Here is a 56,828-nt window from a genome sequence, read left to right as displayed (position 1 = left end):
GGCCCGAATCTGTTGCAGTTTGCGGTCCAGCCGCCGGGCCCGGTCGGTGGGGCTGTCCGGGCGTGCGTCATCGAACATGTCGGCGATAGAGGTCTCGATCAGCTCCGCGAGCGACGTCAGGAATTCGCGGGTGTCATTGCGCAGGGTGGTCCCAATGTTGGTGGGCAGCACCAGAATTGCGACCGCCACGCCGATCACGGCGCCGATGGCGGTTTCCTCGATCCGCAATAGCAGGACGTCGAGACTGAATTCGCCGAGTAGGCCGTACAGCAGCGCCAGCATGGTGGTGATCCAGAACGCCATCAGGCTCTGGGTGACCTGCATGAAATAGAACGCGCAGAACAGGCAGACGAAGATCATCACCAGCGACGCGGTATGGTCGCCCGCGACCAGGGTCGCGACCAGGATGCCGCACGGCACACCCAGAATGGTGCCGGACAGGCGTTGCCAGCCTTTCGTCAAGGTGTCGCCCCACGTGTTGGTGCCGGCGAATACGACGAACGCCGCGATCACCGCCCAGTACCAACGGGCTGGTGACACCGCGTCGCCGGTGACGATCGCCAGGGACGCCGCCACGGATGCTTGGATGGCTTGCCGGGTGGTCGGCAGCAGCGCCGGGCCGGGTTGTTCGTTCTCGTCTTCGTCCTTGCCGCCGTCGCTGTCGTCGCCGGTGATCCGCTCGGGTGCGTCACCGGTCGAGGCGCGCTCGATCATTTCCCGGACTTCCGACGTCGCCGTCGCTGCCGCGATAATCGCCAAGGCCAGGCGACGAACCGCCGCTGGGCCGGACTCGGCGGAATCGCCTGGCGACGACTGCGCATCGATGACGTCTTGTGCTTGGCTCGCTGCGCGGCGTAGCCCCGCGGGATCGGGAAGCCGGATGGCCCAAGCTAATTCACTGAGCGCTGCAGCCAGCGCGAGGCGCGTGGGGGTCGATATCTCCGCCTGTGCCAATGCCGCGCGTTGCCCGGCGATCGCCACCCACTCGACGGCGAGTTCGGCATCGAACAGCCACGGTGTGAGGTGTTCGCCGTCGGCGCCCAGCCATAGTACGGCCGGGTTGGCCTTGTCTTCGATCTGGTCTTGCACCATCAGAGCGGTCTCGTTGAGGCGGAAGATCCTGGCCCGGAACCGGCGTTGACGGCGTTGGTCGAGCCGGCCTGCCCGCAACGCCTCCGCCGTGGTATCGACCACGATGGCCATCCGGGCCCGCAGCGAGCGAATGGTGGCTCGCAGCACCCGTTCTGGACGATCGGGCAGCACGTATGCGGTCATGACGAACGTGCAGAACGTGCCCACCACGATGGCCACGATCATCCACGGCAACTCGTGCACACCGGCCCGCAGGAACAGATTGAAGAAGTAGGCCATGAAGGCGACCATGCCGAGCGCGCGCCCCCGCGGGCCGAACCGCCGGACGTAAACGGCGATGAACACCACGACCACGAAGACGATTTCGCCGGCCAGCTGATAAGGGGTGAGCAGCGCGGCGGCGCTGCTGGACAGCGCCGCCGGTAACGGCAACAGCGCCATCGTGATTCGCTGCTGACGCGGGTCGGGCTCGTTGACCGAGCGCGCCGCGATCATCGTGATCACGGCGCCGAGCAGCGCCACCGTCAGGGGTTGCCGGGCCGCGCTCGTCAGCGCCACCATGATCAACATCGAACATCCCAGCGCGGCGGTGGTGCGCACCGCCAGCCGGAATCGCAGCAGCCCCGGATCCGTGCCGACCGTCCAGATCCGGGCCCGCTCATAGTGCGTTGTCAGCGAGGCGGGAATGGTGGTAGTCATCCCTGCGGCAGGCTGAACGTCGGCATCGTGGTGTCCGCGATGCACGATTGGTCCACGTCGGTTCGGGGATTGTCAAAGAAGGCGGTCGTTATCGTCTGCGCGCAGCGCGATGTCGGTATCACGCCGTGACCGACCCAGGGGAACCGCAGTGCGAGTGAGTTACTCAGGCCGGGCGTCACCTCCCGCATCCACTTCGGCGCGGTGCTCGAGTCGAACGCCCCGGACAAGATCAGGGTGGGGACGTTGCTCAGGACCGGCAGGGTGTCCGCAGTGTCCGACCGACCCAGCCCCCAGGCTTCGCATTCCCGAAAGATCCAGCTGCCGGTCGGGGTGACCCGCAGGACCGCATCGGGCAGCTGGGGCATCGCCATGCGCGCCTGGGACAGGGCCCGGTCCGGGGTGGTCCAGTCCGCCATTTCCTGACAGTAGGTGCCCAGCGCCAGCCCGGCACCCAGCAGCCCGCGCTCGGGCCCGGACGGGGCCGTCGCCGCGATGCCGGCGCCGGCCAATTCGCCGTCACCGCGGGACAGGGCGAAGATCATCCGCGGAATGTCGACCACTTTCGTGGGATCCGCGCTCCAGTCGAGTATGAGCGGCACCACCTTGGCGCCGTCGATCGTGACCTGAGTCGATTCGCCAGTGGGCGTCGACGTTGTGACATCGATCGGGGTCTGGCTCAGACTGTTGACCATGTCCAAAAACACCGTCGGCAGGTTGGGGTACGCGGCGGCGCACGGCGGCTGGTCCGCGCAGGCTTGAAAGATGGCCGCCAGACCGCTCGCGGGCGCCTGCCACCAGTTGTCGATGAGATTGAGATGCGGTGGGACCACCGAATCCAACACCATCGATCGGATGCCCTTGGGGTGGTCGCGAAGCAGTTGCTGGGCCAGATCGGTCCCGTAGGAGACGCCGTACACGTTCCACTCGTCGACGCCCAATTTCTCCCGCAGATCGGCAATATCGGCGGCATTTTCCCTTGTGGTGTACGCCGTGAAATCGACCCCGGAGGCGGCCAGGCGCTTGCGGCACGCGGCGACGACTTTGGCGTCCAAATCCGCGGTGGCCGGTGCCTGAAGTGTCAATTGCAGACTCCGAGAGGCGAAGTCGTCCATCTCGGGGCAGCTCAGGTGTGGATCGCTGTGTAGCGTGCCGCGCTGGTTGACGAAGATGACGTCGCGGTCGGCGTTCATGCCGGCGGCCACTATCCCGGGTGCATTCAGTGTCCCAGCACCGCCGGGCCCACCGGCGAGAAACACGATCGGATCGGGTTTGGGCGTGGCGGCCGCGGCCTTCACCCGCGCGACGAGGATCCGGATGGTGCGGCTCTTCGGGTCGTCGCGGTTCTCGGGCACTGTGAGATAGCCGCAGGTGTAGTTCGGGCCCAGGTCCGATTGCGGCACACCCGGGAAGTTCGGCTGCGGGCATCGTGCGCCGGCGTAGGAGACCCGATCCGGTGGCCGGTGCGAACAGCCGGGCAGCAGACCCGCTGCCAGCACCGTGCACAGCAAGCAGACAAGCGTCATCTGCCGACGGTGAACGCCGAAAAGCGTTGTGTGCAAAGGGTTCCGACCGCTACGCCACCGGGGTGAACTTGATGGCCACCAGCTTCTGCCGCTGGATCGCCTCGGCGAACTCCTCCCGCGTGGGGATGTTGTCGTCCCGGAATTTGAGCCCCATCATGCGCTGGGCACGCTTGGGGCCGTAGGACTGGGCGCAGCGGTGGTAGAGATCGTGCACCTCCGGCCCGTCGGGAAGTAGCTCGCCGCGCATCGCGGTGGTCTTCCCGTCGTAGACGACTTGCGCCGGTGCGCCGCCCTTGAAGTTGTATTTCCAGCCGGCGCCGGCCAGCGCGTAGAGGTTGCCGTCGATCACGTGCGCACTCACCGGAAGGGAGAACTGTTTCCCGGATTTTCGTCCGGTGAAGTTCAGCACCATCAGCTGCTTGCTCAAGGGACCGGCGAGCGGAGTACCTAACAAGGCCTTCAACACCGGGTTCACCGCCCGCAACAAAGCCGAGGGTGGGTGCCCGACATCGACGGCATACGACTGTTCTGTCATTTGACCACCGTAAGACCAAATGGGGTGGACAGCGCCGGCAAGTTGAGAAAGTGGCCGTTGGTGATCGGGCGACTCAGGGAGTGGTGATGGTGGTCTGGTCGTCGATGACGCCGGTCGCATCCATCAACTGGCCCGTCTCGTCGTCCAGCGCGTCGGCGTTGATCTGCAGCACGTAGAGCCCGTCTGCGGCTGGGATGACGACCGTCTTCTGCGCGACGGTGCGCTTCTTGCCGTTCTTCGTGTAGGAGCCGCCGAATTGCCAGGCCTTGAAGCTCTTCCCCGGCGGGACACCGAGGGTGGATTCTTTGCCGTTGGCGCTGCCGCCCTCGAACTCGGGCAGGTTCTTCAGCTCGCCGGGCGCATATTCGAGGATCTTGTTCGGGTCGGCGTTGCCCGTGAGTTTGGACACCAAGGCCGCCAGTGTGGGCGGGTCGGCGGGATCGGCGGGCTGCCCGTAGGAGATTCCCCAGTACGGCGCGCCGCCGGGTGGGAGTAACTGCCACCCGTTGGGGGTCGGCAGGTTGATGGTCGGCGAGCCCGGGTCGCCCGGGTGAACCGGGGTCTCGGTGATGTGGTTCTCGACGATGTAGTCGGCGATCGTCTTGTTGGCCTGCGCCCCCGGCGTACTGCTGGTGGCCGGTGCGGACGAGGTGGCCGTCGAGGTCGATGTCGAGGTGCTCGTGGAAGTTGACGTCTTGCCACCGGTCTTGATCTCGGCGTGGCAGCCGGCCAGCGTCAGGCTGACCGCCACGGTCGCCACTATCGCGGTGAGGTCCTTCATCTATCGCATCTCCCGAAATTGGGCCCCGGTACCAGCGCCGGCGACATCCGGACTGAGATTAGCCGAACTCCAGGTGATCTGCCCCGCTCACTTTGCCGGCTCGGTTACACCATGTCGTTCTTGGTCAGCCAGCGCATCACCGGCCAGCCGACGAACACCGGCAGCCAACACGTCAGCACCCGGTACAGCAGTACCGACGGCACACCGATGCCCGCGGGCACCCCGAAGGCAGCGAGCCCACCGATCAGGGCGGCCTCTACCGCGCCGACGCCGCCAGGGGTGGGCGCGGCCGAGGCCAGGGTTCCGCCGACCATCGTCACCACCGTGACGGTAACGAACGTGGTGCCCCCGCCGAACGCTTCGACGCTGGCCCACAGTGCCAAAGCTGCGCCCAAAGTCGTTCCGGCACTGCCCAATACGATCAGTGCCAGTCGTCTGGGCTCACGGGCGAGCTCAGCCAGGTCACCGGTGACCTCCTTGAGCTTGGGGCGCAGTTCGGTGGCCAGCCAGCGCCGTAGGTTGGGCACCAGCAGGAAGGTCCCGACGATGCCCAATGCCACGCCGGCGATCAGGTACAGCACGGTGGCGTTCGGGACGAAATGCGAGAGGTCGGTTGAGGTTCCGGCGACGGCGCTGAACAGAATCAACAGCGCGACGTGCACGATCACCTGAACCGACTGCTGCAGCGCCACCGCGGCGGTGGCGCGCAACGCGGTCAGTCCGCCCTTCTGCAGAAACCGCGTGCTCAGCGCCAGGCCGCCGACCCCGGCGGGCGTGGTCGTCGCGGCAAAGGTATTGGCCACCTGCATGATCGACAGCTTCCAGAAGCTCACCGATCCATCCGCGCAGGCCCACAACGCTCCCGCCGCACCGACGTAGGTCAGCGCCGACACGGCCAGGCCCAGCAGCGCCCACCACCAGTTGGCGGTCCGCAGCTCGGAGAAGAAGGTCGGCACCGTGCTGATGAAGGGGTAGGCGACATAGACCAGTGCGCCCAACAGCACCAGCTGAATGAATTGGGAGCGGCTGAACCGGGTGATGGTCTCGGTTTCGATCTCGTCGGCCCCGGTCTGGTGCTTCACCTCGGCGCGGGCGTCGGTGATGACAGATTTGGCGTTGGCGACCGACTGTCGGATCCGCTTCGGCACAGCGGATTTGGTGAGCCGACGGCCAGCGGTCAGAATGGTGTCCTTGCCGAAGACCTCGATCGCGGCCTCGACCGCGCACCGCGCGTCGTACAACGCGGACGTCGTCACCAACAGTTGAGCGATGTCGGACTGCAGCTGTGCGTCGGTGGCACCGTATTCGGCGGCCCCGAAGCCGCCGAACAACACCTTCCCGTCGGCGACGGTGATTTCGTTGCAGCGCAGATCCCCATGCGAGATCTGGTGGTCATTGAGGACCCGCAGGGATTCCCACACCCGGGCCACCGGCGTTTCCCCTGCGCACTCGTCGAGCGGCACACCCTGCACCGGCTGGTGCGCATACAGCGTCCACCCCCGGTCGAGCACCGCCAACGCGATCGTCGACGTATTGGCCACGCCCGTGTCACCGATGGCAATGGCCATCAGGGCGCGATGCTCCACCGCGCGCCGCATGGAGGTTTGCAGGGGTGCGGTTTCGGAACCGCGCAACCGCAGTTTCCACCACAGCTGACGCACCGCGCCGCCGCTGCGCTGATGCGGGCCGTACAACTCGACCGCCGCTCGCGATCCCGGATCGGTGGATTCGGCCGACAGCACCAGCGGCCCCGGTCCGCCCGGTCGGACCACCACCAGCCGGGACACCAGGAACCCGCGTTTGGCCATGGCTCGGACCGCGCCTTCCAGGGGCACCTCCAAGGCGGGAGTGCCTACGACCAGCACCACGAACGCACCGACGAACCAGCCCACCGACAGACCCACCACGGCGCGGGCCGGCACGATGGCGCTGACCACCAGGTGGATCGGTACGAATGCCAGCAGCAGCGCCCACCACCAGTGCCGCCAGCGAGCCGGCAGCCAGGGCCCGGACACAGTCAGGACCGCGGCGAGCATCGCGATCCAGCGCGGGTCGTCGAGGAACTGCGCGGGCAGCGTGGTGAGTTTGTCCGACAGGTCGAAGTGCCAGTTCGGCGCGGCGATCCGGTTGCTGCTGATCGACAGGGGCAGCATCGCCATCAGGGCCGCGGCGCCGTACGCGCCGAGCAACTTCCACTGCCGGGACAGGATCAAGCCGATCAGGATCACGAACGGCAAGGCCAGGATTGCGATGCCGTACACGAGGTACACCAGATCGGCTTGGGTAGGGGTCAGCACTCCGACGATCTGGGAGATCGACTTTTCCAGGGCGACCCAGCGTGGCCGGGTGATCAAGGAGCTGGTTACGACCGCTATGAGAGCGGCGGCGGCCAACCCCAGCCGGATGAGGTCGTTGGTCCGACGAGTGAGTGGTTGCAGCAAGCTGCCGGACACGGTGATATCGCGTCCGTCAACTCGCATGTGCACGGTCCTGGTCCTTCGGATCCGTTGGTCTCGCGGTCGGCAGTTCTACGACAACTTAACGTGCCGGGCCCCGCCGATCCCGCTCACGTACGCTCGCGAGCGTCGTGTGCCGGGATAGAGGAGGACTGAGCATGACGCGGACCGATGACGACACGTGGGAGATCACCGAAAGCGTCGGCGCCACCGCGCTGGGTGTGGCAGCGGGCCGTGCCGCGGAAACCGAGAGCGAAAACCCGCTGATCAGTGATCCGTTCGCGCGCATCTTCCTCGATGCCGTCGGCGACGGGATCTGGAACTGGTTCGCCGCGCCCGACCTGCCCGCAGAGGTCTTGGAAGCCGAACCCAACCTGGGCGTGCAGATGCGAGCAATGGTCGGCTACATGGCTTCGCGGACTGCCTTCTTCGACACCTTCTTCCTCGACGCCGCCCGCGCCGGCGTGAACCAGGCCGTGATTTTGGCGTCCGGTCTGGATTCGCGAGCCTGGCGGCTGCCCTGGCCCGACGGCACCACGGTCTACGAACTCGACCAGCCCAAGGTGCTGGAGTTCAAGGTGTCGACCTTGGCCGAACACGGCGCCGAGCCGACCTGCAACCGGGTCGCCGTCGCGGTGGACCTGCGCCACGATTGGCCGGCGGCGCTGCGGAGTGCCGGGTTTGACCCGTCGGAGCCGAGCGCCTGGTCGGTGGAGGGTTTGCTGCCCTACCTGCCCGCCGCGGCGCACGAGTTGCTGTTCGAACGGATTCACGGGCTGGCCGCGGCCGGTAGCCGCATCGCCGTGGAGGCGCCCGGCCCGGATTGGATGGATGAAGGCATTCGCGCGCAACGCAGGGAGCGGATGGATCGGTTACGCGCGTTGGTGACGCAGGCGGATCCGCAGCGCGAGCTGCCGCGGACCGACGAACTCTGGTATTTCGAGGAACGCGAGGACGTCGGCCAGTGGTTGGGGCGGCACGGCTGGGCCGCGACGGTGACGCCTGCGCCGGAGTTGATGGCGGGTTACGGCCGCGGGATCCCCGAGGGGGTGGAGGACACCTCGCCCCGCACCCAGTTCGTCTCAGCGGTGCGCGAGTAGCGTCCGCCCAACAGACGTACAGCCGGTTCACAAGCAGCTCCCGTACTTTCGCCACTGGCATGGCAGTGAGGGAGGAAATCGCATGGTGCGTACCGATAACGACAGCTGGGAGATCACCGAGAGCGTCGGAGCTACGGCGCTGGGAGTGGCCGCCGCGCGTGCGGCGGAAACGCGCAGCGCGGATCCGTTGATCAGCGACCCGTTCGCGCAGATTTTCCTCGACGCCGCCGGCGACGGGGTGTGGAATTGGCATTCCGCGCCGCAGCTGCCGGCTGAGGTGATCGAAGTGGAACCGGACCTGCCGCTGCAGATGCAGGCGATGGTCGACTATATGGCTTCGCGGACAGCGTTTTTCGACCGGTTCTTCGCCGATGCGACCAGGTCGGGCATCCGGCAGGCGGTGATCCTGGCGGCCGGTTTGGACGCACGGTCGTGGCGGTTGCCGTGGCCGTCGGGGACGACGGTCTACGAGCTGGATCAGACCAGGGTGCTGCAGTTCAAGTCGTCGACGTTGGCCGAGCACGGGGCGGAGCCGACTTGCCGGCGCATCCCGGTCGCGGTGGACCTGCGGCAGGACTGGCCGGCCGCATTGCGAGAGGCGGGGTTTGATCCGTCGGCGCCCAGCGCCTGGTCGGCCGAGGGGCTCCTGCCGTACCTGCCCGCCGCGGCTCAGGACCTGCTGTTCGACCGGGTGCACGGGCTGGCGGCCGACGGGAGCCGGGTTGCTGTCGAAGCGCTGGGCCCCACATTCCTCGACGAGCAGAAGCGGGCGGATCGTCGGGCACGGATGGATCGCCTGCGCGAGGTGATGGCGCGGGTGGACCCGCAGCGCGAGATTCCCCGCACCGATGAGCTGTGGTACTTCGAGGAGCGCGAGGACGTGGGTGACTGGTTCCGTCGGCACGGCTGGAAGGTGTCAGTCGCACCCGCCGACGAGCTGATGGCCCGGTTCGATCGCCGGCCGCCCAGGGAGGTCGAAGACCGGGTACCGGGCAACTTGTTCGTCACCGCGCAGCGGACGACTGCTGGGAACTAGCGTTCGCGGTAGTCGGCCACGATCCACCAGGGCGGGACGCTGATGTCCAGCCGTCTGCTCCCTCGGTAACCGGACCAGGTCGGTACGCCCGGCGGTTGACCGCGGTAGATGCCGCGTGCCGCGGCTATCACGCGCCGGCGCTGGGTTGGCCACTGGATGTCGGTTGCTATCTGCTCCAACAGGTTTCGGTCGCGTTCCAACACTCGGTCGACTATGCCTGTGGCGGGTAATGCGCCGCTCTTGTCGCCGTTGCACCGCGCGCAGGACAGCACGAGGTTGGCCAGGCCATCGATCCCTACCAACGACCAGGGCAGGACGTGGTCGATCGGGTTGTCCTCCGGTAGGTGGGTGCCGCAGTAGAAGCAGTGCGCGCCGAACGCGTCCTTCAGCGGTCCCCGGACGGCGGCCAGCGCGGTGCGTTCACGACCGAACAGGTGCCCCGCAACGTCGGGCACGTCGGCCTGCAGAAATCTGTTCATGCGCCGGACGTCCTCGACCCACATAATTTCCAGCGCCGGCTTCAGCAAGCCGGCGAGCCGGGCCAGGCCGTGTGCCACGCCGGGATGCAGCCGGATGGCGTCCCCGTGTTCTCGCAACGCCGAGCGCGACACATGATCGTGCAGGAAGGAGTCGTCGTAGAGGAACGGGTCGCTGGCCCGAGAACCGGGCAACCGCTGCAGCCGGTGCAGCGGTTGCTGAGCCAGACACAGGGTGATCTGGTCGATCGCCCGCCGATAAACATCCGGCGCGCGCATGATCGCCACGTCCAGCGCCATGCCGCTGTGTCCCGCCGCCGCGGCACTACGTAACTGGTCAGCAGCGTTCAAGATTCGTGCCTTCGGCTGGGTGGACTGTTGAAGTTCACGGCCATCGAAGGGGCGCATCTGTCGCCAATAAATCTCCAGCACGCGATGCGCCAAGTCCCGGAGGGGGACCAAAACGGCATCATCCGGGCACGCCGGAAGATTCTCAATACAGAAGTCCACAAGGGCCATCAATGTGGCCAACTTGTACGTCGCGGTGCGCAGGCCCGTTTCCAGAATTGCGACTACCCGTTGCCCCAGCAGCAACGGGTCGATGCCGTTCTCAGTCATCGTCAGGGTCACCCGGGTCCGTGTCCGACTGTGCACGGTGGTCGGTATGGCTGGCGTGCTCGCGCCAATGCTGGTACCCCCGGCGGGCTGCGAACACGCCGACGACGGCGGTCACGCACCACACGGCTATCGCGATGTAGGTCAGCGTCGAGGAACCTTCCCGGACCGTCGCGCCCAACGTGGTGTAGACGAACGCCCTGGGAAACGAGCCGATGAAGGAGCCAACGGCGATCTGCCACAACGGAACTCCGAACGCCCCAAAGGTGTAGCAGGCCAGCGCGTCGGACACACCTGGGACGAACCGTTGGCCGACAACGGCCCACAAGCCGCTGCGATCGATCAGCGCGTCCACCCGCTCGGAACGTTTCGGCCCGAGCAGGGCCTTGGCGCTTTCTCGGCCGGCCCGTCGACCTATTCGACTGGTGACGATCGCGGTTCCCACCGATGAGCCCAATGTGACGAACAGGCCGACGAGTGGACCGAACAGTAATCCGCTGCCGGCAGCCAGGATTGAGCCCGGCACGAACATCGAACCCAGGACGGCCGCTGCGGCTACGTAGGCCAACGGCGCCAGCGGGCCGGTATTCGCAATCGCGCGGTGCACCGCGTCCATGTCGATGACTCGCTCCACGCCGATCAGGTAGAACATTCCGAGCAGGAAGCCGCCGAACACGACGAGGCGCACGATGTGGCGTCGTCGCGATATTGGTGGAGAGCCGTCGTCCTCGATCATGTTGACTGCGATTGTTCCGTATCCGCGGCTGGGCCGCGGTTTGCCGGGGACCGTTACCGCAATCCGAGTGCGGTTCGTAGCCGATCAACGTCCATGCTCCCGCTTCCCGCCGGGACTGCGGGAAAGGAGGCCGGATCGGCGGTGTCTGGTTCATCTGCTTCGCAGTTTGGCGCTTGCTCGGCCGGGGCGGCTGCCTCGTGGGCGTCACGCACCGGCTGGCAAACGTCCTTGAGCACCCTCATCCCGGGGTCGAGACGTGTCAACGTTTCCAGCACACGATCCATCCTTGGTGCGCTATTAGTCTTCACCCGCAGCGCGTCCGACTCAAGGAGAGGCGTTGCTCGAACCGACTGTCCGCCTTTCGAAGTGACAAAACCTGTCCACCTGGGGGCTGGTCACCGTCGATCCGGTCGTACGTCTCGTCCAGTACTCCCGCAGTCGCAGTGGGATCGCTCACCTGCACGGTGGCCGCTCAGAGCGTCAGCGGCTCCCCTTCGGTGTTGACCAGGGTTCTCGGTGCGAACCGGTGGCTCAGCTCCGCCACCAGTGTCGCCGGATCGGGTTGTTCGTCGAGCAGGTCGATCAAGGAGTCGCGCGCGTGCAGGGCGACCGGCTCGATCCCGCCGAATATCACCATGTCTTCCCCCGCGGGCACCACGCGGGCGCAGACCAGCTGACCGGTGCGCAATTGTCGGCTGACTGTTCGCTCGTGCACGTCATGTACGTCACCGGTGCGCACATCACGCATGGTTATACCGTGGCCGCGGCGCACCGCTTCTACCTCGAACACAGATCGTTGGAGCAGGAGCCATTGCTCGGCCAGTAACCGCTCGTCGTCGGGCAGCAACGATCCGCGCACATCGAGGAATTCGGTGAACGCGCCACCTTCGAAGAGCAGCGCATCCATGACCAGCGGGTCAGCCAGCGCCTCCGGCAGCGCGTCATCATCGTCAGGGTCGGCATAACGGCAGCGTTCGTAACCCACCTCTAAGAGCAGGTCATCCCAGCCACCTGCTAACACATGCTGAACTGCTTTGGCGTACAACCACTTTGACCGTGTAGCCAACGGCAGCTCCTCGCGGCCGAGGTGGCATTTCTTGTATTTGCGGCCCGACCCGCACCAGCACGGGTCGTTGCGTCCGATGTCGCGGCGCGGCTCAGTTCGATGCTGCTCCAACAGCGTCAGCAACGGATCGTCCGGATCGGCACCGGCACGGCGCAGCAGGGTCAAGCCGCGCTCGGCGTCCCCGCGATCAGAGGCGATCCTGGCCAGATCCAGCAATGTCAGCGGCCAGTCGCTGTTCATCGATTCAGCCGCCAGCAACTCGCGTTCCGCTGCGACGATGTCGCCGAGCCGTTGTAGGGCCACCGAGCGCAGCCAGCTCGCAGCCACCAAGGCGGCGCGAGGCACGGTCGCTGTCAGAATTTCCGCCAGCAGGCCCAGCGCGGCCGCTCCGGCCGGGTCGGTATCGACGGTCTCGGCCACCAGCGCCTCGGCCAGCGCAGGGTCGGCGAGCGCGGCCCCGGAGGCGGTGGCAGTCTCGACGAACGAGTTGGCATACTCGTTCGCCGCGCTCAATATATCCCGTGCAGAAGCATCTTCCTCGCTGGCGGCGAGCAGCAGCGATATTTGTTCGTGCATTTTGATCAGCGCAGACAAAGCGGCCGCGGCGCCGATGTCCAGTTGGTGTCGCTCGGCCAGAAGTTCAGACCTGCGCTCGGATCGCCATGCGTCAAAATCGAATCCACCTGGTGCCACCCAGTCGCCGTCCTGAGACAGGCCGAAGCTGTCGAGGAGCTCGCCCAGGGGTAGCGAGGGCTCGGTGAACACCTCCGGTTCACCGACGCATGCGGTCCAGATTGCCGCGGCCAGATAGGTTGGTTCGTCGGCGTCGACCAGTCCCGACAACCCCGCACGCAGGACGGCGTCATGCTCGGGTGTTGTCGTATCGACCCGCTCGATGGCCATGCCGTCGGAGCCGAACCCCACCCCGATTAAGTCCCCACCGGATACACCCAGCCGCTGCAGCGTGCCCGGTTCCAGCAGCAGGGCCGTACCCGAGTCCATCAACTCGTCAGGGATGCCCCGATCTTCGATCAGCTCGTCGTCGTACCCGGCCACAGCGGTTTGCCACATCGAGCCGTCAGAGAGCCGGTCATAGGGTTCGTGCTCGCCGAGGGTGGTGATCGGCTCCAGATCAGGGGTCACCGTGAGCATGTCGAAGGCGGCCTCGGCGTCGGTGATCCGGTGGGTGAACACTCGCCCGGCGAGTAGCGTCGGTAGCCACACCCAGTGTTCATCAACCAATTGTCTTGCCGGGAAATCGAGTTCGAGTCTGAGTGCACGCAGAACGGGGTTGGGATCGGGCACACCGGCGTCGCGCAACCGACGGCCAATGTCGTCTTCGGGCAGCGGGCCGTGTTCGGACAGGACTTCCGCCAGGACTTCGACCGGATCAACTGCCTTCGCCACGGGGACCACCCTATGCACATCGAACGGGATCCGGGCGCCGGGCGCGCGAAAAATGTCAGACCCGCAGAGCACAGTGACCTCAATCGAGGCGATAGCGGACTCGCCTCACTTCGGGATTGAGGTCGACATGGGAAATCGGGCCAACTTCGTGATCGTCAGAGATCAAGACTGGCAACTGTTTTATTCGCATTGGGGAGGCTGCCGTATCCTCGATGCGCTCATCGGAGGGCCGGAGCTTGCGTTGCGGTACTCGAATTCCCTGCGACGGTGCGACAAGCGGGAATGGGTTGACCCGCTGTGGGCCGATGGCGGCGTGGTGGTAGATCTCGATCGGCACCGGCTGCTGTTCTTCGGCGACCCGCTGATGGTGACGATGAACGAACGCCGCGCGATGATGAGCGTGCTCAGCGCGGTCTGGCCTGACTACGCGATCGGGTGGGCCTATAACGGAACCGCTGAGCTGGCCGCATATGTCGGAGCCGATTTGCGGCCAACGAAATGGAATGATCTGCCGCGCCTGCGCCTCGCGCGGGACCGAAATCAGATGTGCCACCTCGTCTCGGTCGTCGACATGGCCGGGCAGGTTCGGATGTGGCCGCTGTGGTGGGGGGACCTCAGCAAGGCGTGGCACGGGCCCGCGCTGCTGGAAAAGCTGCCGGGCAAGGGTGTTCGACGCCTGAATTTGGGCATGATCCCGGAAGGCGGGCTCCATGTCGACGTGTCCCGAAAGACGGTGGGGGCATGGCAGACCGGCGATGCAATGGGCATTTTCGAGGCTCTTCCCGGGCTGTGGGCCGGCTGGCAGACGGAATGCTGGGAGGATCGCTTCGATCGGCAGGTCCTTGGGTGTGGTGGTGCTCTCCGGGTGCCCGCGGTCGACCTCGCTGCCGGCGCTCAGATCGCGAAGGAATGGATTGAGCGCCGAGTGTTTCAGAGCTTCGAAGACAGCCCGGCAGGACAGATCGAAAAGCTCGCGGGGCTGCTCGCGCCGCTCGGTCCGGGTCTGGTGGTGAACGACGACGCCCGCGGCGAAGGCTCGGTGCGTCCGCGGGCGGACGAGTGGGCAAGGTTCGTCGCGGCGTGTGGCGAGCTCGGGCCGGCGCGCGCCGAGTCAGCATGACCGGCGGATACTCGGCATCGCTGCATCATCGCTCTCGCGGTCCTAGACCATGTTCCTCACCATGCGTCCACCGTGCGGCTGGAGGAATCCGAAGTATTCGCCACGTGTCCGCTGACGCAGGAAAGCCTTGTTCGGTGTCTTTTGCGGACAGGGCAGTCCGCAGCGGTCACGCGCGACGTCGTCACTGCCGACGAGGGAATGGACCGCCATGAGTTCTGGTCCGGCAGCGTTTCTTTCGCCGATGTGGAGATGGGTGGGTGGTCGGTCACCGACAGGTGACCGACACCTATCTTGCTCAGCTGGTACGAAGTCACATTGGCAGCCAGCAACCCTCGATAGTGGTCTGGCCCATCTTCACAACGATGTCACGGTGCTGATACCGACCTCCGCCGTCTAGCTGGTGCCTCGCAGTCGCTGCGCCAACCCGCTGGCCCGCACCGCCCGCCGCTCGATCGCGGCTCGTACACCGGCCTCCGAGCCGATCACGCGCACTTTCTTTTTTGCCCGAGTCACCGCCGTGTAGAACAGTTCCCGGCTCAACAGCCGCGAATCTTCAGTCGGCATAAGCACAGTCACCTCGTCTGCCTGGCTGCCCTGGCTCTTGTGGATCGTCATCGCGTGCATCGTCTCGACGTCGGAGAGCCTGCTGGTGGCGAAGTTCAGCAACTCGTCCGCGCCGGCGACGACGGCGCGCAACGACTCGCCGGCGACGATCGTCACCCCGGTGTCGCCGTTGTAGACACCTAACCCGTAATCGTTGGTCGTCACCAGCACCGGTCTTCCGGCGTACCACGCTGACCAGATCGGCTCACCCGTTGCCTCGGCCAACCACCGTTCGACTTGACGGTTCCAGTATTCGACGCCGTAGCGTCCGCGGCGGTGCGCGCACAGTAAACGATGCTCGTCGAGCGTGGCCAGCGCCGCGGTGGCATCACCGAGCACCGCTGCCCTTCGCAGCGCAAGGGCATGCGGCACAAGGACATTTCGCAATTGTTCGGTTGGGTCCTCGGTGTCGAGCCATTCGATGTGCTCATCACCGGCGCGCAGCAGCTCCAGGACGGCGTCGGCGGCACCGTCGCGGATCGCCGAAGCCAAGTCACCGATCGATCGGCCGAACCGGTGTGACGTTAGCAGCGCAGCCACCTGGGCGTTGTCGTGAGCGCCCAGACCGTCGACGAGGTCGGCCAGCACCGCGCCGGCCTCCACAGACGACAACTGGTCGGGATCACCGACCAGCAGTAGCCGGGTGTCGGAACGCACGGATTCCAGCAGCCGCGCCATCATGGTCAGCGAGACCATCGAGGTCTCGTCGACAACGATCACGTCGTGCGGCAGTCGGTTGCCCCGGTGATGCCGGAACCGCGACGAGTTGTCCGGGCGGCTGCCCAACAACCGGTGCAGGGTGGTGGCTCGCAGCCCGGAAACCCGTTGCCGGTCAACGAGGTCCAGCTCTTCCAACTCGAGCTGCACCGCTTCGTGCAGGCGCGCCGCCGCCTTCCCGGTGGGTGCTGCCAGGGCAATGCGCAGCCGCGACCTGCCGTCCCGTTCGGCCTGCTCGGCGAATAGCGCAAGCAGTCGCGCCACCGTGGTCGTCTTGCCCGTCCCCGGTCCACCGGTCAGCACCGTCAAACTCTGCCGCAACGCGATCGCGGCGGCCGCGCGCTGCTCTTCATACCCTTCGGGAAACAACCGGGCGACATCCAGCGATACGTCCGGCGCTCGCGCCGACAGCAGAGCCAGCAGATCGGCCGCGACCTGCTGTTCCTCCAGCCAGTAGCGGTCGAGGTAGATCAGGCTGTCGCCGTAGATCCGCAGCACCGGTGGTGAACCGGCCAGGGGGCTGGCCCGCAATGCGGCCAGCCATTGGTCCACCGTCGGCCACGGGAGCTCGGGCGCGCCGACCTGAGCCTCGATCTCGCGCAGGTCTATGCAGACCGAGCCACCTCGAAGGGCGCGCACGACCAGCGCGACCGCCAGCGCGACCGACTCATCCGGCTCACCCGACATCGCGGTAAGCCGTTGTGCCACATGCACATCGGCCGGCTCCAGCACGCCTGCTTCGTTGAAGTCCTGCAACAAACCCGAGGCGCTGACCGCCCGGCGGCGATCGGCGGGATCGACGACATCGATTGTCATGCCGCCACCGGGCCCGCGTCGAGGAGGTCGGACAGTTCGGTCACCAACGCGGCCGGCGGTGCCCAGCTGAACACGCCGGCCGGATGGCCGTCGAGCACCGGGGTGTCGGCCCCGCACATGCCACGGAGGAACAGGTACAGCACGCCACCCAGGTGACGCGACGGGTCGTAGGCCGGCTGTCGCCACCGCAGGAAGCGATGCAGCACCACGCTGTACAGCAGCGCCTGCAGGGGGTAATCCGAGTGCAACATCGCCTCGGCCAGTCGCGGTCCGGTGTAATCGGCGGCCGTCAGCGGTTTGTCCGGCTCACCCAGCCAGTTGGTCTTATAATCGACCACCAGATAGCGCTGACTCGGCCCGTCCGGGATCCGAAGCACGGCATCGACCGAACCGCTCAGATACCCGCGCAACGGCTGGCCGCCGAGGGCATCGCCCAGCAACCTGTCGGCGTAGGACGCCAACGGATCGGTTGCCGCCAGATGCGAGCGCAGCAACGCCCCCACATCGGCGAGCCGAATCGGCGGCAGCCCACCACGGCTATCGCCGCCGGCTAACGGAAACTCGAAGTCCAGTTCTCGCAACCGATCTCGTAATCCGATTTGCCGCAGCGTCAGGCCGTCCGCCAGCGGACCCAACGGAGTGTCGTGTAGTGGAACCAGGGCCGCGGCAAGATCGGCAGCCGGCACGCCCACCGGCCACCAGGTTGAGTGAGCACTGACCTGAGCCTCGAGCTCGGCTGCGAGGTCGGCCGCGAATGGATCGGCGGTTTCCAGTACCGCGTGCACCAGGGTGCCGAACTTCGCGCCAGTGGGCAGTGCCGCCATCGGTGACGGCACGTCCGACCCGGCGGGCGTCTGCAGCAGCGGGATGTCGCCGACCTCGTCATCCAGTTCGGTGATCTCCGGCTCGCTGGTGACTCCCGTCGTCTCGGCCGCCTTGATCAAGCCCGAGTACGAGGTGCGCCGCCAGGTGATGTCGATGCTGCGATGAAAGTGCCGGGTGTTAAGCCCGGACGGCGGTGGCTCGCCGGAAAGGGCTGGGGCCGAGGCGATTATGGACTCTTCCAGGACCGGCCCGCCGGCAATCTCCCATTCACGGAAGCGGTCCCATGCGTCGTCGTCGGTGATCTTGGTGGGCACGCAGCGGTCCGGAACCGCCGTCTCGCCCGGCCGGCGCCCCCGCAGCAGCCGCGACAACCCACCGTTGGGTTCGTCGAATGCCGGTGACCACCAAGCCACCACCTGTGATTGGGCCCGGGTCATCGCGACATAGGTCAGCCGGCTGTCGTCGCTGGCGTCCTCTTTGATCGCCAGCGCTTCCACGGCGGCGAAGTCGGGACTTTCCCTGCCGCCGATGTGCAGACAGCGCACGCCATTGTCATGGAACAGCATCAGGTCGCGTTCCTGGATGTTGCGGTTGAAGGCAAACGGCAGATAGACGACCGGGTATTGCAGACCCTTGCTCACCCACACCGTCATGATCTGGACGGCGGCGGCATCGCTGTCGAGCCGCCGGTTGCGTTCGGCGGCGCCGCCGCGCTCTTCGCGCTGACCACGCAGCCAATCCCGCAGCGCCGGCAGCGCATAGCCTTCCCGGTGGGCCGTCTCTTGCAGCAACTGGGTCAGGTGCGCAAGGTCGGTCATGTGCCGTTCGCCGTCGCGCCACGACAGTACCCGGTCGCCCATCCCGCTCAACTGTGCGGCCTCAAAGATCGCGGCGACACCCCGCTCGCGGGCGTGACCGGCCCACACCCGCAATGTTTCGGCGACTTGATCGGTCAACCGATCACCGCCCGCGGCAAGGGTTTCCGCGGTCTCGCCGAAGAACATCGTCGCCGCGGCGGCGCGTACCACGCCGGGGCGGTGCGGTTGATCGAAGGCTTCCAGCAGTGACAGCCAATCGTCGGCGGCCTGGGATCCGAACACATCCGAGTCGCCGGTGTAGACCGCCGGGATGCCCGCTCTCGTCAGTGCATCGTGGCAGGCGCGCGCGTCCTTGTGCTTCTCCACAATGACCGCGATATCGCGGGCCACCAGCGGGCGGCCGTCGAAGGTGGCCTCAGCGACCAGCAACCGGCCGATGTCGGTGGCGAGGTCCTTGCCGATGTGCTCGCGCAGCTCGTCGATGCGTGGATTGGTCACGCCCTTGCGGCCCAGAGTCTCTCGGCGTACCACCCGAAGCCGGAACGGGGCGTTGTGCGGCGCGCCGGCCAGACGGTGGCCGTGGTGGGAAGCCGCGACGTCATGCACGACGATTCGCGGGTCACCGAGTTGGGCGCCCCGCAACACGATCTGCAGCCGATCCACCAGGGCGCTGTCGCTGCGCCAGTTCGTCGCCAGGGTCCGCTTTTCGCCCGCGGTCTGCGCGGCGTCGAGGTAGGTGACGATATCGCCGCCGCGGAAGGCATAAATCGCCTGCTTCGGGTCGCCGATGAGGATCAGCGTGGAGCGTCCGCTGAACGCGCGGTCGAGCACCTGCCATTGCACCGGATCGGTGTCCTGGAATTCGTCGACCATCACGATCGGCCAGCGCTGGTGCATGCGCAGCCGGGCGGGGGAGTCCTCGGTGGTCAGCGCGTCGGCCAGCCGGATCAGTAGATCGTCGTACCCCAGCACCCCTCGGCGGCGCTTGCGCTTCTCCAGTTCGGCCAGAACGTCTTTGGCGAAGCGGACGCACATCGCGGCCCGCGAGTCCGGTGGTGGGTCGCTTGGACGCAGATCGGTCGACGGATTGTTGACCACCGTCCGCGCCAATCGCAGAGCGTCGCGGTAGGTCAGCTCCGGATCGTCGCGCCGGCGGCCGAAGTGAGCCAGGTAGAGGTCGTCGACGATCTCGGCGGTCAGGTCGTCCAGATCCTCGACCAGGGTGACGCCGGCATCGGTGTCACCCGCCACGCCCAGCGATTTGAGCACCAGCTGGCAGAACTGGTGGGTGGTGGCGATCGTCGCCGCGTCGAAGTCGGCCAGCGCGTCGCGCAACCGCCGCTTGCGCGCGCTGCGCTCGGTCTCGGTGGCGTCGATCAAATACCGCACCAGCTGGTTGTCGCCGGCCACCGTCGGGTCGTCGAAAGCCCTTACCGCCTCGACCATCTGGCATCTGACCCGTTCGCGGAGTTCCTGGCTGGCGGCCCGCCCGAAGGTGATGAGCAGCATTTGATCGAGCGTGGCCACGTCCTCGGCGATGTAGCGGGTGACCAACCCGGCCAGCGCGAACGTCTTGCCCGTCCCGGCGCTTGCTTCCAGCACCGTGGTGGAGCGCTCGGCGGGCAGCGGGCCCAGCAGATCGAACGGTCGCATCAGCCGCGCCTCCGCTCCGCGCGCAGCATCGGTCGCCACAGTCGTGCGGCGTAGGCGCCGAGCCGCGTGTCCTCGCCGGCGCATTCCTCGCCGGGCCGCACCGGTTGCATCAGTTCACTCAGCCGTGCGTTCCAGCCCCAGGCGCGCACGGACGCCGGATCTTGGTTTTCGCCGGGGAACCGATTGCTGTGCCAGCGGTAGGACGCCGCTTGCTCCGCGTCGTCACCGGTGTGCCGGGCAACCGCCCACGCGTAGGACGTTTTGATCGGCAGGGGAATCGGTTCGCGCCGCCCCGCATCGTAGATGGCCACCAGGTCACGGAGCAGCTCGATGGCTTCCTCTCGCGGCCGTCCCAGCTCCTCCTCGCGCGGGGTGGCACCCCGTTTCGCGCGGCCGACGCAAACCGCCGACCAGTCACGCCCGGGGTCGTGAGCGATCAACGCCAACAAAGGAATCCAGCATTGCACCAGGTGCTTGCCATCCAGTTTCGAATAGGTCACCGACACCACACGATCGCCGAACACCTGCGACACCGTGCCGGTCAGCCGACGCCCGCCGAGGTCGATGTCGACGTCGTAGGCCGCCGTTTCGGCACGCCGGTATGCGCGCGCCGCGTTCGCCAGGACCTCCGCCTGATCCCGGATCTCGGTGACCTTGCGCCAGCCGAGGTGACCGGGCGGCAAGGTGCCACGGCGCCATTCGGCTTGCCGCGCCTCATCCGGTGCCATGCCAGCGAGGATGTCGGCCAGCATGCGGTCGCCGACCGCCCATTCCTCGAGGTTGTTGATGTCGACCGGCATCGCATCCTGGACGCCGTCCACGTCCCAGGGCAGCGTGTACTCCAGCGCCCGGAAGAAACCCTTCACCGGGTCCTTGAAGAAAGCCAGCAGATCGGCGAGGACCACATCGTCCGGTGCCGGCGGCGGAAGCGGCCCGCCGATGAACTTCGGCCGCTCGGTACGTTCTCCGGTGGCGGACCGGGCCGCCCGCAGCACGGTGAGATCGAAGCTGAACGGCACCTCGGGTACCAGTCTGCCAGGTTCCACATTGCGGAAGTCGAACGGCTGCAACGGATGTTCGACGACGATGCGCTCGCGTACCGCCGCGTCGGTCGTCACGTCGAGGGTGTCCAACAGTTCCGCCAGTGGGACAGCCGGTGGTCTGCGCTGACCCGAGTATTCGTTGGCGCCGGTGTAGGTGATGACCAGGTGCTCGGTGGCGGCGCCAATCGCGTCGAGCAGCAATTGCCGGTCCTCGGAACGGATGTCGCGCTCACCGGTCAGCGGACACCGGGCCAGGACGTCGTCGCCGTCGACCACACCCAGGCGCGGGAAGACGCCGTCGTCGAGGCCGACCAGGCACACCACCCGGTGCGGGACCGAACGCATCGGCACCATCGTGCAGACGGTCAGCGTGCCGGTGCGGAAGTTGGCGCGGGTGGGACGCCCGGCGAGGTGTCGCTGCAGCAGCGCGCGAATATCGGCCAGCCGCAACAGGGTACCGGCCCGTGGGCCTGCGGTGCGCAGCACGTCAGCGAATTCCCGGTGCAGCTGGTCGGTCTGCCACGTCTCGTCGTCGTCGACGCGGGTCAGCAGCGTGATGCCGTCGGCCAGTGCGGTCAGCCAGTCGCTTAGTGGGTGCGTCCCGGTGAGCGAGTCCACCGCCCGCTGCAGCCGGTCGACGTATTCGGCTAGTTTGCCGGCCAATTCGACGCGGTTGCTGCCCACATCGTCGAGGGGCAAGGTCGAGTCGATCCAGCTGTGCGATGCGTCCGACATGGCGACCCCGGCCAGGATGCGGTCGATGCCGAATCGCCAAGTGTTATGGATGAAGTCGACCCCGAACGGCTTGCGGTGTTCCTGGTCGAGTCCCCACCGGATGTTGGACTGTCGGACCCAGCGGGTGATGCCCTCCAGGTCGTCGTCACTGAAGCCGAACCGGGCGCGGACGGGTGCGGCCTGGGCGAGATTGAGCACCTCGCTCGCCGTCACCCGGCCACCGGCCAGGGCCAGCAACTCCGCTGCGACCCCGAGCAGCGAATTGGTCTGCAGCAGTGAGCGATCGGCGAGCCGGACGCGCAGCCGGTGTGCGGGATGCGCGCCGCTGACAACGTCGCCGAGCCCGAAGTCAGCGACGATCAACGGCGCGTAGGTCTCGATGTCCGGGCACATCACCAGGATGTCGCGCGGCTCCAACGTCGGGTCATCGGCCAGCAGGCCCAGCAACACCTCACGCAGCACGTCGATTTGCCGGGCCGGCCCATGACAGCTGTGCACCTGGATCGACCGGTCGTTGCCGGTCAGGGTGCGGCCGGCCCGCCGGACGGTGTTGGCGGCCAGATCCGATTGCAGCCAGCCGAGCAGCGTGTCCGGTCGTGTTGGCGCGTCCAGCACCTCGTCAGTGGCGGGATCGGCGGGAAGGCCGCGCTGTAGCTCGCGCAGGTCTCTGCCCAAAGTCGTCAGCAGCGGATGGCCGACGGCGCGGTGGCTGGTGTCCTCGCGGCGCGGTATCGCGCCGTGGATCGCCGCAAGAGCACGCCACAACGCGTCGCTGGGGTGCGGCAGCCACAGGTGCAGTTCGTGATGGGTGGACAGCGCTTCGAGGAGCTGGATGTCGGTGCACGCCAACCGGGTGTGGCCGAACAGCGACAACCGCGAGGGCAGGTCGGCCGGGCCACTGCGTAGCCGATTGACGGTTTTCTCATGCCGGACGTGCGGGGGCTCGGCGTCGATCAGCGCGACCAGGGCACGCCAGAGTTGCGGTTGCCAGGCCAGGTCGGAGTGCAGATCACCGGCGTCGCCGACGAGCCAGTCGGCGAGTAAGCCGGGCCGTTGCCGCGCGTAGGAAGCGAACAGGCCGGCCAGGCGACGGGCCACCGCGTACCGCCGGCCCCGGCGCAGTTCCGCCTCCGCGCCAGTGTCGAAGTGCCCCAGATGCTTTGCCAGCGTGGCACACCACGGTTCGTCCAGCGAACGGTCGATCACCTCCAGCAACGGCCAGGTGACGGCATCCGGTGACCACGGGTCGTCAGCGGCGGTGCCGGTGATTTCGGCGATCAGCGACCCCGGGCTGCGGAACGACACACCCGCGCACACGCCGTCGCCGCCACCGGGCCCAGTCCCCAACCGATGAGACAGTCGCTGACTGAGCCAGCGTTCCACCCCCCGTGCCGGAACCAACACCAGCTCCTCCGCGAACGGGTCAGGCGTCGGGTCGGCCAAGAGCGCGCTGAGCCCGTCGGCGAGCAGATCGGTGCGCTCGGCACGGTGCAGATGAAGTGCCATCGCGGGCCACGATAGACCGGGACTCCGACACCGGTGGCAGCATGGGACGGGTCAAGCCGTGAGGGAGGAACCGATGGAAGCGTGGGATGCGATCCGGGCCCGGCGCAATGTACGCCAGTACACCGAGCAGCCGGTCTCGACAGAGGACCTGAACCGTATCGCCGAGGCCGGGTGGCGGGCGCCGTCGGCAAAGAACCGCCAACCCTGGGATTTCGTCATCGTGACCGAAAAGGCGGCGCTGCAGGAACTTTCGACGGTGTGGGTGGGGGCCGGTCACATCGCCGGGGCGGCTGCCGCCATCGTCCTGGTGATTCCGGAGCCGCCCGACGAACGCCGGAAGGTGATCGACCAGTACGACGTGGGCCAGGCGACGATGGCGATGATGCTCGCGGCGACGGACCTGGGCATCGGTACGGGTCACTCGTCGGTGGGTGAGCAGGACAAGGCGCGGGCCATCCTCGGCGTCCCCGACGGCTACCTGGTGGCCTACATGCTCGGCGTCGGTTACCCGGCCGACCGGCCGCTGACCCCGATCCGCAAGCCCAATCGCCGGCCCTTTGACGAGGTTGTGCACCGCGGGCGCTGGTAATGCTTGGCATGCTTGGGGCCATGAACAGAAACGAGATCACCGAGCAGATCGTCGTGGCCCGCCTGGCCAAGGGCCTGAGCTGGCAGAAACTTGCCGACGCCATCGACCGCCCGGTGCTGTGGACGACGTCGGCACTGCTGGGACAGCACCCGATTCCGTCCGAGCAGGGCAAGGTGCTGGTCGAGCTGCTGGGCCTGGATGAGTCCGCGGTGGCGGTGCTGGCGGCACCGCCGATGCGCGGCGGCCTGCCCACCGCGGTCCCTACCGACCCGACCATCTACCGCTTCTACGAGGCGCTGCAGGTGTACGGCGGCGCGATCAAAGAGGTGATCCACGAACAGTTCGGCGACGGCATCATGAGCGCCATCAACTTCAGCGTCGACCTACAGAAGAAACCGCACCCGTCGGGAGACCGCGTCGTGGTCACGTTCGACGGGAAATTCCTTCCTTATCAATGGACTTCGGCGCAGGACTGACATGGCCGAGCAACCCGCGGCGCCGGCCGCGCCCAGCCGACGCAAGCCTGTCGACCTGGTGCTCTCCGGCGGCGGCGTCAAGGGCGTCGGGCTGGTGGGAGCGGTCGTCGCGATCATGGACGCCGGGTACGCCGTCAAACGCGTCTCCGGTGTCTCGGCCGGCTCACTGGTGGGGTCGATCCTGGCCGCGGCGTCCAACGGTGACCAACTGACCAGCGACCAGATCAAGGAAATCGCGCTGACCCTGCCGTACGAGAAGTTCCGCGATGCCGGGCCGGTCGGTCACCTGCCGGTGCTCGGTCAGGCGTGGGGTCTGCTTCGGGACAACGGCATCTACCGGGGTGACTTCGCGCATCAGTGGATCCGCAGCGAACTGAAAAACCTGGGCGTCACGACTTTCGGCGATCTGGCGCTGCGGGACAAGCAGATCCGCGCCGATCGCCGCTACCGGTTGGCCGTCACCGTCACCGACATCACCACCGGACAGTTGGTGCGGCTGCCGTGGGACTACGAGCGGCTGTACGGCCTCGATCCCGACGAGCAACTGGTCGCGGACGCGGTCCGTGCCTCGATGTCGATCCCGTTCTACTTCCGCCCGGTCACCTTGACCAGCGCAGACGGGCGGGAGTCGACACTGGTGGACGGCGGCGTGCTGTCGAACTTCCCGATCGACTCCTTCGATCGATTCGACGGCAAGCCGCCGCGCTGGCCGACCTTCGGGGTGACGGTTATGCCCAATTTGCCCGAGGGCAACGACCAGCTGATCCCGGGAGTGGGTGCGCTGCGCCTGCTCGGCCCGCCTTCGGTGCTGCTTGAGCAACTGATCACCACCATGTTCGTCGGCCACGACCAGACCTACCTGAACCAGCCCTGGGTGAGCGCGCGGGCGATCCGGGTGGATTCCACCGCGGTGAACTTCCTGGACTTCGGGATCTCCCGCAAAGACGCCGAAGCGCTCTACACCAAGGGCTACGACGCGGCCGCGGCGTTTCTGTCGAGGTGGAACTGGGTCCAGTACCTGGAAAGATTCCGTCAGTACCAATAGCACCGAAGTGCCACGGTAAGCCGGCTCGAGTGCCAGAATCGGAGACGGAGGAGGCGCCGGTGTGCAGCGGTTGTTCGGGCAACCGCTCACCCACGGCTCAGCTCGTCAAAATCTGCGGTGACAACTCCTTGAGCATCGCGTTGGCCCACCGCATCTGCCGCAGCGTCTCGGGGTGGCACCGCGAGGTCACGTCGACAAGCTCCTGATCCTTGGCCGCCTGTGCGGCCTGACTGAGTAGCTCCCAGTCCAGGGATACTCCCGCCGCCAGTCGATGCACATGGCGCAGTTCGGCCAGCAGCAGCAACCCCGGCTGTGGGCGGTGCCGCAGCGAACTACCCAGCCGGGACTGGACAGTCCCCGCGCGAGGTGCGGTGCGTGGTGTCGCGGCCAGTCGTACCCCGTAGTGGCGGCCGTGCTCGGCCAGCACCCCCAGATGGCTCTGCGACCAGCCGGCCAGGTCACGTGCCAGGTGCGAGATGTCCTGGTCGGACCGGTGCCGCACCGATATGCCGTTGAGGCCGCGGGCCAGCCTGCGTTCGGAGCGATGCAGTTCCCGGATGGCCAGCTTGAGCTTCATCGTCAACTCCCCGATCGGGTTGCCTGCACGCGCGCGGCGGCGGTCTTGTAAGTCGGTTGCTTGGACACCGCGTCCCAATCGGTGAGGGTGAGTTCGTTGCCGGCCCGGTGGTGATCCGGACGATCAGCGTCCCAGTAGCCGTAGTGGAAGGGGACGAAGACGACCCCCGGCCGGATGCGCCCGATCCGGGCGGGGGCGGTGATGCCACCCCGCGCGGTGGTCACGTCGACGGGCTGGCCTTCCTGGATCCCCAGCCGCTGGGCGTCCGCGTCGGAGATCTCCACCCACACCTCTGGTGCGGCGCGTTGCAGTTGCGGTGCCCGCGCCGTTTTGGTGCGGGTGTGGAAGTGGTAGACGGTGCGCCCGGTGATCAGGACGAAGGGATATGTGTCCGAAGGCCGCTCGTGTGCGGGCAGGTACTCGGCGGCCTTGATGATGGCCTTGCCGTACGGATTCATGGCCCGGTATTCGGTGGGCTCCAGCGGCGCACCGGTGATCAAGTCCTTGCCGTAAGCCTCGCAATAGTCTGGGTCCGACCAGAATTCGCCGTTCGCGTAGAGCCGTTCGGTGCCGTCGGGATGTGCTGCGTTGCAGGGCCATTGAATTCCGCTGCCGGCACGCAGTTTGGCGTAGCTGAGCCCGGTGTAGTCACACGGGCGGCCCGCGCTGCACTGCTGCCACGCTTGGAACGCCGATTCTGGGTCCTGCCAGGAGATCAGCGGCCGGTCGTCTTTGTCGCGGAAGTCCATGCGCCGTGCGTAGTCCAGGAAGATTTCGAGGTCTGGGCGGGCGGAACCCGGTGGCTCGACGGCTTTTTCGGAAATGTGCACGGTTCGGTCGGCGTTGGTGAAGGTGCCGGTTTTCTCACCCCAGGCCGCCGCGGGAAGTACCACGTCGGCGAGTTCCGCGGTCTCTGTCATGAAGATGTCCTCGACGATCAGGAACAGCCGGTCTTGGCTGAGTATGTTGCGGATGCGCGCCAGGTCCGGCAGGGACACCGCCGGATTGGTCGCGGTCACCCACAGCATCCGCAGCGTGCCCTCTTCGGCGAATCGAAACATCTGCATCGCGTGGGTGGGCGGGGCGTAGTGCGGGATCTGTTGCGGCTCAACGTTCCATAATTCTGCGAGTTGTGCGATGTGGTCGGAATTGGCCCAGTTTCGGAAACCCGCGAGGTCGCCGTCGGCGCCGCACTCACGGGTGTTCTCCGCCGTCGGCTGGCCATTCATCTGCAGCACACCACAGCCTGGCTTGCCGAGCATGCCACGGACCAGGTGGATGTTGTTGACCTGAACGCTCGCCGCCGTCGCTTGATGTGACTGGTAGAAGCCTTGCAACACGGTGGACAACAGTCGCTCGGCGGTGCCCAGAATCTCTGCAGCGCAACGGATGTCCTTGGCTTCGACGTCACAGATCTCGGCGGCTCGGGCCGGTGGAAACTCGGCCACCCGGCGCCGCAGTTCGTCGAAACCGACCGTGTGCGCGGCGATGTAGTCGTGGTCCACCCAGTCGTGGCTGATGATTTCGTGCAGCAGCCCATTCATCAGAGCGACGTTGGTCCCGGGCAGCGGCGCCAGGTGCACGGTGGCGTGCTCGGCGACGGGAGTCGATCGAGGGTCGACGCAGATGATCGCCGGGGGTGCTGAGCCGGCCAGCCGGTCCAGCATCCGCGCCCACAACACCGTCTGCGTCTCGGCGACATTGTGCCCGAACAGCGCGATCACATCGGCATCGTCGATGTCGCTATAGGAGCCGGGCTGTCCATCACAGCCGAACGACTCCTTGAGCGCCTCGGCGGCCGTGGCGGTGCACAACCGGGTGTTGCCGTCGACGTGGTTGGTCCCGATCGCCGCGTGGGCGATCACTGCCTGTGTGTAGTACTCCTCCAAGAACAGCTGTCCGGAAGTGTAGAAACCGATTGAGCCTGGGCCGCGGGAATCCAGGAGTTGTTTGGTGCGCAACACGATTCGATCCATCGCGGTGTCCCAATCGGTGGCACGCAGTTGGCCGCGGATACGCACCAGCGGGGTGGTCAGGCGGTCGGGGGACCCGTTGGCCTGCCAACCGAACATGTCTTTGGGATCGAGCCGGCCTCGATTGACCCGGTCCACGGCCCGCCCTCGCACACCGACGATGCGGTCGTTCTTGACGGCGATGTCGAGGGCGTCGCCGTTGGAATGCAACACCGCCGCGGATTGCACCCAACGGTCTACGGATCCGGCATCGACTCCCCGGGCGAGGAACTCGTCGACGCGTTCGGGCCATCGCTGATCCGGCCCGTATGGGGTTCGCGTTCCCCATGGGTCGGCGATGCGATCCACCGCCTCCATGACACGCGCGTACCCGAAGGGGGGTGGTCGAAACGTCCCCCGTCGGTCAGAGGCCCAACTCTTTCTCGATCCCGTCGATACCGGTTCGCATCGCTTTCAGCGCGTCGGCGCGGGTCCGTAATTTGGTGGCGGCGTGGGCTTTCTGGTTGAGGCCGGCGAACTCGCGGGCCGCTTCCTCGGCGCGGCTGACCACCACTTCCGGCAGCACCATTTCGTCGATGAAGCCCGCGGCCAGCGCGGTTTCGCCGAAGAAGGTTTTGGCCAGCCCGGTGGCCTGCTGGTAGGCCGACCGAGTCAGCCGCAGCTTCATGATCTCCAGTGCGGGATACGGGATCACCATGCCGATCGCGACTTCGTTTGCCTGAATGTTGTACGCGTGGGCGGCGATTCGATGGTCACCAGAGGACAGCAGGAATGCCCCCATAGCGATCGCGTGCCCGGTGCAGGCCATCACCACCGGCTTGGGATAGGACAGCAGTCGGTAGGACAGCTCGAACCCGCCGCGCAGCATGTCGACCGCGGGCTGCGCTTCGCCGGAGGTCAGGATCTTGAGGTCGAAGCCGCCGCTGAACACCCGTTCGTTGCCGGTGATGACAAGCGCGCCGACGTCGTCTCTGTCGGCTTGGTCGATCGCCTCGTTGAGGGCCTGCTGCATGGTGGGCCCGAGCGCGTTTACCTTGCCGTCGTCCATCCGGATGACTCCGATGGTTTCATCGTGGGTGTAGACGACCGGACCGCTCATAGGGCTACTCCTTCGCTGCGGATCCTTCGCTGCGGACCTCGATTGAATCAGATCGTCGCGCGATCACACCCGTTGGCTGCGATGCTTACCCAGCTCGTTCTCGGCGTCACCCCAGCGCAGGCTGACGTCGGTGGGCTCGTCCAGCTGCCGGGTTCGCCACCTGTCCTGGGTTTCCTGCACCGCGCGGTTGATCCGGTCGATCTCGCTGCGGAACACCTCGGGGCGCGTCTCCTTGCTGGCGTAGTGGAAGTAGGTCAGTAGGTTGCGCAGCAGCTCCAGCTTCTGCTTCTCGCGCTTGGCCAGGTCGTGCGTGGTCATCAACTCGATCCGTTGCACCGGCGGCAACGCGTCCCAGTCGAGCACCACCTTGGTCTCCAGCGGGGTGCGAGGACGCTGCCAGAACTTCCAGCCGCGCGGCCGGTCGGGGCGGTCGTAGTAGGTCACGGTGCCTTCGAAACGCGATTCGACGCCGTGCCCGATCTCGGCGCGGTCGAGCGCCGAGTCCCACACCATCCGCCACTCCTGCCCGGGCGCCAGCGTCGGCAGCTCCCGGGGCAGTTGCAGTTCCACCACGTCGGCATAACCGTCGGACGCGTTCTCGTACTCGGCCACCGTCGGCGGATTGGGGAAGTTGAACCGGATGTCGTAGGCCGCGGTGCGGCCGAAGTTGCGGACCACCAGCTCGATGACGTGCCAGTCCGCCACATGCGGCTCCATCAGCATCGCGACGTGCGGTCGGGTCTTCTCCGATGCCAAGGCGCGGTTCCGCTGCAGCTGCCGGTGAGTGAAGATCAGGGCGGCGATACCGAGTGCGATCGCCGCCCACGCGGCCCACACCAACCAGGTGCTGGACTCGACGTTCTCGATTCCGTGCCAGCTTGCCTGCCAGCTTCGTTGCGCCCACCCCATGGAATCCGCCCTCCGCTTGTTCCTGACCCCGGACCGGAATGTAGTGCACTGATCCTAGAGCGGGTTCCTGAGTATTGCTGCCACGGTTATCGCCGGTGCGCAGAATGGCAGTTCGTGTTCGCCACGCCGTTAGCCGCCCATCATCATTCGCCATTGGTCGAGATTGGCCGGCCGGTACACGTAATTGAAACGCTTGACCTCCGACAGCGCGGCACTCGGATCGGCCGAGTACCAGTGCCCGGGAAACACCGTCGGATCGCCCGGTAGGGCGGCGAGTTGCTGCAGGCTGCGGTACATCTCGTCGGAATCGCCGCCGGGGAAGTCGGTGCGACCGCAGCCGTCCAGGAACAGCGTGTCGCCGGCGACCAAGTGGCCGTCGAGCAGGAAACACTGGCTGCCCGGAGTGTGGCCCGGAGTGTGCAGCAGTTCGATCTCGATGTCACCGATGCTGAGCTTGTCCCGGTGATCGTGGCTGGTCAGGTCGCTGAGTGGGATGCCGGTAATCCGTGACACCCACACCGCCTCGTGGGTGTTCACGTGTACCGGTACCGCGGTGCGTTCGAGGAGCTCCGCCAGGCCCTTGAGCTCGAAACCCATCATCGAGCCGCCAACATGATCCGGGTGATGGTGGGTCACCAGGACGCCGGACAGGCGCATGCCGTCGGCTTCCAGCGCGTCGACCAGGTCCCCCGCGGCATAGGCAGGGTCGACCACCACACAGTCACCAGTGTCGCGGTCGCCGATCAGGTAGGCGAAGTTGCGCATCTGCGCGGCGATGGGGTCGCCGGCGGCGAAATCACGCCCTGACAGCAGTTGACGGAAGTAGAGCCGGTCCGAGTCTGACACGGCACCAGCGTATTGGGTCGCCAAAAAAACCTCTCAAGCTGGCCTTCTCTCGGCCCAAATCGGTCAGCACTGGGTAAAGTTGGTCCATGTTGAAGAGGGTCGACATCCTTGTTGAAGCCGATTTGCTGCAAGGGGTAATTGACAAATTTCACTTGCTGGATGCGCGGGAGGCGGTCCACCTCGCACTGAAGGCGGTGCTGGACGAGGGTCCGGAGGTCGAGCACGACCCGCAGGACGAGGACTACGACGAGTTCAGCGACCTCAGCGCCTGGCAGCTGCACCGGAACGGCGACACCGGCTGACTCGTCCTGGTTTGGAGACGTTGCGGGGCAGGCTGTAACCTCTTTCTGGCCCTTGAAGCGCACCTGCACGACTGGTCGCTACGGGTACCGGCCCCCTTAGCTCAGTCGGTAGAGCGTTTCCATGGTAAGGAAAAGGTCAACGGTTCGATTCCGTTAGGGGGCTCGGCGGACGCCGAGCAGGCGCGGCGCGCACCAGAGGCGATGTAGCTCAGTCGGTTAGAGCGAACGACTCATAATCGTTAGGTCGCCGGTTCGAGTCCGGCCATCGCTACAACACAACATTGAGACTTAGAGATTGACAGAGAGCTGAGGGAATAAGGCCATGGCTTCCAGTACCGACGTGCGGCCAAAGATCACCTTGGCGTGCGAGGTGTGCAAGCACCGTAACTACATCACCAAGAAGAACCGTCGCAACGACCCGGACCGGTTGGAGCTGAAAAAGTTCTGCCCGAACTGCGGAAAGCACCAGGGGCACCGCGAAACGCGGTAACCACGCTGTCCCAGTCTGGCCGAAGATTCGTAGGTAGGTTTCAAAACCGTGGCGCTGTCCCAAGACATCGTCGGGATGCACTATCGCTACCCCGACTATTACCTGGTGGAGCGGGAAAAGATCCGCGAGCACGCGACGGCTGTGCAGAATGACGACGCCGCGTTCTTCGATGACAATGCGGCCGCGGAACTGGGCTACAAGGGTTTGACGGCCCCGCTGACGTTCATTTGCGTATTCGGCTACAAGGCGCAATCGGCATTCTTCGATTACGCGAACATCGCCATTTCGGACGAGAAAATCGTCCAGATCGACCAGGTGCTGAAGTTCCGGAAGCCGATCGTTGCCGGCGACAAGCTCTACTGTGACGTATACGTGGATTCCGTGCGGGAAGCACACGGCACCCAGATCATCGTGACCAAGAACATCGTCACCAATGATGCTGGTGAGATCGTGCAAGAGACGTACACGACCCTGGCAGGTCGTTCCGGTGAAGATGGAGAAGGGTTTTCTGATGCCTCTGCGTGAGTTCAGTTCGGTCCAGGTGGGCGACCAGCTCCCAGAGCGCACCTACCCACTGACCCGCCAGGACCTGGTCAATTACGCCGGAGTCTCGGGTGACTTGAACCCGATCCACTGGGACGACGAGATCGCCAAGATGGTGGGCTTGGACACCGCGATCGCGCACGGCATGCTGACGATGGGTATCGGCGGCGGCTACGTCACGTCGTGGGTCGGCGACCCGGGTGCGGTCACCGAATACAACGTGCGATTCACTGCGGTGGTCCCGGTGCCCAACGATGGCAAGGGCGCCGAGTTGGTGTTCAGCGGCAGGGTGAAGTCCGTCGACCCCGAGAGCAAGTCGGTGACCATTGCGTTGACCGCCACGACCGGCGGCAAAAAGATCTTCGGTCGGGCCGTCGCCTCGGCGAAGCTGGCCTAGCGGATGGCCCTCAAGACAGATATCCGGGGGATGAGCTGGCGCTACCCCGATTACTTCGAGGTGGGCCGGGAGCAGGTTCGGCAATTCGCTCGGTCGGTCAAGTGCGAGGACCAGGCCTGCCACGACGAGGCCGCGGCCGCCGAGATGGGCTATGACCGCATCGTCGCTCCGCTGACCTTCGTCACGATCCTGGCCAAGCTCATCCAGGACGACTTCTTCCGCAACGTCGACGTCGGCTTCGAAACCATGCAGATCGTGCAGGTCGACCAGAAGTTCGTCTACCACGCGCCGATACACGTGGGCGACAAGCTCTACGGCAGCCTGCGCATCGAAAGTGTGAACGAGCGGTTCGGCGCCGACATCGTGGTCACGAAAAACTTCTGCCACAACCAGGATGGCGTCCTGGTTTTGGAGGCTTATACGACCCTGATGGGGCACGAGGGCGACAATTCGATCCAGCTGAAATGGGACAAAGAAAGCGGGCAGGTCATCAGAACCGCCTAATTAGTATCTGACTCCCACCTGGATGTACACTCGGACCTCGGGGTTTTCCCATTACAAGCGCGCTGTCCGTCGGTTCGCGATTGCCGAACGGGGAGCGCGCGAGTCATGTAAGCCCCGGGTGATAGGGGCGTAGCTCAACTGGCAGAGCAGCGGTCTCCAAAACCGCAGGTTGCAGGTTCAAGTCCTGTCGCCCCTGCTGAGAGGTGACGACGCAGGCCGGTATGGCCTGAAGAGGAGCCGGACATATGGTGGACACTGGAATAGTGGCCAACCGAAGCGGAATGGCTCGCGAGATAGCTGACGAACAAAGGAGCATGCGGTGAGCGACGAAGGCGACGTTGCCGACGACGCCACACGCGACGGCGGCGACGCCAAGGACGGTGGCCGGACGGCCGTGGTGACCAAGGCGGCGCGGCCGCAGCGCCCGACGGGCAAGCGGACCCGGGCGCGTGTCGTGGAGGCCGAAGACGACACCGACGACGAGTCCGTCGAGACCGAAGCGGCCGGCAAGGGCTCGTCCAAGAAGGACGCCGCGAAGTTGGCCGGAAAGTCTGGGAAGGCCAAGTCGACCCAGAAAGACAAGGCGAGGAAACCGAAGAAAGCCGGCTCGGTCAACCCCTTCCTCTTCGTCTACACCTACCTCAAGCAGGTTGTAGCCGAGATGCGGAAGGTCATCTGGCCGAACCGTAAGCAGATGCTCACCTACACGTCGGTGGTGCTGGTGTTCCTGGCCTTCATGGTGGCGCTGGTAGGCGGTGCCGACTTGGGTCTGAGCAAGCTCGTGCTGTTGGTGTTCGGCTGAGACTCGAGAGTGATAGAGAGGACTGAATACCGTGACTACCTTCGACGGTGACCCGTCCGCGGGTGAGGCGGTCGACGTGCAGGATGTCGAAGCTGTCGATACTCAGGATGCCCCTCAGGCAGAGGCCCCCGCTGAAGACGTCGACCCTGCCGCCGCGCTGAAGGCGGAACTGCGTAGCAAGCCCGGCGACTGGTACGTCATCCACTCCTACGCCGGCTACGAGAACAAGGTCAAAGCCAACCTCGAAACCCGCGTGCAGAACCTTGATGTCGGCGACTACATCTTCCAGGTGGAGGTTCCCACCGAAGAGGTCACCGAGATCAAGAACGGCCAGCGCAAGCAGGTCAACCGCAAGGTGCTGCCGGGCTACATTTTGGTGCGCATGGACCTGACCGACGACTCGTGGTCCGCCGTCCGGAACACGCCCGGCGTGACCGGGTTCGTCGGGGCCACCTCGCGCCCGTCGGCGCTGTCGCTCGATGACGTGGTGAAGTTCCTGCTGCCCCCGGGCTCGGCGAAGAAGGCCGCCAAGGGGGCCGCGAGCACCGCGGCCGCCGCGGAGACGGGCGGCCTGGAACGGCCGGTCGTCGAGGTCGACTACGAGGTCGGCGAGTCGGTGACGGTGATGGACGGGCCGTTCGCCACGCTCCCGGCCACGATCAGCGAGGTCAACGGCGAACAGCAGAAGCTCAAGGTGCTGGTCTCCATCTTCGGCCGCGAGACGCCGGTGGAACTGACCTTCGGCCAGGTCTCCAAGATTTAGCCCGCTGGGCACTGAACTAAGCAAAACCAGGAAGGAAGTTCGACATCTCATGGCCCCGAAGAAGAAGAAAGTCACCGGGCTGATCAAGCTGCAGATCACCGCAGGGCAGGCCAACCCTGCGCCGCCGGTCGGCCCCGCGCTGGGTCAGCACGGCGTCAACATCATGGAATTCTGCAAGGCGTACAACGCCGCGACGGAGAACCAGCGCGGCAACGTCATCCCCGTTGAGATCACCGTCTACGAGGACCGCAGCTTCACCTTCACGCTGAAGACGCCGCCTGCCGCCAAGCTGCTGCTCAAGGCCGCCGGTGTGCAGAAGGGTTCGGCCGAGCCGCACAAGAACAAGGTCGCCAAGGTCACCTGGGACCAGGTTCGCGAGATCGCCGAGACCAAGAAGACCGACCTCAACGCCAACGACATCGACGCCGCTGCCAAGATCATCGCCGGCACCGCCCGGTCGATGGGCATCACGGTCGAGTAGTAACCCCTCGAGAACGCGTGGGAGGGCCAGCTTCGGCCCGCCGACCACGACCCAACACAGATTGGATATTCAATGAGCAAGACCAGCAAGGCATATCGCGCCGCCGCCGAGAAGGTGGACCGCAACACCCTCTACACGCCGCTGCAGGCGGCCAAGCTCGCCAAGGAGACGTCATCGACCAAGCAGGATGCGACCGTCGAGGTGGCGATCCGGCTGGGTGTCGACCCGCGCAAGGCCGACCAGATGGTGCGTGGCACGGTGAACCTGCCGCACGGCACGGGCAAGACCGCCCGGGTTGCCGTCTTCGCGGTGGGCGAGAAGGCCGAGCAGGCGCAGGCCGCCGGTGCCGACATCGTGGGCAGTGACGACCTGATCGAGAAGATCCAGGGCGGGTTCCTGGACTTCGACGCCGCGATCGCGACTCCCGACCAGATGGCCAAGGTGGGTCGTATCGCGCGGGTGCTGGGTCCGCGCGGCCTGATGCCGAACCCCAAGACCGGCACCGTGACTCCCGACGTCGCCAAGGCCGTCGCCGACATCAAGGGCGGCAAGATCAACTTCCGCGTCGACAAGCAGGCCAACCTGCACTTCGTGATCGGCAAGGCCTCGTTCGACGAGAAGGCCCTGGCCGAGAACTACGGCGCCGCGCTGGACGAGGTGCTGCGGCTCAAGCCGTCCGCCTCCAAGGGCCGCTACCTGCGCAAGATCGTGGTCTCGACGACCACCGGACCGGGCATCCCGGTCGACCCGGCCGTCACCCGCAACTTCTCGGAGGGCTAACCCCCGCACTCGACGATGCGGCGCCGCAGAAACGCGCGGCCGGGGTCGGATCCATTGGCCTGAAACGCCACTCGATACCAGTCGAGGGCAGCGGCGGTTCTCCCCGCGCGCCGCAGCAGGTCCGCGCGCACGGTCGCGACGAGATTGGAGCGGGTTAGCCGCGGGTCCTGTGCCACCTTGTCCAGGGCGGCCAAGCCGGCGTCGGGGCCGTCGCGGAATCCGATCGCCAGCGCCCTATTGGCGGCCACCACCGGCGATTCGGTCAGTCCGAACAGCCGGTCGTAGGCGGCGCAGATCCTCACCCAGTCGGTCTGCTCCCAGGACGGCGCCGTGGCATGGAGCGCGGCGATCACCGCCTGGGGCAGATAGGCGCCCGTCGACCCCTGGGCGCGCCGCAACCGGTCGAGCCCGCGCGAAATGCGCCCGCGGTCCCACCGGCGCCGGTCCTGGTCCTCGAGCGGCACCAGCATCCCGGTATCGTCCACCCGGGTCGCGCGCCGCGAATCATGCAGCAGCATCAGGGCGGATAAGGCGTGCGCCTCCGGCTCGTCGGGCAGCAGCGCGCACAACTCCGCGCCCAGCCGGATCCCTTCGTCACACAGGTCGTCCCGGATGGCCGACGGTCCCGCGGTCGACCAGTAGCCCTCGGTGAACACCGAATAGACGCAACCGAACACGTGCGGGGTGCGTTCGGGCAGCAACTCCGGCGGTGGCACCCGCAGCGGGATGTTGGCGTGCCGAATCTTGTTCTTGGCGCGCGTGATTCGCTGACCGATGGCCGCCTCGGTCTGCAGCAGCGCACGCGCGATCTCGCCGACGGTCAAACCGGAGACCAGCCGCAGCGTCAGGGCCAATTGCGACTGCCGGTCCAGCGCCGGGTGGGCGCAGGTGAACATCATCCGCAACTCGTCGTCGCGAACCGGATGCGGGTCGGTGCGATCGGTACGCGCCCTGATGTCGTCCAGCACAGCCGCCAATTCCTTTCCGGGACGCGCGGACTCGCGGCGCAGCCGGTCCCGGGCCCGGTTACGGCCGACTGTTACCAGCCAGCCGCCCGGGTTGGCGGGCACCCCATCGTGCGGCCAGGTGCGCAGCGCTTCGGCGCAGGCCTCCTGGACGGCGTCTTCGGCGACGGTGAGGTCACCGGACCACCGAGCGAGGGCGGCCACGGCGGGTCCCCATTCCCGGCGGAAGACGCCGTCCAGGTTCGCCATGCTCTTAGAGGGCCGAGACTCCAGCCAGCTGCCGCAACTGCACCGTCGAGGCGGGGATCATCGAGGCGATCTTGACGGCCTCGTCGCGGTCTGCGGCGCCCAGCAGGTAGATCCCGGTAGCGATTTCGGCGCCCTCCACGTATGGCCCGTCGGTGATCAGCACCTCGCCGTTGCGCACGCGCACGGTCGTCGCCGTGGATCGGTCGTGCAACGCGGCACCGCCGATGATGTGATCGCCCGCGGCCGCGTGGAGGTCGGCGTGCTTGGCTGCCACCGCCTCCCACTCCGGTGTGCCCGGCGTGTGGGCGGAGGCGGGCGGCTCCAGCAGCAGCGCGAGCCAGTCGTTGCCGGTGAGCTTGCGGGACAGCTCAACTGAGTGGACCGTAGGCCACACTTCCACGGCCCCGAACGCGGCGAGCGGGACGTCGCGCGCCAGCGCCAGCGCCTCGTCGAGGTTTTCCGCCTCGAACAAGTAGTAGCCGCAGGCCACCTCCGCGGTCTCGGCAAAGGGCCCGTCGGTGACCACCGGCGCGTCCGGGCCGCCGGTGATGACCGCCGCTGCGGCGGGAGCCAGTGCATCTCCAGACTTGATCGCGGGGCCGGCTTTGGCGTGGAAGTTCTCCCATTCCGCCATCGCGGCGGCCGCATCGTCGGGTGTGCGGTCTTGCTCTTGGCTGATCAACAGCGCGAAGTACTGCATGTTCGTCACCTCCGGTTGTGAGCGAAGCCCCGTGCTCCACTCTCTACCCATTCGACGAACGCCGCAGCGCCGATCCGACAGCCGCCGAGAATCAGGCGGCGGCTCCCGGCTTGAGGTAGGTCACCAGGCTGACATCGAGCATCTCCTCGGTGAAGTAGTGCTCGCAGCCGCGCAGATACTTGATGTAGCGGTTATAAACCTCTTCCGAGGTGACCTCGATGGCCTTGTCCCGGTTCGACTCGAGCGTGTCGCCCCAGATGTGCAGCGTCTTGATGTAGTGCGGCCGCAGTGAAAGCGGTTCGGGCACAACAAATCCCGCCTTCTCGCCGTGGTCGACCATCATCTGGGTGGACGGTAACCGGCCGCCCGGGAAGATCTCGGTGACGATGAACTTGATGAACCGCGCCGTCTCGAAGCTCAGCTTCTTGCCGCGCGCCGCCAGGTCGTACGGGTGGTAGCTGACGCTGCTTTGCACGGTCATCCGGCCGTCGTCGGGCATGATGTCGAACGTCCGCTTGAAGAAGTCGTCGTAGTTCTCGTGACCGAAGTGCTCGAAGGCCTCGATCGACACGATGCGGTCGACGGGCTCGTTGAAGTCCTCCCAGTTCTGCAGGCGAACCTGGCGCGAGCGCTCGCTGTCGATCGAACCGAGCAACGCCTCGGCGCGGGCGTGCTGGTTCTTGGACAGCGTCAGGCCGATGACGTTGACGTCGAATCGCTCGATGGCGCGCTTCATGGTGGTGCCCCACCCGCAGCCGATGTCGAGCAGCGTCATGCCCGGCTTGAGGTCCAATTTGTCCAGGTTGAGATCGATCTTGGCGTACTGGGCCTCTTCCAGGGTCATGTCGTCGCGCTCGAAGTAGGCGCAGCTGTAGATCCGGGACGGGTCCTGGAACAGACCGAAGAAGTCGTCGGAGACGTCGTAATGCGCCTGGATGTCCTCCGAACGCGTCCGCGTCTTCGTCGGGCTAGTCGGTTGCTCAGCCATTTTCGTCCTGTTCTCCTCCGATGAGGTGCACTTCCTGCGATCCGCGCACGCACCGGCGGGGGTCGCGTGTGACCTGCAACGATACCCAACGTCGAGACGTGAATCCGAAAGGGTGCACGTGCGCGTCGCGGTCCCGGCCGCAGACATGAAGTCTACTTTTCCAGGGTGAACTGACTCACGCCGACCCACCTCGACGGGGACGTGTCGGCGCGGCCCGGCCTGGCGCTATTTGGTGAGCGTGTACTGCGCCACGTTGGAGATGCCTTTGCGGAAAAGCTCCGCGCAGCCGGTCAGATAGCGCATGAACCGCTCGTAGACCTCTTCGGACTGGATCGCGATGGCGCGTTCGCGATTTGCCGCGAGATTGGCCGCCCACATGTCGAGCGTGCGCGCGTAATGCGGTTGCAGATATTGGGTGTGCTCGAGCGTGAATCCGCTGGCTCGGGAATTGTCGACGATATCGGGCTCGCCGCACATGTTCCCCCCGGGGAAGATTTCCTTGCCGAGGAAGCGCAAGAATCGCAGATCCGACATCGTGATCGTGATGCCGTGCTCGTGCCAGTAGTTCTGCGGGTGCGTGAAAATGCTGTGCATCAGCATTCGGCTCCCTTCGGGAAGGGTCTTATAAGCCCAATCCCAGAACGCGGGCCAGCGTTCTTTTTTGAATGCGTCGAAGGCCTCGAAGCTGACGATTCGATCGACTTGCTCGTCGAATTCTTCCCAGCCCTGCAACCGGGCCTCGGTGCGTCGTGTCGTCGGGATCGCCGCCAGCCGCGCCTTGGTGCGCGCGTAGTGGTTGCGGCTCAGCGTGATGCCAATGACATTCACGTCGTACTTCTCCACCGCCCGGACCACGGCGCCGCCCCAGCCGCATCCGACGTCGAGCACGGTCATTCCCGGCTCGAGTTGCATCTTGTCCAGCGCCAGATCGATCTTGGCGAGCTGCGCCTCTTCCAGGGTCATGTCGTCGTTCTTGAAGTAGGCGCAGGTGTACACCATGTTCGGGTCGAGGAACAGCGCGAAGAAGTCGTCCGAAATGTCGTAGGTCGCCTGCGACTCTTCGTAATACGGCTTCAGCTTGGCCATTTGCGACACCCACCCTTCTGTGCCAACCGTACAACCCTGCGACATGTACCGAAAATCACGGGGATGCGTTTTGCGTCAAATGTTTTTGGCTAGCGCGCCTCATTGAAGTTTTTCGCTAGCACGCCGATCACCTGATCCCACAACTGCTGTGGAAGATCATGACCCATGCCGTCGTATGTCACCAGTCGGGCCCCATCGATCGCCCGCGCCACGGCGCGCCGGCCGGACGGGCGCATCAGCTTGTCGGCCCGGCCGTGGATCACCACCGTGGGTGCGGTGGTCTGGCGGTTGTAGCGACGCAGGCTGCCGCTGCCCAGCACGGCGTCGAAGTGCCGGGCGACGCCCCACGGGTAGTAGCTCCGCTCGTAGCTTTCGATGGCCTCCGCCCGCAGTTGCTCCTCGGAAGCCAGATATCGCGGGCTGCCGATGATCTTGCTGACGCGAATGGCGTTGTCGATGATCACGTCGCGCGGCGAGCTCGGCGCCGGTCCCTTGATGAGCGCCAGCAATTGGCGAGGCCCGGGTGGCGGCAGGAACGCCGAATTGTTGCTGGAGAAGATGATTGCGAGTGATTTCGTCCGCTGCTGGAATCGCCCGGCGAAAATCTGGGCGATCATGCCGCCCATCGAAGCGCCCACGATGTGCGCCTGCTCGATGCCCAGGTGATCGAGCACGGCCGCGGCGTCGTCGGCCATGTCCTCGAGCTTGTACGCCGCTTTGCTCGGCAGACCCACAAAGGAGCGCGCCAACCGCGTCACCAGCGGCTGCCCCGCGCCGCGACGCGGGGTCTTGCTCGAGAGGCCGACGTCGCGGTTGTCGTACCGGATGACGCGCAGGCCGTGGCCGACCAGCTTCTCGCAGAACGCGGTTCGCCACAGCAGCAGCTGGGCGCCCAGCCCCATGATGAGCAGCACGGGCGGGTCGTCGATGTCGCCCAAGTCCTCGTAGTACAGCTTCAAGTCGCCTGACGTGGCGTTTCCGGTGCGGACCTCCATCAGACCTCGACGTCGGAGGAGTGCTCGCGGCTGACTTCGACCATGAAGTTCGCGAAATAGCCCGTCAGTTGCGGATCCGACATCATCTGCCACCTGGGCGCCAGCAGCTTCATGTACCGCTCGACGTAGAGGAATTGCTTGCCGATCAGCACCAGCTCGCGGGGGAGCTTGACGTCGTAAGCGTCGGCCAGTGCCGACAACTGCCGGCCGATGTCGGCGTAGGACATGTCGCCCAGCGTCTGCATGGTCAGCGGGGTCGCGAACTTTTCCAGGTCCTTGGCGGCCTCGGCCTCGGGCTTCATGGTGCCGACGGCGCCCATCAGCACCACGATCTTGCCCGCCGCGGCGTGGTCCTTCTTGACCAGCAGCGCGTACACCAGCTCGCGCAGCAGCCAGCGGGTGCGGGGATCGATGCGGCCCATGATGCCGAAATCGAAGAAGACGATGCGGCCCTTATCGTCGACGTAGAGGTTGCCGGCGTGCAGGTCGCCGTGGAACAGCCCGTGCCGCAGCCCACCCTCGAACAGCGAGAACAGCAGCGCCTTGACCAGCTCGACGCCGTCGAAGCCTGCCTTGCGGAGGGCCGCGACGTCGTCGATCCGGATGCCGTGCACCCGTTCCATGGTCAGCACCCGGTCGCTGGTGAAATCCCAGAACACCTGCGGTACCCGGATGTTCTTGCCCAGCGGGGAGGCGTGCAGGTGCGACACCCAGGCCTCCATCGACTGGGCCTCCAGCCGGAAGTTCAACTCCTCGGCCAGGTTGTCCGAGAAGTCGGCGACGACGTCTTGCGCCGAGAGCCGGCGGCCCAGCTTGGCCAGTTCGACGGCCTGCGCGAAACGCTTGAGGATCTGCAGGTCGGCCGCGACCCGGCGCCGGATACCCGGCCGCTGGATCTTGACGACCACCTCCTCGCCGGTGTGCAGCGTGGCGTAGTGCACCTGTGCGATGGAAGCCGACGCGAACGGCGTCTCGTCCCATTTGGCGAACAGCTCCGACGGGTCACCGCCGAGGTCTTCGACGATGAGCTTGTGCACTTCGCCGGAGTCGGCCGGTGGCACCCGGTCAAGCAGGCCGCGGAACTCCCGGGATAAGGATTCGCCGAACGCCCCCGGACTGGACGCGATGATCTGTCCGAACTTGACGTACGTCGGTCCCAGGTCGGCGAAGGTCTGCGGCAGCTGCTTGATCACCTTCTGCTGCCACGGACCCCTACCCGGCAGCTTGGTGAGGATGCGAGCGCCAGTGCGGGTGACCTGCCAACCCGTCGCGACTACCCGCGCCGCTTCGACCGGCAACGGGACCCGGTCGAGCTTGGCCCCCTCGCGATGTTTGGTAGAGCTCATCAGTGCAGTGTGCCAAACCCGCACGGATGAGTCCCAATCGTCAACTCGGGCGCCGACCGCTTTCCTCGGTATTCCAGGGCTGCACCCAGCCCTCGATCGCCCAGCCCTCCCGCGCGGCGATCAGCTCGTACATGGTGGCGCCGTCGATCGTCTCCCGGATGATGTCGGCGTGCCCGGCATGCCTGGCCAGCTCGTTGATCACGTGCAGGATCGCCCAGCGCACCGACCAGGCCTGCTGATCCTTGGGAAACCATGGGATGTCATGCGGAACCGGCACCGCCGCGTCCAGGTCGGCGGTCTCCACCAGCCGCAGCGATGTCGCGTTCTGCGCCTCGAACGCCGCCAGCAGCCCGGCTAGCGTCTCGTCGGGCCGCATCACGTGCTGATCGGCGAACTCCGCGGCGATCTGCTCGAACGGGCGGGGGTCTCTCGGCGGCGCGTCCGGCGCGGCGGCCACGCGCGCCATCCAGCTGCGTTGCATTCCGGTGGCGTGCTTGACCAGCCCGCCGATCGACAGGGCGCTGACCGAGGGCGTGGAACGGGCCTGGTCGTCGGTGAGGCCGTGGCTGACCGCGAAATACGCGCTCTGGTGGTACGCCAGGAATTCGCGCAGGGCGCTGCGTTCGTCGGCCACCGGCGGGGCGAGGGCGGGCATCTTCAATCCCTTCTGCTGTGGACGTAAAGGTCGCGCAAGCAAGCGATTTCGGCACCATGGTGGATCGCTTCTCGATTGATGTGCAAGACCAGCTCGCTCAGCGGGTAGTCTGCGTAGGGTCCTTCGGCCGCACCGCAGCGGCGGGTCAGGTCCGCGGCGGACAGCGACCGCACGCCGTTGATCCACGCCGCATACGCCTGGTCGAGTTGGCGCAGCGCGGTGGCGGCGTCGGTCGCATAGTCCCAGCTCTGGTAATCGGCGGCCGGTCCGCCGAAATGGTGATGGGCGCGCATCGCGAAGACGCCGACGATGATATGCGCCATGCGCCACGCGATTGTGGTGAACGGCGCGGGGGTGGGCGTCGGGAACGCGAAGTCGATCGACCCGTCCGGATGCACGGTCCAGCAGTCGGGCACCGGTTGCCAGAAGTACTCGTCGTCGGTCAGGCCGTCCAGGCGTCGGCGCAGTTGATTGCGCCAGTGCCAGTCGAGTTGGTCAGCCAGTTGGGTCGTCAGATCCGCCATAACGGTCACCTTTCCAGCCATCCTGCGTCGCCGTAAGGTGCGGGCATGCAGGTGACTTCGGTGGCCTCGACCGAGCTGTTCGTCGGACCGCCCGAGACGCCGCTGCAACTGGTGCGCCTCGGTCTTGTGGGGTGTACCAAACCGACGCGGGTCCGCATCGACGGGGACGGTCTGACCGGGGAGGCGGTCGCCGACATCGGCGACGAGCTCGTGGAGATCGCGGTGGCCGTCGAGGACCCGGTCGCCGGGCAGGTCCGGCCCGCGCGAGCGCACGCCGGCGGTCAGCGGCTGCCGTTCGAGTTCACCGTGGCGGAACCGGGCTGGACCATGTTCATGGTCAGCCACTTTCACTACGACCCGGTGTGGTGGAACACCCAGGGCGCCTATACCAGCGAGTGGGCCGAGGACCCGCCGGGGCGAGCCCGTCAGCAGAACGGCTTCGACCTGGTGCATGCGCATCTGGAGATGGCGCGCCGCGACCCCGACTACAAGTTCGTGCTGGCTGAGGTCGATTACCTCAAGCCGTACTGGGACACCCGCCCCGAGGACCGGGCCGATCTGCGCCGGTTCATCGACCAGGGCCGCGTCGAGGTGATGGGCGGCACCTACAACGAACCCAACACCAACCTCACCAGCCCCGAGACGACCATTCGAAACCTGGTGCACGGCATGGGATTTCAGCGGCATGTCGTGGGAGCGAACCCGGCCACCGCGTGGCAGCTGGACGCGTTCGGCCACGATCCGCAATTCCCCGGGATGGCCGCCGACGCGGGGCTGACGTCGAGTTCATGGGCCAGGGGACCGCACCACCAGTGGGGTCCCGCCCACGGCGGCCCCGACAGCGGCCCGGAACCGCGCGGCGTTGAGCGGATGCAGTTCTGCAGCGAGTTCGAGTGGATCTCGCCGTCGGGCCGCGGCCTGCTCACCCACTACATGCCCGCGCACTATTCGGCGGGCTGGTGGATGGATTCCGCGCCGTCGCTGGGCGAGGCCGAGAGCGCCACGTACGAACTCTTCGATCAGCTCAAGAAGGTCGCACTGACGCGCAATGTGCTGCTGCCCGTCGGCACCGACTACACCCCGCCCAACAAGTGGGTCACCGAGATCCACCGGGACTGGGCCGCGCGCTACACCTGGCCGCGGTTCGTCTGTGCGCTGCCGTGCGAGTTCTTCGCGGCGGTGCGCGCCGAACTCGCGCTGAGCGACTGCGCGCCGTCGCCCCAGACCCGGGACATGAACCCGATCTACACCGGCAAGGACGTGTCCTACATCGACACCAAGCAGGCCAACCGGTCCGCCGAGAACGCCGTGCTGCAGGCCGAGCGCTTCGCGGTGTTCGCCGGGCTGCTGACGGGCGCCCAGTATCCACAGGCCGCCCTGGCCAAGGCTTGGGTGCAGCTGGTCTACGGCGCACACCACGACGCGATCACCGGCTCGGAATCCGACCAGGTGTACCTCGACCTGCTGACCGGATGGCGTGACGCCTGGGAGCTGGGCCGCGCGGCCCGCGACAACTCGCTGGCATTGCTGTCCGGCGCGATGGACGGCGACGTGGTCGTGTGGAATCCGCTGACTTGCCCGCGCACCGACGTCGTGACCGTGCGCCTCGACCCGCCGCTGGGCACCCGGGTTCGGGTGCTCGACGCCGACGGTGTCGAGCTGGCGGCGCACGTCGAGCACGACGGCAGGTCGGTGAGCTGGCTGGCGCGCGAGGTGCCGTCGCTGGGCTGGCGGGCGTTTCGGCTGGTGCCCGGCGCAGGAGGCCAGCCGACCGGCTGGGAACCGGTGGCGGGATCTGTGATCGCTAACGAGCACTACCGCGCCCAGGTCGACCCGGCGCGCGGCGGGGGAGTCGCCTCGCTGACCCAGGACGGACGCGAGCTGATCGCCGACGGACGGGTGGGCAACGAGCTGGCCGTCTACGAGGAGTATCAGGCGCACCCGAACCAGGGCGAGGGCCCGTGGCATCTGCTGCCCAAGGGGCCGGTGGTGTGCTCGTCCGACGGTCCCGCGCGGGTGCAGGCCTTCCATGGGCCGCTCGGTCAGCGGGTGGTGGTGCACGGCCGGATCGGCACGCTGCTGCGCTACACCCAGACCCTGACACTGTGGCACGGCGTCGACCGGGTGCAGTGCCGCACCACGATCGACGAGTTCAGCGGCGCCGATCAGCTGATGCGGCTGCGCTGGCCGTGCCCGGTGCCGGGCGCCATGCCGGTCAGCGAGGTGGGTGACGCCGTCGTCGGCCGCGGGTTTGCGCTGCTGCACGACGGCCCCCGCTCGGTGGACACCGCCGAGCACCTGTGGACCCTGGACAACCCGGCGTATGGCTGGTTCGGCCTGTCCTCGGCGGCACGGGTCCGTTTTTCGGACACCGGCATGCGGGCGATGTCCGTCGCCGAGGTGGTTTCCCCGGCCGAGGCGGTGTCCGGTCCGCTGGCCCGGGAGCTGATGGTCGCGCTGGTCCGCGCCGGCGTCACGGCCACCTGCAGCTCCGCAGACAAGCCGCGCTACGGCAACCTCGAGGTCGATTCCAATCTGCCCGACGTCCGCATCGCTCTGGGCGGGCCCGCCCGCAACGCCTTCGCCGCGGCCGTGCTGGCCGACGCCCCGGCGTACGCCGCAGAATTGAAGCGCCAGTTGGTGGCGACCGGCCGGGCCCGGGTATGGGTGCCGGCCGCCACACCGCTGGACGCCGTGTGGGTGCCCGACGCCGACCTGCGTGCGCTCCGCGCGCTGCCGGTGCTGGTCATCGACGGCCACGACGAGGACGGCCTGCGGGCCGCGATCGCCGCCGTGGCCGACGACCTCGGCGACGCCGAGATCACCGTGTCGCAGCAACCGCCCTCGGGGACGGGCGTCTTCGAGGACCGTACCGTCGCCGTGCTCAACCGCGGGGTGCCCAGCTTCGCCGTCGACACCGAGGGCACGCTGCACACCGCGCTGATGCGATCCTGCACCGGCTGGCCGTCGGGCATCTGGATCGACGACCCGCGCCGCACCGCGCCGGACGGGTCCAGCTTCCAATTGCAGCACTGGACCCACACGTTCGATTACGCGCTGGTCAGCGGGGCCGGCGACTGGCGGCGGGCCGAGATCCCCACCCGCAGTGCGCAGTTCTCCCAACCGCTGCTCGCCGTCGCATCGGGCAGCCGAAGGGCAGCGCTGCCGCCAGCGGGGTCGCTGCTGCGCGTGGAGCCCGCCGAATCGGTACAGCTGGCCGCGCTCAAGGCCGCGGGCAACCCACTGGCCGCGGGCAGCGCGGCGCCGCTGGACCCGAACGCGGTCACGCTGCGCTTGGTGGAAACCACCGGCGCGGGCGCCCGCGTCGTCATCGACTCCGACGTCGCGGCGGTAAGCGACCTGCAGCGCGCCGATTTGCTGGAAACGCACCCCGAACCCGTCTCCTCGGTCGAGCTGCACGGCTACCAGGTGGCGACCGTGCTGGCCTGCTTCGGCGCGACCCGGGCAGCGACCGGCGCCCCCGACCCGATCCAGCACGCCGAGGCCGCGAAGCCGCTGTACGCGCGGTACTGGCTGCACAATCGCGGCCCCGCGCCGCTTGGCGGGCTGCCGGCGGTCGCCCACCTGCACCCGCCGCGCGTGACCGGGGAGGCCGGCGACGCGGTGACGTTGCGCCTCACCGCGGCCGGCGACAGCACCGACGCCACGCTGCGCGGCACGGTCACCCTGCGGTGTCCGGACGGCTGGACGGCCACGCCCGCCGAGCTGCCCTTCGCCCTGCCCAGCGGCGACCACCTGCACACCGACGTGGTGGTGTCTGTCCCGGCGCGCGCCGAACCCGGCCTGTACCCGGTCCACGCCGAACTGCGCCTCACCGGCGACGAGGTCCCGGCCTGCTGGCGCCAGCCCGTCGAGGATGTCTGCGTGGTGACGGTGGGCGCGGCTGCCGGTGAGCTCGTCTACCTGGCCGACGGTCCCACCGAGGTCACGCTCGAAGCAGGCGAAGCGGGCACCCTGACCCTAACGGTGGGCAGCCACGCCTGCGCCGACCTGAATCTGGAGGCGCATCTGATCAGCCCGTGGGGCACCTGGGAATGGATGGGTCCCGGCGCGCTCGGCGCGGTGTTACCCGCCCGCGCCACCGTCGACCTAGGCTTCCGGCTGACACCGCCGGCCTGGCTGGAACCCGGCCAGTGGTGGGCGCTGGTGCGGATCGGCTGCGCGGGCCGACTGGTTTACTCGCCGGCGGTGAAAGTGACGGTGACATGAGCGTCGAGCCGATAGCGACCGTTGCCGGGGTGCCCCTTGCGGTGGGCGTGCTCGACGACGCCGAAGCACGGCTGCGCACCTCGCGCTTCGCGGCCGGCTTGCCGGTCAGCGGCACCAGCGAGGGCCGCCAACTGCGGCGCTGGCTGACCCAACTGATCGTCACCGAGCGGATGCTCGCCGCCGAGGTGGCCGCGCGCGGGCTGAGCGGACGGGGCGCGCCGTCCGAGGCCGAGTTGCTGCCCGACGTGACGGCCCGGCTGGAGATCGGCAGCGTCGCCGCGGCCGCGCTGGCCGACCCGCGTGCCCGTGCGCTGTTTGCCGAGGTCACCGCCGCGGTGCGGGTTGCCGACAGCGATGTGGCCGCCTATCACGTCCGCAATCCGCTTCGCTTCGCCGCGCCGCAACAGGGCGAAAACGGCTGGCGCACAACGGCGTCAGCGGCACCACCGCTGCACGAGGTGCGATCGGCGATCGAAGGGCATCTGCGTGGCGCCGCACAGCGGCGCGCCTTCCGGCTTTGGCTGGACGCGCGCCGCGCCGCGCTGGTCGAGCTGGCACCCGGTTACGAGCATCCCGGCGACCCTCGCCAACCCGACAACACCCACCGGCACTGAGCGCCATGCTCACCCTCTGCCTGGACATCGGCGGCACCAAAATCGCTGTCGCGCTCGCGGATTCGGGTGGAAAGCTGGTGTACACCGCCGTGCGCCCCACACCGATCACGCCCGCCGCCGAGGACGTCTGGGCCGTCGTCGAAGCGATGATCACCGACGCGCTGCAGGCCGCGGACTCTCCGGTCGGCGCCGTCGGGATCGCGTCGGCCGGGCCGATCGATCTGCGCGGCGGAGCCGTCAGTCCGATCAACATCGCGAGCTGGGACCATTTTCCGTTGCGCGACAGGGTCGCCGCGGCGGTGCCCGGACTACCCGTGGTGCTGGCCGGTGACGGCGTCTGTATGGCCCTGGCGGAGCACTGGATTGGAGCGGGGAGAGACGCGGACGCCCAATTCATGCTGGGCATGGTGGTCTCCACCGGGGTGGGCGGCGGACTGGTGTTCGACGGCGCCCCATACTCGGGGCGCACCGGCAACGCCGGTCACGTCGGGCACGTGGTGGTCGAACTGGACGGCCGGCCCTGCGCCTGCGGTGGTCACGGTTGCGTGGAGACCGTCGCCTCCGGGCCGTGGATGGTGCGCCGGGCGCGAGAGAACGGTTGGTCAGCGCCGTCCGGCGCCGGCGCCAGCGACCTGGCCGCCGCGGCGGTGGCCGGAGACCCGTTGGCCCAGCAGGCATTCCACCACGGGGCCAACGCGCTGGCCGCGACGATCGCCTCGGTCGGCGCGGTGTGTGACCTGGATCTCGTGGTGATCGGGGGAGGCGTCGCCAAATCCGGGCCGCTGCTCTTCGACCCGCTGCGGGCGAAGCTCGCCGAATACGCCGGCCTGGACTTCTTGTCCGGATTGCGCGTGGTGCCGGGCGAGCTCGGCGGTGACGCCGGGCTGATCGGCGCGGCCCGGCTTGCGGGCCTCAGCTGACCCGCTGCATGTGCTTTCGGCCCCAGTCGCACAGGCTCGCCAGCACCGGGCCCAGCGTCCTGCCGTATTCGGAAATCGAATAATGCACGCACGGCGGCACCGTGCGCGCGTCGTGGCGCTCGATGATCCCGGCGTCGACCAGTTCATGCAGGTGCCGGATGAGCATGCGCTCGGTGATGCCGGGAATGCTGCGCCGCAGCTCGGCGGTGCGCATGGGGCCGTCGCACAGCCGCCACAGGATGGTGCCCTTCCAGCGGCCGTCGATCACCGACAGCGCCGCGTCGATCGGGCAGTCGCTGACTTCCTTCTTGGATACGGCCACGAGCACCTCCGCTGACTAATTTGTCAGTACCTTGATATTTGGCAGCATAACCGCCAGTGTCGTTGCCATGAACAACAGCATCGACGCGCTCGCGGTTGTGATCACCGGACTGTTGGTCGGCGTGGAGCTGGGGGTCGCGGTCTTCTTCCACCCGCTCATTGCGCGGCTGCCCGACGACGGCTTCCGCGCGGCCCGCGGCGGTGCCGCGCGAGCGCTGGGCACGACGATGCCGTTCTGGTACGCCGTCGTCCTGCTGGTGGTGGCCGCCCTCGCAGTGCAGGAGCGCGGCGAGCAGCGCGACTGGTTGTGCGGCATCGCCGCCGGCCTGATGGCCGCGGTGATACTGCTGACGGTGACCCTGCTGGTGCCGATCAACAACCGCATCGCGAAATGGCCGAGCACCGGTGAGCTCTCCCGCGAGCTCGCCGCCCGCTGGGATCGACGGCACCGCGCTCGGGTGATCCTGCTGCTGGCGGTGTTCGTCCTGCTGGCCCTCGCCGTTACCTGAGGCGGCCGTTTTGGCTGATCGCGCGGGGCCACGCTATTGTGTTAGCCGATCCACCGAAGACCGTCGGTCACCGAGCAATCGGTTGAAGGTCCGGGAGCATCCCGGCGGCCCACGCAGGAGGACGAGGCATCAGCGCCGGCCCGCGTCGGCGTCTTTTCACGCCCCGGCCGCTTCTGCGCCGGGGCGTTCGTCGTTCTTCGGGGAATCGAGACGACACGTCGCATTGACTTTCACTTCAGGAGGTAGGCATGGCCAGGGCTGACAAGGCCGCCGCCGTTGCAGACATTGCCGAGCAGTTCAAGGAAGCGACCGCGACCCTGATCACGGAGTACCGCGGTCTGACCGTCGCCAACCTGGCTGAGCTGCGGCGCTCGCTGGGTGGGGCGGCCACCTACTCGGTGGCCAAGAACACGCTGGTCAAGCGCGCGGCCTCGGAGGCCGGGGTCGAGGGGCTCGACGAGCTCTTCGCCGGCCCGACGGCCATCGCGTTCGTCAGCGGGGAACCGGTCGACGCCGCCAAGGCCATCAAGACCTTCGCCAAGGACCACAAGGCGCTGGTCATCAAGGGCGGCTACATGGACGGCCGGGCGTTGACGGTCGCCGAAGTCGAGCGCATCGCCGACCTCGAGTCGCGCGAGGTGCTGCTGGCCAAGCTGGCGGGCGCGATGAAGGGCAACCTGGCCAAGGCGGCCGGGCTGTTCAACGCTCCGGCGTCGCAGGTCGCCCGCCTCGCGGCCGCCCTGCAAGAGAAGAAGGCCGCAGAGGGGCAGGCCGCTCCGGCAGAGCCTGCGCCCGCCGCGGAGGCCGCCGGAGAACCAGCGTCGGAAACACCCACTGGAGCGCCGGAAACCCCGGTCGAAGCCGAATAACAAACCACCCCCGGAACCTGGAAAAAACAAGGAAGGACCCATACCCATGGCAAAGATGTCTACCGACGACCTGCTCGACGCCTTCAAGGAAATGACCCTGCTGGAGCTCTCCGACTTCGTGAAGAAGTTCGAGGAGACCTTCGAGGTCACCGCGGCCGCCCCGGTCGCCGTTGCCGCCGCCGGTGGTGGCGCCGCCGGTGGTGCGCCCGCCGAGGCCGCCGAGGAGCAGTCGGAGTTCGACGTGATCCTCGAGGCCGCCGGTGACAAGAAGATCGGCGTCATCAAGGTGGTCCGCGAGATCGTCTCCGGCCTCGGCCTCAAGGAGGCCAAGGACCTGGTCGACGGCGCGCCCAAGCCGCTGCTGGAGAAGGTGGCCAAGGAGGCCGCCGACGAGGCCAAGGCCAAGCTCGAGGCCGCCGGCGCCACCGTCACCGTCAAGTAAGTCACTGCGCGCAGACCCCCCGGGACCGCCGTCCCGGGGGTTTCGCGCGTTCAGCGCCTGGCCAACTGCAGCGACTGCGCCACTCGCTCGGGTGAATCCCCAAGGGCGGCAAGCAGATTCGTAGTCATCGCGGTAAGCACCGGTACGACCGCCGAGTCGTCGTCACCGTAGTAGCCGGCCAGTTCCAGCATGACGAACCCGTGGATCAGCGCCCAGAACTGGGCCGCGGTGGCCACGACGGACGCATCGTCGTCGGGGGCGCCCACGGTGATTCGGCCGGCCAGCATGCACCGATGCACCCCGCGCACCACGTGGGCGAAGCTGGGGTGGCGCCGCTCGATCTCGGCGACCGTCAGTGTCAGGACGTTATGGGCGGGCGCGTTGATGCCGTGTGCGCTGGTGCTGCCGAACATCAGCCGGTACATGTGCGGGCGCCGGATGGCGTAGCGGCGGTAGGCCGCACCGACGACGAATAGATCGGCGACCGGGTCGTCGGTCTGCGGCACCGTCAGCGCGGCGTCGAACTGCCGCAGTCCCTCCTCGGCCATCTCGGCGATCAGCCCGCGCATCCCGCCGAAGTGGGTGTACACCGCCATCGTGGAGGTCCCTGCGGCGCCGGCCACCTTGCGCGTCTGCAGGGCGTCGGGCCCGTGCTCATCCAGCAGGCCGACCGCGGCGTGCAGCATCTCCTCCCGAACGCTGCGCTGAACGTCTGAAGTCATCGTTGCCATCTTCCCATCGGAAGCGTAGCGTGCCAATAACGCCGAAATAACAATGTTATAGGAGCTCAGCCATGGCGACCACGACAGCCGCGAAGCCCGGCAACCCGTACCTCGAGGACTTCCTGGCGCCGGTGAGCGCGGAAGTCACCGCGCACGATCTGCGCGTCACCGGACGCATCCCCGAACACCTCGACGGCCGCTACCTGCGCAACGGGCCGAACCCCGTCGCCGAGGTGGACCCAGCGGTCTACCACTGGTTCAGCGGTGACGGCATGGTGCACGGGGTCGCGCTGCGCGACGGGCAGGCCCTCTGGTATCGCAACCGCTGGGTGCGCACCGCGCACGTGTGCAGAGCATTGCATGAGCCGGCGCCCCAAGGGCTGAACCCGCGCGCCGGGATGCTCTCCGTCGGCCCCAACACCAACGTGCTGGAACACGCCGGTCAAACGCTTGCGCTCGTCGAGGGGGGCGGGGCGAATTACCGGCTGACCGAGGAGCTGGACACCGACGGGCCGTGCGACTTCGACGGCACCCTGTCCGGGGGCTACACCGCCCATCCGCACCGCGATCCCCGCACCGGCGAATTGCATGCGGTGTCTTACGCGTTCACCCGCGGGCGGACCGTGCAGTACTCGGTGATCGACACCTCGGGACGGGCTCGTCGCACCGTCGACATCGAGGTGTCGGGGTCGCCGATGATGCACGATTTCTCCCTGACCGACAAATACGTGGTGATCTACGACCTGCCGGTGACGTTCGATCCCGTGCAGGTGATGCCGACGAACGTGCCGCGTTGGTTGAGTTTGCCGGCCCGGCTCGTGATGCAGTCATTGATCGGACGCGTCCGGGTTCCCAGTCCGGTGATCACGATGATCAACAACAATCGCGAGCCGATCAGCCGGATGCCCTACCGCTGGAATCCCGACTACCCGGCGCGCATCGGAGTCATGCCGCGCGAGGGCGGCAACAAGGACATCCGCTGGTTCGACATCGAGCCGTGTTACGTCTATCACCCGCTGAACGCGTACTCCGAGATGCGCGGTGGCGCCGAGGTTTTGGTGCTCGATGTGGTCAGCTACTCGCGGATGTTCGACCGCGACCTGCGCGGCCCCGGCGACAGCCGGCCGACGCTGGACCGCTGGACCATCAACCTCGCGACCGGGGCGGTGACCAGCGAACGCCGCGACGATCGCCCGCAGGAGTTTCCGCGCATCAACGAGGGCCTGCTGGGCGGGCGGCACCGATTCGGCTATGCCATCGGCACCGACGGCGGCTACCTCTCGAACGGGGCGTCCGAGATGTCCACCGCGCTGTACAAGCACGACTATGAGACCGGGTCGTGCGAGGTTGCTGCGCTCGACGCCGGCCTTTTACTCGGCGAGATGTCCTTTGTGCCCAACCCCGCGGCCCGCGCTGAGGACGACGGCATCCTGATGGGGTTCGGCTATCACCGCGACCACGACGAAGGCCAACTGGTTTTGCTGGACGCGCAGTCGCTCGAGCAGGTGGCCACCATCCACTTGCCCCAGCGGGTGCCGATGGGCTTCCACGGCAACTGGGCGCCCACTGGCTAACACGTGCGTCAAATAAGTCGTGCCGTACGGGCTTCCGCGTGATCTCAGGACGGCCAATTTTTGCCGCTGTCGTTCGCATCCCTGATGCCGTGTGGCAGGCGTGCGCTACAGTGACTCATGCCACATAAAAGGGCAGGTGGCGGGCACGACTGTCGACGGAAGGATTCCCCATGGGCGTCGCTATCGAGGTGAATGGACTCACGAAGTCCTTCGGTTCCTCGAGGATTTGGGAAGACGTGACGCTGGAAATCCCCGCCGGGGAGGTCAGCGTCCTACTCGGGCCATCGGGTACCGGCAAATCGGTTTTCCTGAAGTCCCTGATCGGTTTGTTGCGGCCCGAGCGCGGGTCGGTTGTCATCGACGGCACCGACATCCTGCAGTGTTCGGCCAAGGAGCTCTACGAGATCCGCACGCTGTTCGGCGTCATGTTCCAGGACGGCGCCCTGTTCGGTTCGATGAACCTGTTCGACAACGCGGCGTTCCCGCTGCGCGAGCACACCAAGAAGAAGGAAGGCGAGATCCGTGACATCGTCATGGAGAAGCTGACCCTGGTCGGTCTCGGCGGCGACGAGAAGAAGTTCCCCGGAGAGATCTCCGGTGGTATGCGCAAGCGCGCCAGCCTGGCCCGCGCCCTGGTGATGGACCCGCAGATCATCCTCTGTGACGAGCCGGACTCCGGTCTGGACCCGGTCCGTACCGCCTACCTGAGCCAGTTGATCCTCGACATCAACGCCCAGATCGACGCCACGGTGCTGATCGTTACCCACAACATCAATATCGCCCGCACCGTCCCGGACAACATGGGCATGCTGTTCCGCCGCAAGCTGGTCATGTTCGGCCCGCGCGAGGTGCTGCTGACCAGCGACGAGCCCGTCGTCCGGCAGTTCCTCAACGGCCGCCGGATCGGACCGATCGGCATGTCCGAGGAAAAGGACGAGGCGACCATGGCCGAGGAGCAGGCCCTGCTCGACGCCGGTCACCACGCCGGTGGTGTCGAGGAGATCGAGGGCGTCCCGCCGCAGATCACCGCTACCCCCGGCATGCCCGAGCGCAAGGCCGTCGCTCGCCGCCAGGCCCGGGTGCGCGAGATCCTGCACACCCTGCCCAAGAACGCGCAGGCCGCCATCCTCGACGACCTCGAAGGGACCCACAAGTTCCGGTCGCACGAGTTCGGCGACTAGTGCCCGGTGTCCGCCGGGTTCCGCGATAACTCCGCGTAACACTCCCGGCCCGCCCTCTTGACGACGGGCCGTAAACGGGCCAGTCTGTTGGGCAGCATGTATCCAGTGGTAAGTCGAGATGCCAGCCAGCGCCGATGTCCCTGGACTGCTAATGCTGGGCAGTTGAGGAATGCGCCGTCCTGCGCTATTGTTGGACGTTGCGCTGGCACCTCCTGCCCACCTCACCCGCCACCTGACACCGTGGTCTAAGCCTGAGCCCCTCAACCGGCTTAGTTCTAGTTGCGCGTGAGATCCGGACAGATCGTCCGCCGGCCGAACCGACACAATTCGCGGCGAGCTGGCCGGTGGTCCCGGTCTTTGTGAGTCGCACGAGGTGCTGGAAGGATGCATCTTGGCAGATTTCCGCCAGAGCAAGACGGATCGCCCACAAAGTTCCTCTAACGGAAGTTCCTCAAACGGCTCCGTGCCTGGAGCCCCCAACCGAGTTTCCTTCGCCAAGCTCCGCGAACCGCTCGAGGTTCCGGGGCTGCTTGACGTGCAGATCGACTCCTTCGAGTGGTTGATCGGCGCGCCGCGGTGGCGTGAGGCCGCCGCCGCACGCGGGGACGTGACCCCGGTGGGTGGCCTGGAAGAGGTTCTCTACGAGCTCTCGCCGATCGAGGACTTCTCCGGCTCGATGTCGCTGTCGTTCTCCGACCCGCGATTCGACGAGGTCAAGGCGCCGGTCGACGAGTGCAAAGACAAAGACATGACGTACGCGGCCCCGTTGTTCGTCACGGCCGAGTTCATCAACAACAACACCGGCGAGATCAAGAGCCAGACGGTGTTCATGGGCGACTTCCCGATGATGACCGAGAAGGGCACCTTCATCATCAACGGCACCGAGCGTGTGGTGGTCAGCCAGCTGGTCCGCTCGCCCGGTGTGTATTTCGACGAGAGCATCGACAAGTCGACCGAGAAGCTGTTGCACAGCGTCAAGGTGATCCCGAGCCGCGGCGCGTGGCTGGAGTTCGACGTCGACAAGCGCGACACCGTCGGCGTCCGCATCGACCGCAAGCGTCGCCAGCCCGTCACCGTGCTGCTCAAGGCGCTGGGCTGGACCAGCGAGCAGATCACGGAGCGATTCGGTTTCTCCGAGATCATGATGTCGACGCTGGAGAAGGACAACACCGCCGGCACCGACGAGGCGCTGCTGGACATCTACCGCAAGCTGCGTCCGGGCGAGCCGCCGACCAAGGAGTCCGCGCAGACCCTGCTGGAGAACCTGTTCTTCAAGGAGAAGCGCTACGACCTGGCCCGCGTCGGCCGCTACAAGGTCAATAAGAAGCTGGGCCTGCACGCGGGCGAGCCGATCACGTCGTCGACGCTGACCGAGGAAGACGTCGTCGCCACCATCGAATACCTGGTCCGCCTGCACGAGGGCCAGGCCACGATGACCGTCCCCGGCGGCATCGAGGTGCCGGTGGAGACCGACGACATCGACCACTTCGGCAACCGCCGGCTGCGCACCGTGGGCGAGCTGATCCAGAACCAGATCCGGGTCGGCATGTCGCGCATGGAGCGCGTGGTCCGGGAGCGGATGACGACGCAGGACGTCGAGGCCATCACGCCGCAGACCCTGATCAACATCCGGCCGGTCGTCGCCGCGATCAAGGAGTTCTTCGGCACCAGCCAGCTGTCGCAGTTCATGGACCAGAACAACCCGCTGTCGGGGCTGACCCACAAGCGTCGTCTGTCGGCGCTGGGCCCCGGTGGTCTGTCCCGTGAGCGCGCCGGCCTGGAGGTCCGTGACGTCCACCCGTCGCACTACGGCCGCATGTGCCCGATCGAGACCCCGGAAGGCCCGAACATCGGTCTGATCGGCTCGCTGTCGGTGTACGCCCGGGTCAACCCGTTCGGGTTCATCGAGACGCCGTACCGCAAGGTGGTCGACGGTGTGGTCTCCGACGAGATCCACTACCTGACCGCCGACGAGGAGGACCGCCACGTGGTGGCGCAGGCCAA

At 66.8% G+C, this 56,828-nt stretch carries 50 protein-coding genes, 3 tRNA genes and 1 pseudogene (1 of these 54 running past the window's edge); 28 read left to right on the top strand and 26 right to left on the bottom strand.

Features of this window, described 5'->3' with window-relative positions; translation table 11 throughout:
- From A9X01_RS17770 to A9X01_RS17750, 5 genes are all read right to left on the bottom strand, one after another.
- Positions 1-1,791: the 5' portion of an FUSC family protein gene (locus A9X01_RS17770; protein WP_065121994.1), read on the bottom strand. The gene continues 447 nt to the left of window position 1, outside the view; the window shows 1,791 of its 2,238 coding nt (coding positions 1-1,791); its start codon is at positions 1,789-1,791; the stop codon falls past the left edge of the window.
- Positions 1,788-3,314, bottom strand: coding sequence for an alpha/beta fold hydrolase (locus A9X01_RS17765; protein ID WP_065121993.1), 1,527 nt, complete (start codon positions 3,312-3,314; stop codon positions 1,788-1,790). The genes A9X01_RS17770 and A9X01_RS17765 overlap by 4 nt, the downstream gene beginning before the upstream one ends.
- A 49-nt stretch (positions 3,315-3,363) precedes the next feature.
- Positions 3,364-3,849, bottom strand: a complete 486-nt coding sequence (locus A9X01_RS17760) for a hypothetical protein (RefSeq protein WP_065121991.1) — start codon at positions 3,847-3,849, stop codon at positions 3,364-3,366.
- Positions 3,850-3,922: 73 nt separating this feature from the next.
- Positions 3,923-4,630, bottom strand: a complete 708-nt coding sequence (lpqN, locus tag A9X01_RS17755) for an envelope biogenesis lipoprotein LpqN (RefSeq protein ID WP_065121989.1) — start codon at positions 4,628-4,630, stop codon at positions 3,923-3,925.
- A gap of 104 nt (positions 4,631-4,734) precedes the next feature.
- A complete protein-coding gene (locus A9X01_RS17750) occupies positions 4,735-7,110 on the bottom strand; it encodes a lysylphosphatidylglycerol synthase transmembrane domain-containing protein (RefSeq protein WP_065121987.1) in 2,376 nt (791 codons plus the stop codon).
- A gap of 134 nt (positions 7,111-7,244) precedes the next feature.
- Between A9X01_RS17750 and A9X01_RS17745 the strand changes: the two genes are divergently transcribed.
- Positions 7,245-8,186, top strand: a complete 942-nt coding sequence (locus A9X01_RS17745) for a class I SAM-dependent methyltransferase (RefSeq protein WP_065121986.1) — start codon at positions 7,245-7,247, stop codon at positions 8,184-8,186.
- 82 nt (positions 8,187-8,268) lie between these two features.
- Positions 8,269-9,222, top strand: a complete 954-nt coding sequence (locus A9X01_RS17740) for a class I SAM-dependent methyltransferase (protein WP_065121984.1) — start codon at positions 8,269-8,271, stop codon at positions 9,220-9,222.
- On the opposite strand, the gene A9X01_RS17735 is transcribed toward A9X01_RS17740, so the two are convergent.
- The 3 genes and pseudogenes from A9X01_RS17735 to A9X01_RS17725 all read right to left on the bottom strand — a co-directional run bounded on the left by A9X01_RS17735 (position 9,219) and on the right by A9X01_RS17725 (position 13,522).
- Positions 9,219-10,316, bottom strand: a complete 1,098-nt coding sequence (locus tag A9X01_RS17735) for a DUF8808 domain-containing protein (RefSeq protein WP_065122080.1) — start codon at positions 10,314-10,316, stop codon at positions 9,219-9,221. The genes A9X01_RS17740 and A9X01_RS17735 overlap by 4 nt on opposite strands.
- Positions 10,309-11,049 (bottom strand): TVP38/TMEM64 family protein, encoded by a 741-nt coding sequence (locus A9X01_RS17730; protein ID WP_065121983.1) that lies wholly within the window; start codon positions 11,047-11,049, stop codon positions 10,309-10,311. Before A9X01_RS17730 ends, A9X01_RS17735 begins: the two co-directional genes overlap by 8 nt.
- A gap of 53 nt (positions 11,050-11,102) precedes the next feature.
- Positions 11,103-13,522, bottom strand: a pseudogene (locus A9X01_RS17725) (SEC-C metal-binding domain-containing protein).
- A 73-nt stretch (positions 13,523-13,595) separates the two neighbouring features.
- On the opposite strand from A9X01_RS17725, the gene A9X01_RS31445 reads away from it, so the two are divergent.
- Together A9X01_RS31445 and A9X01_RS31895 are read left to right on the top strand one after the other, a co-directional pair.
- The gene (locus A9X01_RS31445) at positions 13,596-14,642 is read left to right on the top strand and encodes a hypothetical protein (RefSeq protein WP_253849164.1); all 1,047 of its coding nucleotides are present in this window, start codon (positions 13,596-13,598) and stop codon (positions 14,640-14,642) included.
- Positions 14,643-14,714: 72 nt separating this feature from the next.
- The gene (locus A9X01_RS31895) at positions 14,715-14,921 is read left to right on the top strand and encodes a hypothetical protein (protein WP_301336943.1); all 207 of its coding nucleotides are present in this window, start codon (positions 14,715-14,717) and stop codon (positions 14,919-14,921) included.
- A 114-nt stretch (positions 14,922-15,035) separates the two neighbouring features.
- Here the strand turns inward: A9X01_RS31895 and recD are convergent, their stop codons facing one another.
- The 3 genes from recD to recC are packed head-to-tail and all read right to left on the bottom strand — an operon-like array spanning position 15,036 to position 23,358.
- Positions 15,036-16,778 carry an exodeoxyribonuclease V subunit alpha gene (gene recD, locus A9X01_RS17710; RefSeq protein WP_065121981.1) on the bottom strand — a complete coding sequence of 581 codons (1,743 nt, stop codon included), beginning with the start codon at positions 16,776-16,778 and terminating at the stop codon, positions 15,036-15,038.
- Positions 16,775-20,074 carry an exodeoxyribonuclease V subunit beta gene (recB, locus tag A9X01_RS17705; RefSeq protein ID WP_065122077.1) on the bottom strand — a complete coding sequence of 1,100 codons (3,300 nt, stop codon included), beginning with the start codon at positions 20,072-20,074 and terminating at the stop codon, positions 16,775-16,777. The genes recD and recB overlap by 4 nt, the downstream gene beginning before the upstream one ends.
- Complete coding sequence (recC, locus tag A9X01_RS17700) at positions 20,074-23,358, bottom strand: exodeoxyribonuclease V subunit gamma (protein ID WP_065121980.1); 3,285 nt, start codon at positions 23,356-23,358, stop codon at positions 20,074-20,076. The genes recB and recC overlap by 1 nt, the downstream gene beginning before the upstream one ends.
- A gap of 73 nt (positions 23,359-23,431) precedes the next feature.
- On the opposite strand from recC, the gene A9X01_RS17695 reads away from it, so the two are divergent.
- The 3 genes from A9X01_RS17695 to A9X01_RS17685 are packed head-to-tail and all read left to right on the top strand — an operon-like array spanning position 23,432 to position 25,468.
- Complete coding sequence (locus A9X01_RS17695) at positions 23,432-23,947, top strand: nitroreductase family protein (RefSeq protein WP_065122076.1); 516 nt, start codon at positions 23,432-23,434, stop codon at positions 23,945-23,947.
- Between the two features lie 20 nt (positions 23,948-23,967).
- Complete coding sequence (cynS, locus tag A9X01_RS17690) at positions 23,968-24,423, top strand: cyanase (protein ID WP_495524981.1); 456 nt, start codon at positions 23,968-23,970, stop codon at positions 24,421-24,423.
- Between the two features lies 1 nt (position 24,424).
- On the top strand, positions 24,425-25,468 hold the full coding sequence (locus A9X01_RS17685) for a patatin-like phospholipase family protein (protein WP_065121978.1): 1,044 nt from the start codon (positions 24,425-24,427) through the stop codon (positions 25,466-25,468).
- 97 nt (positions 25,469-25,565) lie between these two features.
- Here A9X01_RS17685 and A9X01_RS17680 read toward each other — a convergent pair whose 3' ends face one another.
- The 5 genes from A9X01_RS17680 to A9X01_RS17660 all read right to left on the bottom strand — a co-directional run bounded on the left by A9X01_RS17680 (position 25,566) and on the right by A9X01_RS17660 (position 30,872).
- Entirely contained in the window at positions 25,566-26,045 is a 480-nt protein-coding gene (locus A9X01_RS17680; protein ID WP_065121977.1) for a hypothetical protein, read from the bottom strand.
- Between the two features lie 2 nt (positions 26,046-26,047).
- A complete protein-coding gene (locus A9X01_RS17675; protein ID WP_065121976.1) occupies positions 26,048-28,375 on the bottom strand; it encodes a molybdopterin oxidoreductase family protein in 2,328 nt (775 codons plus the stop codon).
- Positions 28,376-28,421: 46 nt separating this feature from the next.
- Entirely contained in the window at positions 28,422-29,117 is a 696-nt protein-coding gene (locus tag A9X01_RS17670; protein ID WP_065121974.1) for a crotonase/enoyl-CoA hydratase family protein, read from the bottom strand.
- A gap of 63 nt (positions 29,118-29,180) precedes the next feature.
- Positions 29,181-30,026, bottom strand: a complete 846-nt coding sequence (locus tag A9X01_RS17665) for a DUF8453 domain-containing protein (RefSeq protein WP_065121972.1) — start codon at positions 30,024-30,026, stop codon at positions 29,181-29,183.
- Between the two features lie 129 nt (positions 30,027-30,155).
- Positions 30,156-30,872 carry an MBL fold metallo-hydrolase gene (locus tag A9X01_RS17660; RefSeq protein WP_065121970.1) on the bottom strand — a complete coding sequence of 239 codons (717 nt, stop codon included), beginning with the start codon at positions 30,870-30,872 and terminating at the stop codon, positions 30,156-30,158.
- Between the two features lie 86 nt (positions 30,873-30,958).
- On the opposite strand from A9X01_RS17660, the gene A9X01_RS17655 reads away from it, so the two are divergent.
- The 12 genes from A9X01_RS17655 (at position 30,959) to rplA (ending at position 35,934) form a co-directional block, all read left to right on the top strand.
- On the top strand, positions 30,959-31,174 hold the full coding sequence (locus A9X01_RS17655; RefSeq protein WP_065035449.1) for a type II toxin-antitoxin system VapB family antitoxin: 216 nt from the start codon (positions 30,959-30,961) through the stop codon (positions 31,172-31,174).
- A gap of 90 nt (positions 31,175-31,264) precedes the next feature.
- Positions 31,265-31,337, top strand: a tRNA-Thr gene (locus tag A9X01_RS17650).
- A 34-nt stretch (positions 31,338-31,371) separates the two neighbouring features.
- A tRNA-Met gene (locus A9X01_RS17645) sits at positions 31,372-31,445 on the top strand.
- 51 nt (positions 31,446-31,496) lie between these two features.
- The gene (gene rpmG, locus A9X01_RS17640) at positions 31,497-31,664 is read left to right on the top strand and encodes a 50S ribosomal protein L33 (protein WP_036352522.1); all 168 of its coding nucleotides are present in this window, start codon (positions 31,497-31,499) and stop codon (positions 31,662-31,664) included.
- 48 nt (positions 31,665-31,712) lie between these two features.
- Positions 31,713-32,189 carry a (3R)-hydroxyacyl-ACP dehydratase subunit HadA gene (gene hadA, locus A9X01_RS17635; RefSeq protein ID WP_065121968.1) on the top strand — a complete coding sequence of 159 codons (477 nt, stop codon included), beginning with the start codon at positions 31,713-31,715 and terminating at the stop codon, positions 32,187-32,189.
- A complete protein-coding gene (gene hadB, locus A9X01_RS17630; RefSeq protein WP_036352527.1) occupies positions 32,176-32,604 on the top strand; it encodes a (3R)-hydroxyacyl-ACP dehydratase subunit HadB in 429 nt (142 codons plus the stop codon). The genes hadA and hadB overlap by 14 nt, the downstream gene beginning before the upstream one ends.
- A 3-nt stretch (positions 32,605-32,607) precedes the next feature.
- Complete coding sequence (gene hadC / locus A9X01_RS17625) at positions 32,608-33,108, top strand: (3R)-hydroxyacyl-ACP dehydratase subunit HadC (protein ID WP_065121967.1); 501 nt, start codon at positions 32,608-32,610, stop codon at positions 33,106-33,108.
- A 123-nt stretch (positions 33,109-33,231) separates the two neighbouring features.
- Positions 33,232-33,304 (top strand) — tRNA-Trp (locus A9X01_RS17620).
- 123 nt (positions 33,305-33,427) lie between these two features.
- Entirely contained in the window at positions 33,428-33,910 is a 483-nt protein-coding gene (gene secE, locus A9X01_RS17615) for a preprotein translocase subunit SecE (protein WP_065121965.1), read from the top strand.
- A gap of 31 nt (positions 33,911-33,941) precedes the next feature.
- The gene (nusG, locus tag A9X01_RS17610; protein WP_065121964.1) at positions 33,942-34,673 is read left to right on the top strand and encodes a transcription termination/antitermination protein NusG; all 732 of its coding nucleotides are present in this window, start codon (positions 33,942-33,944) and stop codon (positions 34,671-34,673) included.
- Positions 34,674-34,722: 49 nt separating this feature from the next.
- The gene (rplK, locus tag A9X01_RS17605) at positions 34,723-35,154 is read left to right on the top strand and encodes a 50S ribosomal protein L11 (protein WP_065121963.1); all 432 of its coding nucleotides are present in this window, start codon (positions 34,723-34,725) and stop codon (positions 35,152-35,154) included.
- Between the two features lie 72 nt (positions 35,155-35,226).
- Entirely contained in the window at positions 35,227-35,934 is a 708-nt protein-coding gene (gene rplA / locus A9X01_RS17600) for a 50S ribosomal protein L1 (protein ID WP_065121962.1), read from the top strand.
- Here rplA and A9X01_RS17595 read toward each other — a convergent pair.
- The 8 genes from A9X01_RS17595 to A9X01_RS17560 all read right to left on the bottom strand — a co-directional run bounded on the left by A9X01_RS17595 (position 35,931) and on the right by A9X01_RS17560 (position 43,442).
- On the bottom strand, positions 35,931-37,148 hold the full coding sequence (locus A9X01_RS17595; RefSeq protein WP_065121961.1) for an RNA polymerase sigma factor: 1,218 nt from the start codon (positions 37,146-37,148) through the stop codon (positions 35,931-35,933). The genes rplA and A9X01_RS17595 overlap by 4 nt on opposite strands.
- A 4-nt stretch (positions 37,149-37,152) precedes the next feature.
- Positions 37,153-37,848, bottom strand: coding sequence for a YciI family protein (locus tag A9X01_RS17590; RefSeq protein ID WP_065122073.1), 696 nt, complete (start codon positions 37,846-37,848; stop codon positions 37,153-37,155).
- Positions 37,849-37,939: 91 nt separating this feature from the next.
- The gene (mmaA4, locus tag A9X01_RS17585) at positions 37,940-38,836 is read right to left on the bottom strand and encodes a hydroxymycolate synthase MmaA4 (protein ID WP_065121960.1); all 897 of its coding nucleotides are present in this window, start codon (positions 38,834-38,836) and stop codon (positions 37,940-37,942) included.
- Between the two features lie 225 nt (positions 38,837-39,061).
- Complete coding sequence (locus A9X01_RS17580) at positions 39,062-39,922, bottom strand: cyclopropane mycolic acid synthase family methyltransferase (RefSeq protein ID WP_065121959.1); 861 nt, start codon at positions 39,920-39,922, stop codon at positions 39,062-39,064.
- Between the two features lie 89 nt (positions 39,923-40,011).
- Entirely contained in the window at positions 40,012-40,917 is a 906-nt protein-coding gene (locus A9X01_RS17575) for an alpha/beta fold hydrolase (protein WP_065121958.1), read from the bottom strand.
- Positions 40,917-42,263 (bottom strand): ABC1 kinase family protein, encoded by a 1,347-nt coding sequence (locus A9X01_RS17570; RefSeq protein WP_065121957.1) that lies wholly within the window; start codon positions 42,261-42,263, stop codon positions 40,917-40,919. Before A9X01_RS17570 ends, A9X01_RS17575 begins: the two co-directional genes overlap by 1 nt.
- Before the next feature lie 40 nt (positions 42,264-42,303).
- Positions 42,304-42,897 (bottom strand): DinB family protein, encoded by a 594-nt coding sequence (locus tag A9X01_RS17565; protein WP_065122072.1) that lies wholly within the window; start codon positions 42,895-42,897, stop codon positions 42,304-42,306.
- 23 nt (positions 42,898-42,920) lie between these two features.
- Positions 42,921-43,442 (bottom strand): DinB family protein, encoded by a 522-nt coding sequence (locus A9X01_RS17560; RefSeq protein WP_065121956.1) that lies wholly within the window; start codon positions 43,440-43,442, stop codon positions 42,921-42,923.
- A gap of 45 nt (positions 43,443-43,487) precedes the next feature.
- Here A9X01_RS17560 and A9X01_RS17555 point away from each other — a divergent pair, with 45 nt between their 5' ends.
- From A9X01_RS17555 to A9X01_RS17545, 3 genes are read left to right on the top strand one after another with little or no spacing between them, the layout of a single operon-like run.
- Positions 43,488-47,672: a glycoside hydrolase family 38 N-terminal domain-containing protein gene (locus A9X01_RS17555; RefSeq protein ID WP_065121955.1), complete on the top strand. Its 4,185-nt coding sequence runs from the start codon at positions 43,488-43,490 to the stop codon at positions 47,670-47,672.
- The gene (locus tag A9X01_RS17550; RefSeq protein WP_065121954.1) at positions 47,669-48,286 is read left to right on the top strand and encodes a DUF7158 domain-containing protein; all 618 of its coding nucleotides are present in this window, start codon (positions 47,669-47,671) and stop codon (positions 48,284-48,286) included. The genes A9X01_RS17555 and A9X01_RS17550 overlap by 4 nt, the downstream gene beginning before the upstream one ends.
- A gap of 5 nt (positions 48,287-48,291) precedes the next feature.
- On the top strand, positions 48,292-49,206 hold the full coding sequence (locus A9X01_RS17545) for an ROK family protein (RefSeq protein WP_065121953.1): 915 nt from the start codon (positions 48,292-48,294) through the stop codon (positions 49,204-49,206).
- Here A9X01_RS17545 and A9X01_RS17540 read toward each other — a convergent pair.
- Positions 49,199-49,534 carry a winged helix-turn-helix transcriptional regulator gene (locus A9X01_RS17540; protein WP_253849163.1) on the bottom strand — a complete coding sequence of 112 codons (336 nt, stop codon included), beginning with the start codon at positions 49,532-49,534 and terminating at the stop codon, positions 49,199-49,201. The genes A9X01_RS17545 and A9X01_RS17540 overlap by 8 nt on opposite strands.
- A gap of 61 nt (positions 49,535-49,595) precedes the next feature.
- Between A9X01_RS17540 and A9X01_RS17535 the strand changes: the two genes are divergently transcribed.
- From A9X01_RS17535 to rplL, 3 genes are all read left to right on the top strand, one after another.
- Entirely contained in the window at positions 49,596-50,036 is a 441-nt protein-coding gene (locus tag A9X01_RS17535) for an anthrone oxygenase family protein (RefSeq protein WP_065121952.1), read from the top strand.
- A gap of 248 nt (positions 50,037-50,284) precedes the next feature.
- Positions 50,285-50,905, top strand: coding sequence for a 50S ribosomal protein L10 (gene rplJ, locus A9X01_RS17530; RefSeq protein ID WP_065121951.1), 621 nt, complete (start codon positions 50,285-50,287; stop codon positions 50,903-50,905).
- A 46-nt stretch (positions 50,906-50,951) separates the two neighbouring features.
- Positions 50,952-51,347, top strand: a complete 396-nt coding sequence (gene rplL, locus A9X01_RS17525) for a 50S ribosomal protein L7/L12 (RefSeq protein WP_065121950.1) — start codon at positions 50,952-50,954, stop codon at positions 51,345-51,347.
- A 50-nt stretch (positions 51,348-51,397) separates the two neighbouring features.
- Here rplL and A9X01_RS17520 read toward each other — a convergent pair whose 3' ends face one another.
- Positions 51,398-52,069: a TetR/AcrR family transcriptional regulator gene (locus A9X01_RS17520; RefSeq protein WP_065122069.1), complete on the bottom strand. Its 672-nt coding sequence runs from the start codon at positions 52,067-52,069 to the stop codon at positions 51,398-51,400.
- 71 nt (positions 52,070-52,140) lie between these two features.
- On the opposite strand from A9X01_RS17520, the gene A9X01_RS17515 reads away from it, so the two are divergent.
- From A9X01_RS17515 to A9X01_RS17505, 3 genes are all read left to right on the top strand, one after another.
- Complete coding sequence (locus tag A9X01_RS17515) at positions 52,141-53,643, top strand: carotenoid oxygenase family protein (RefSeq protein ID WP_065121949.1); 1,503 nt, start codon at positions 52,141-52,143, stop codon at positions 53,641-53,643.
- 170 nt (positions 53,644-53,813) lie between these two features.
- Positions 53,814-54,824 carry an ABC transporter ATP-binding protein gene (locus tag A9X01_RS17510; RefSeq protein ID WP_065121948.1) on the top strand — a complete coding sequence of 337 codons (1,011 nt, stop codon included), beginning with the start codon at positions 53,814-53,816 and terminating at the stop codon, positions 54,822-54,824.
- A gap of 391 nt (positions 54,825-55,215) precedes the next feature.
- On the top strand, positions 55,216-56,828 hold a 1,613-nt coding region (locus A9X01_RS17505), incomplete at its 3' end, for a DNA-directed RNA polymerase subunit beta family protein (protein ID WP_495524980.1).

It is taken from the genome of Mycobacterium asiaticum (genome assembly GCF_001668675.1).
Taxonomy (GTDB): domain Bacteria; phylum Actinomycetota; class Actinomycetes; order Mycobacteriales; family Mycobacteriaceae; genus Mycobacterium; species Mycobacterium asiaticum_D.
This window is presented reverse-complemented; position numbering and strand designations above follow the sequence as displayed.

Coding starts and splice junctions, on each gene's coding strand:
- A9X01_RS17765 (WP_065121993.1), bottom strand. CDS start 3,314: ATGACGCTTGTCTGCTTGCTGTGCACGGTGCTGGCAGCGGGTCTGCTG.
- A9X01_RS17760 (WP_065121991.1), bottom strand. CDS start 3,849: ATGACAGAACAGTCGTATGCCGTCGATGTCGGGCACCCACCCTCGGCT.
- lpqN (WP_065121989.1), bottom strand. CDS start 4,630: ATGAAGGACCTCACCGCGATAGTGGCGACCGTGGCGGTCAGCCTGACG.
- A9X01_RS17750 (WP_065121987.1), bottom strand. CDS start 7,110: ATGCGAGTTGACGGACGCGATATCACCGTGTCCGGCAGCTTGCTGCAA.
- A9X01_RS17745 (WP_065121986.1), top strand. CDS start 7,245: ATGACGCGGACCGATGACGACACGTGGGAGATCACCGAAAGCGTCGGC.
- A9X01_RS17740 (WP_065121984.1), top strand. CDS start 8,269: ATGGTGCGTACCGATAACGACAGCTGGGAGATCACCGAGAGCGTCGGA.
- A9X01_RS17735 (WP_065122080.1), bottom strand. CDS start 10,316: ATGACTGAGAACGGCATCGACCCGTTGCTGCTGGGGCAACGGGTAGTC.
- A9X01_RS17730 (WP_065121983.1), bottom strand. CDS start 11,049: ATGATCGAGGACGACGGCTCTCCACCAATATCGCGACGACGCCACATC.
- recD (WP_065121981.1), bottom strand. CDS start 16,778: ATGACAATCGATGTCGTCGATCCCGCCGATCGCCGCCGGGCGGTCAGC.
- recB (WP_065122077.1), bottom strand. CDS start 20,074: ATGCGACCGTTCGATCTGCTGGGCCCGCTGCCCGCCGAGCGCTCCACC.
- recC (WP_065121980.1), bottom strand. CDS start 23,358: ATGGCACTTCATCTGCACCGTGCCGAGCGCACCGATCTGCTCGCCGAC.
- A9X01_RS17695 (WP_065122076.1), top strand. CDS start 23,432: ATGGAAGCGTGGGATGCGATCCGGGCCCGGCGCAATGTACGCCAGTAC.
- cynS (WP_495524981.1), top strand. CDS start 23,968: ATGAACAGAAACGAGATCACCGAGCAGATCGTCGTGGCCCGCCTGGCC.
- A9X01_RS17685 (WP_065121978.1), top strand. CDS start 24,425: ATGGCCGAGCAACCCGCGGCGCCGGCCGCGCCCAGCCGACGCAAGCCT.
- A9X01_RS17680 (WP_065121977.1), bottom strand. CDS start 26,045: ATGAAGCTCAAGCTGGCCATCCGGGAACTGCATCGCTCCGAACGCAGG.
- A9X01_RS17675 (WP_065121976.1), bottom strand. CDS start 28,375: ATGGAGGCGGTGGATCGCATCGCCGACCCATGGGGAACGCGAACCCCA.
- A9X01_RS17670 (WP_065121974.1), bottom strand. CDS start 29,117: ATGAGCGGTCCGGTCGTCTACACCCACGATGAAACCATCGGAGTCATC.
- A9X01_RS17665 (WP_065121972.1), bottom strand. CDS start 30,026: ATGGGGTGGGCGCAACGAAGCTGGCAGGCAAGCTGGCACGGAATCGAG.
- A9X01_RS17655 (WP_065035449.1), top strand. CDS start 30,959: ATGTTGAAGAGGGTCGACATCCTTGTTGAAGCCGATTTGCTGCAAGGG.
- rpmG (WP_036352522.1), top strand. CDS start 31,497: ATGGCTTCCAGTACCGACGTGCGGCCAAAGATCACCTTGGCGTGCGAG.
- hadB (WP_036352527.1), top strand. CDS start 32,176: ATGCCTCTGCGTGAGTTCAGTTCGGTCCAGGTGGGCGACCAGCTCCCA.
- hadC (WP_065121967.1), top strand. CDS start 32,608: ATGGCCCTCAAGACAGATATCCGGGGGATGAGCTGGCGCTACCCCGAT.
- rplK (WP_065121963.1), top strand. CDS start 34,723: ATGGCCCCGAAGAAGAAGAAAGTCACCGGGCTGATCAAGCTGCAGATC.
- rplA (WP_065121962.1), top strand. CDS start 35,227: ATGAGCAAGACCAGCAAGGCATATCGCGCCGCCGCCGAGAAGGTGGAC.
- A9X01_RS17595 (WP_065121961.1), bottom strand. CDS start 37,148: ATGGCGAACCTGGACGGCGTCTTCCGCCGGGAATGGGGACCCGCCGTG.
- A9X01_RS17590 (WP_065122073.1), bottom strand. CDS start 37,848: ATGCAGTACTTCGCGCTGTTGATCAGCCAAGAGCAAGACCGCACACCC.
- mmaA4 (WP_065121960.1), bottom strand. CDS start 38,836: ATGGCTGAGCAACCGACTAGCCCGACGAAGACGCGGACGCGTTCGGAG.
- A9X01_RS17580 (WP_065121959.1), bottom strand. CDS start 39,922: ATGGCCAAGCTGAAGCCGTATTACGAAGAGTCGCAGGCGACCTACGAC.
- A9X01_RS17575 (WP_065121958.1), bottom strand. CDS start 40,917: ATGGAGGTCCGCACCGGAAACGCCACGTCAGGCGACTTGAAGCTGTAC.
- A9X01_RS17570 (WP_065121957.1), bottom strand. CDS start 42,263: ATGAGCTCTACCAAACATCGCGAGGGGGCCAAGCTCGACCGGGTCCCG.
- A9X01_RS17560 (WP_065121956.1), bottom strand. CDS start 43,442: ATGGCGGATCTGACGACCCAACTGGCTGACCAACTCGACTGGCACTGG.
- A9X01_RS17555 (WP_065121955.1), top strand. CDS start 43,488: ATGCAGGTGACTTCGGTGGCCTCGACCGAGCTGTTCGTCGGACCGCCC.
- A9X01_RS17550 (WP_065121954.1), top strand. CDS start 47,669: ATGAGCGTCGAGCCGATAGCGACCGTTGCCGGGGTGCCCCTTGCGGTG.
- A9X01_RS17545 (WP_065121953.1), top strand. CDS start 48,292: ATGCTCACCCTCTGCCTGGACATCGGCGGCACCAAAATCGCTGTCGCG.
- A9X01_RS17535 (WP_065121952.1), top strand. CDS start 49,596: ATGAACAACAGCATCGACGCGCTCGCGGTTGTGATCACCGGACTGTTG.
- rplJ (WP_065121951.1), top strand. CDS start 50,285: ATGGCCAGGGCTGACAAGGCCGCCGCCGTTGCAGACATTGCCGAGCAG.
- rplL (WP_065121950.1), top strand. CDS start 50,952: ATGGCAAAGATGTCTACCGACGACCTGCTCGACGCCTTCAAGGAAATG.
- A9X01_RS17520 (WP_065122069.1), bottom strand. CDS start 52,069: ATGACTTCAGACGTTCAGCGCAGCGTTCGGGAGGAGATGCTGCACGCC.
- A9X01_RS17515 (WP_065121949.1), top strand. CDS start 52,141: ATGGCGACCACGACAGCCGCGAAGCCCGGCAACCCGTACCTCGAGGAC.
- A9X01_RS17510 (WP_065121948.1), top strand. CDS start 53,814: ATGGGCGTCGCTATCGAGGTGAATGGACTCACGAAGTCCTTCGGTTCC.